Annotated in this window: 49 protein-coding genes (2 of these 49 only partly in view); 25 read left to right on the top strand and 24 right to left on the bottom strand. The window is 64.0% G+C overall.

Annotated features, from left to right (window positions below; translation table 11 throughout):
* A protein-coding gene (locus QTI24_RS13575) for a LysR substrate-binding domain-containing protein (RefSeq protein WP_286601104.1) crosses the window boundary here: on the bottom strand, positions 1-29 show its 5' portion. It extends 946 nt beyond the left edge of the window; only the first 29 of its 975 coding nucleotides appear in the window; it begins with the start codon at positions 27-29; the stop codon falls past the left edge of the window.
* 58 nt (positions 30-87) lie between these two features.
* Between QTI24_RS13575 and QTI24_RS13570 the strand changes: the two genes are divergently transcribed.
* Positions 88-1542, top strand: coding sequence for an amidase (locus QTI24_RS13570; RefSeq protein WP_286601102.1), 1455 nt, complete (start codon positions 88-90; stop codon positions 1540-1542).
* Here the strand turns inward: QTI24_RS13570 and QTI24_RS13565 are convergent.
* Together QTI24_RS13565 and QTI24_RS13560 are read right to left on the bottom strand one after the other, a co-directional pair.
* Positions 1539-2477 (bottom strand): 2-hydroxyacid dehydrogenase, encoded by a 939-nt coding sequence (locus QTI24_RS13565; protein WP_286601100.1) that lies wholly within the window; start codon positions 2475-2477, stop codon positions 1539-1541. The two genes, QTI24_RS13570 and QTI24_RS13565, sit on opposite strands and share 4 nt — an antisense overlap.
* A gap of 77 nt (positions 2478-2554) precedes the next feature.
* Complete coding sequence (locus QTI24_RS13560; RefSeq protein WP_286601099.1) at positions 2555-4387, bottom strand: ABCB family ABC transporter ATP-binding protein/permease; 1833 nt, start codon at positions 4385-4387, stop codon at positions 2555-2557.
* A 190-nt stretch (positions 4388-4577) separates the two neighbouring features.
* Between QTI24_RS13560 and QTI24_RS13555 the strand changes: the two genes are divergently transcribed.
* Entirely contained in the window at positions 4578-5000 is a 423-nt protein-coding gene (locus QTI24_RS13555; RefSeq protein ID WP_286601095.1) for an acyl-CoA thioesterase, read from the top strand.
* Positions 5001-5008: 8 nt separating this feature from the next.
* Here QTI24_RS13555 and QTI24_RS13550 read toward each other — a convergent pair whose 3' ends face one another.
* From QTI24_RS13550 to QTI24_RS13540, 3 genes are all read right to left on the bottom strand, one after another.
* Entirely contained in the window at positions 5009-6844 is a 1836-nt protein-coding gene (locus tag QTI24_RS13550) for a gamma-glutamyltransferase family protein (RefSeq protein WP_286601093.1), read from the bottom strand.
* A 36-nt stretch (positions 6845-6880) separates the two neighbouring features.
* Positions 6881-7333, bottom strand: coding sequence for a GAF domain-containing protein (locus tag QTI24_RS13545; protein WP_286601091.1), 453 nt, complete (start codon positions 7331-7333; stop codon positions 6881-6883).
* Positions 7334-7425: 92 nt separating this feature from the next.
* On the bottom strand, positions 7426-8388 hold the full coding sequence (locus QTI24_RS13540) for a Bug family tripartite tricarboxylate transporter substrate binding protein (RefSeq protein WP_286601089.1): 963 nt from the start codon (positions 8386-8388) through the stop codon (positions 7426-7428).
* 98 nt (positions 8389-8486) lie between these two features.
* On the opposite strand from QTI24_RS13540, the gene QTI24_RS13535 reads away from it, so the two are divergent.
* Positions 8487-9458, top strand: coding sequence for a LysR family transcriptional regulator (locus tag QTI24_RS13535; RefSeq protein ID WP_286601087.1), 972 nt, complete (start codon positions 8487-8489; stop codon positions 9456-9458).
* Between the two features lie 27 nt (positions 9459-9485).
* Here QTI24_RS13535 and QTI24_RS13530 read toward each other — a convergent pair whose 3' ends face one another.
* The 12 genes from QTI24_RS13530 to QTI24_RS13475 all read right to left on the bottom strand — a co-directional run bounded on the left by QTI24_RS13530 (position 9486) and on the right by QTI24_RS13475 (position 21794).
* Positions 9486-10250: an enoyl-CoA hydratase gene (locus QTI24_RS13530; protein ID WP_286601084.1), complete on the bottom strand. Its 765-nt coding sequence runs from the start codon at positions 10248-10250 to the stop codon at positions 9486-9488.
* A 26-nt stretch (positions 10251-10276) separates the two neighbouring features.
* A complete protein-coding gene (locus tag QTI24_RS13525; protein WP_286601082.1) occupies positions 10277-10873 on the bottom strand; it encodes a 2-hydroxychromene-2-carboxylate isomerase in 597 nt (198 codons plus the stop codon).
* 13 nt (positions 10874-10886) lie between these two features.
* Positions 10887-11633: an SDR family oxidoreductase gene (locus QTI24_RS13520; protein ID WP_286601080.1), complete on the bottom strand. Its 747-nt coding sequence runs from the start codon at positions 11631-11633 to the stop codon at positions 10887-10889.
* Positions 11630-12460: an acyl-CoA thioesterase gene (locus QTI24_RS13515; protein WP_286601077.1), complete on the bottom strand. Its 831-nt coding sequence runs from the start codon at positions 12458-12460 to the stop codon at positions 11630-11632. The genes QTI24_RS13520 and QTI24_RS13515 overlap by 4 nt, the downstream gene beginning before the upstream one ends.
* 77 nt (positions 12461-12537) lie before the next feature.
* Complete coding sequence (locus tag QTI24_RS13510) at positions 12538-13737, bottom strand: acetyl-CoA C-acyltransferase (protein WP_286601076.1); 1200 nt, start codon at positions 13735-13737, stop codon at positions 12538-12540.
* A gap of 11 nt (positions 13738-13748) precedes the next feature.
* Positions 13749-16148 carry a 3-hydroxyacyl-CoA dehydrogenase/enoyl-CoA hydratase family protein gene (locus QTI24_RS13505; RefSeq protein WP_286601074.1) on the bottom strand — a complete coding sequence of 800 codons (2400 nt, stop codon included), beginning with the start codon at positions 16146-16148 and terminating at the stop codon, positions 13749-13751.
* Positions 16149-16279: 131 nt separating this feature from the next.
* Positions 16280-16714 (bottom strand): DUF2147 domain-containing protein, encoded by a 435-nt coding sequence (locus QTI24_RS13500; RefSeq protein WP_286601073.1) that lies wholly within the window; start codon positions 16712-16714, stop codon positions 16280-16282.
* A 5-nt stretch (positions 16715-16719) separates the two neighbouring features.
* Positions 16720-18516 carry an acyl-CoA dehydrogenase C-terminal domain-containing protein gene (locus tag QTI24_RS13495; protein WP_286601070.1) on the bottom strand — a complete coding sequence of 599 codons (1797 nt, stop codon included), beginning with the start codon at positions 18514-18516 and terminating at the stop codon, positions 16720-16722.
* A 67-nt stretch (positions 18517-18583) separates the two neighbouring features.
* Positions 18584-19282, bottom strand: a complete 699-nt coding sequence (locus QTI24_RS13490; protein ID WP_286601069.1) for a TetR/AcrR family transcriptional regulator — start codon at positions 19280-19282, stop codon at positions 18584-18586.
* Between the two features lie 166 nt (positions 19283-19448).
* Positions 19449-20297 (bottom strand): fumarylacetoacetate hydrolase family protein, encoded by an 849-nt coding sequence (locus QTI24_RS13485; protein ID WP_286601067.1) that lies wholly within the window; start codon positions 20295-20297, stop codon positions 19449-19451.
* A 19-nt stretch (positions 20298-20316) separates the two neighbouring features.
* Positions 20317-21063, bottom strand: a complete 747-nt coding sequence (locus QTI24_RS13480) for an SDR family NAD(P)-dependent oxidoreductase (protein ID WP_286601065.1) — start codon at positions 21061-21063, stop codon at positions 20317-20319.
* Positions 21060-21794: an SDR family oxidoreductase gene (locus tag QTI24_RS13475; protein WP_286601062.1), complete on the bottom strand. Its 735-nt coding sequence runs from the start codon at positions 21792-21794 to the stop codon at positions 21060-21062. Before QTI24_RS13475 ends, QTI24_RS13480 begins: the two co-directional genes overlap by 4 nt.
* Positions 21795-21956: 162 nt before the next feature.
* Between QTI24_RS13475 and QTI24_RS13470 the strand changes: the two genes are divergently transcribed.
* From QTI24_RS13470 to QTI24_RS13440, 7 genes are all read left to right on the top strand, one after another.
* Positions 21957-22664, top strand: a complete 708-nt coding sequence (locus tag QTI24_RS13470; protein ID WP_286601060.1) for a FadR/GntR family transcriptional regulator — start codon at positions 21957-21959, stop codon at positions 22662-22664.
* Between the two features lie 45 nt (positions 22665-22709).
* Positions 22710-23705 (top strand): sialic acid TRAP transporter substrate-binding protein SiaP, encoded by a 996-nt coding sequence (locus QTI24_RS13465; RefSeq protein ID WP_286601059.1) that lies wholly within the window; start codon positions 22710-22712, stop codon positions 23703-23705.
* Positions 23706-23846: 141 nt separating this feature from the next.
* Positions 23847-24404, top strand: a complete 558-nt coding sequence (locus tag QTI24_RS13460; protein WP_286601058.1) for a TRAP transporter small permease — start codon at positions 23847-23849, stop codon at positions 24402-24404.
* A gap of 19 nt (positions 24405-24423) precedes the next feature.
* Complete coding sequence (locus QTI24_RS13455; protein WP_286601057.1) at positions 24424-25818, top strand: TRAP transporter large permease; 1395 nt, start codon at positions 24424-24426, stop codon at positions 25816-25818.
* A 138-nt stretch (positions 25819-25956) separates the two neighbouring features.
* Positions 25957-27483 carry a UxaA family hydrolase gene (locus tag QTI24_RS13450; RefSeq protein WP_286601056.1) on the top strand — a complete coding sequence of 509 codons (1527 nt, stop codon included), beginning with the start codon at positions 25957-25959 and terminating at the stop codon, positions 27481-27483.
* Positions 27484-27500: 17 nt separating this feature from the next.
* On the top strand, positions 27501-28559 hold the full coding sequence (locus QTI24_RS13445) for a malate/lactate/ureidoglycolate dehydrogenase (protein ID WP_286601055.1): 1059 nt from the start codon (positions 27501-27503) through the stop codon (positions 28557-28559).
* Between the two features lie 199 nt (positions 28560-28758).
* Complete coding sequence (locus QTI24_RS13440; protein ID WP_286601053.1) at positions 28759-29112, top strand: alpha/beta hydrolase; 354 nt, start codon at positions 28759-28761, stop codon at positions 29110-29112.
* A gap of 82 nt (positions 29113-29194) precedes the next feature.
* Here QTI24_RS13440 and QTI24_RS13435 read toward each other — a convergent pair whose 3' ends face one another.
* Entirely contained in the window at positions 29195-30577 is a 1383-nt protein-coding gene (locus QTI24_RS13435; RefSeq protein WP_286601052.1) for a TAXI family TRAP transporter solute-binding subunit, read from the bottom strand.
* A gap of 175 nt (positions 30578-30752) precedes the next feature.
* Here QTI24_RS13435 and QTI24_RS13430 point away from each other — a divergent pair, with 175 nt between their 5' ends.
* Positions 30753-31169: a YjjA family protein gene (locus QTI24_RS13430; protein WP_286601051.1), complete on the top strand. Its 417-nt coding sequence runs from the start codon at positions 30753-30755 to the stop codon at positions 31167-31169.
* A 55-nt stretch (positions 31170-31224) separates the two neighbouring features.
* Here QTI24_RS13430 and slmA read toward each other — a convergent pair whose 3' ends face one another.
* Complete coding sequence (gene slmA / locus QTI24_RS13425; protein WP_286601398.1) at positions 31225-31869, bottom strand: nucleoid occlusion factor SlmA; 645 nt, start codon at positions 31867-31869, stop codon at positions 31225-31227.
* A 124-nt stretch (positions 31870-31993) separates the two neighbouring features.
* Here slmA and galE point away from each other — a divergent pair, with 124 nt between their 5' ends.
* Entirely contained in the window at positions 31994-33010 is a 1017-nt protein-coding gene (galE, locus tag QTI24_RS13420) for a UDP-glucose 4-epimerase GalE (protein ID WP_286601050.1), read from the top strand.
* A gap of 38 nt (positions 33011-33048) precedes the next feature.
* On the opposite strand, the gene argB is transcribed toward galE, so the two are convergent.
* Positions 33049-33942, bottom strand: coding sequence for an acetylglutamate kinase (gene argB / locus QTI24_RS13415; RefSeq protein ID WP_286571291.1), 894 nt, complete (start codon positions 33940-33942; stop codon positions 33049-33051).
* A 42-nt stretch (positions 33943-33984) separates the two neighbouring features.
* Positions 33985-35079, bottom strand: a complete 1095-nt coding sequence (locus tag QTI24_RS13410) for an MraY family glycosyltransferase (RefSeq protein ID WP_286601048.1) — start codon at positions 35077-35079, stop codon at positions 33985-33987.
* Between the two features lie 50 nt (positions 35080-35129).
* On the opposite strand from QTI24_RS13410, the gene QTI24_RS13405 reads away from it, so the two are divergent.
* Entirely contained in the window at positions 35130-35876 is a 747-nt protein-coding gene (locus QTI24_RS13405; protein WP_286601047.1) for a glycosyltransferase, read from the top strand.
* 1 nt (position 35877) lies between these two features.
* Here QTI24_RS13405 and QTI24_RS13400 read toward each other — a convergent pair whose 3' ends face one another.
* Complete coding sequence (locus QTI24_RS13400; protein ID WP_286601045.1) at positions 35878-36897, bottom strand: glycosyltransferase family 2 protein; 1020 nt, start codon at positions 36895-36897, stop codon at positions 35878-35880.
* A 111-nt stretch (positions 36898-37008) separates the two neighbouring features.
* On the opposite strand from QTI24_RS13400, the gene QTI24_RS13395 reads away from it, so the two are divergent.
* Genes QTI24_RS13395 through QTI24_RS13385 form a run of 3 tightly spaced genes read left to right on the top strand, consistent with a single transcriptional unit; the run spans position 37009 to position 39938 of the window.
* Complete coding sequence (locus QTI24_RS13395) at positions 37009-38427, top strand: mannose-1-phosphate guanylyltransferase/mannose-6-phosphate isomerase (protein WP_286601043.1); 1419 nt, start codon at positions 37009-37011, stop codon at positions 38425-38427.
* On the top strand, positions 38424-39227 hold the full coding sequence (locus QTI24_RS13390) for an ABC transporter permease (RefSeq protein ID WP_286601042.1): 804 nt from the start codon (positions 38424-38426) through the stop codon (positions 39225-39227). Before QTI24_RS13395 ends, QTI24_RS13390 begins: the two co-directional genes overlap by 4 nt.
* Before the next feature lie 6 nt (positions 39228-39233).
* Positions 39234-39938 carry an ABC transporter ATP-binding protein gene (locus QTI24_RS13385; RefSeq protein ID WP_286601041.1) on the top strand — a complete coding sequence of 235 codons (705 nt, stop codon included), beginning with the start codon at positions 39234-39236 and terminating at the stop codon, positions 39936-39938.
* Between the two features lie 12 nt (positions 39939-39950).
* Here QTI24_RS13385 and QTI24_RS13380 read toward each other — a convergent pair whose 3' ends face one another.
* Positions 39951-41948 carry a glycosyltransferase family 4 protein gene (locus tag QTI24_RS13380; RefSeq protein WP_286601039.1) on the bottom strand — a complete coding sequence of 666 codons (1998 nt, stop codon included), beginning with the start codon at positions 41946-41948 and terminating at the stop codon, positions 39951-39953.
* A 593-nt stretch (positions 41949-42541) separates the two neighbouring features.
* Between QTI24_RS13380 and QTI24_RS13375 the strand changes: the two genes are divergently transcribed.
* From QTI24_RS13375 to QTI24_RS13335, 9 genes are all read left to right on the top strand, one after another.
* Complete coding sequence (locus tag QTI24_RS13375; RefSeq protein WP_286601037.1) at positions 42542-46258, top strand: glycosyltransferase; 3717 nt, start codon at positions 42542-42544, stop codon at positions 46256-46258.
* Between the two features lie 101 nt (positions 46259-46359).
* Positions 46360-47805 carry an FkbM family methyltransferase gene (locus QTI24_RS13370; RefSeq protein WP_286601036.1) on the top strand — a complete coding sequence of 482 codons (1446 nt, stop codon included), beginning with the start codon at positions 46360-46362 and terminating at the stop codon, positions 47803-47805.
* A 50-nt stretch (positions 47806-47855) separates the two neighbouring features.
* Positions 47856-48830, top strand: coding sequence for an ADP-glyceromanno-heptose 6-epimerase (rfaD, locus tag QTI24_RS13365; RefSeq protein WP_286601034.1), 975 nt, complete (start codon positions 47856-47858; stop codon positions 48828-48830).
* Positions 48790-50265 (top strand): bifunctional D-glycero-beta-D-manno-heptose-7-phosphate kinase/D-glycero-beta-D-manno-heptose 1-phosphate adenylyltransferase HldE, encoded by a 1476-nt coding sequence (hldE, locus tag QTI24_RS13360; protein ID WP_353506091.1) that lies wholly within the window; start codon positions 48790-48792, stop codon positions 50263-50265. Before rfaD ends, hldE begins: the two co-directional genes overlap by 41 nt.
* Entirely contained in the window at positions 50262-51947 is a 1686-nt protein-coding gene (locus tag QTI24_RS13355; protein ID WP_286601031.1) for an HAD-IIIA family hydrolase, read from the top strand. Before hldE ends, QTI24_RS13355 begins: the two co-directional genes overlap by 4 nt.
* A gap of 160 nt (positions 51948-52107) precedes the next feature.
* Positions 52108-55659 carry a glycosyltransferase gene (locus QTI24_RS13350; RefSeq protein ID WP_286601029.1) on the top strand — a complete coding sequence of 1184 codons (3552 nt, stop codon included), beginning with the start codon at positions 52108-52110 and terminating at the stop codon, positions 55657-55659.
* A gap of 10 nt (positions 55660-55669) precedes the next feature.
* Positions 55670-56707: a GDP-mannose 4,6-dehydratase gene (gene gmd, locus QTI24_RS13345; protein WP_286601028.1), complete on the top strand. Its 1038-nt coding sequence runs from the start codon at positions 55670-55672 to the stop codon at positions 56705-56707.
* Entirely contained in the window at positions 56704-57555 is an 852-nt protein-coding gene (locus QTI24_RS13340; protein ID WP_286601027.1) for a GDP-mannose 4,6-dehydratase, read from the top strand. The genes gmd and QTI24_RS13340 overlap by 4 nt, the downstream gene beginning before the upstream one ends.
* Positions 57556-57648: 93 nt before the next feature.
* Positions 57649-57671, top strand: partial view of a hypothetical protein gene (locus tag QTI24_RS13335; RefSeq protein WP_286601025.1) — the 5' end (the start) only. 1618 nt of this gene lie beyond the right edge of the window; the window shows 23 of its 1641 coding nt (coding positions 1-23); it begins with the start codon at positions 57649-57651; its stop codon lies beyond the right edge, outside the window.

The following is a 57671-nucleotide window of genomic DNA, read 5'->3' as shown; positions in this document are numbered from 1 at the left end:
ACAAAGTCTTCGAGCCACTTGGTTTCCATGAACTGATTATGCGAGGGCTGCGACATACTCCGACGACTTACGGAGCCCGTTTTCGCCATGCACGCTGACGACCTTCTCGCCCTGGATGCAAGCACCCTGTCCCGCCAGATCGCCGCGCGCGTCGTCTCGTGCCGCGACCTGATGGCCGCTGCGCTCGCGCGGATCGAGGCGCTCAATCCGCGCTTCAACGCGATCGTGTCCTTGCGCGATCCGCAGCAACTCCTGGACGAGGCCAGCGAGCGTGACGCGCAACTCGCGCGCGGCGAACGGCTTGGATGGATGCACGGCTTCCCGCTCGCCGTGAAGGACCTGAGCCATGCCGCGGGTCTCCCGACCTCGATGGGTTCGCCGCTCGCGCCCCGCACTCCGGCGCGCAACGACAGCCTGCATGTATCGCGCATGCGCCAGGCCGGCGCCATCGTCATCGGCAAGACGAATACGCCCGAGTTCGGGCTCGGCTCGCACACGTACAACACGGTGTTCGGCACCACGCTGAACGCCTACCTGCCCACGCTGAGCGCCGGCGGCAGCAGCGGCGGCGCGGCGGTCGCCCTGGCTTTGGGCATGCTGCCGGTGGCCGACGGCGGCGACATGGGCGGCTCGCTGCGCAACCCCGCGGCGTTCAACAACGTGATCGGCTTCCGCCCGTCGAGAGGCCGGGTACCGGGCTCTCCGGACGAGGAACTGTTCCTGCAGCAACTCGGCTGCGAAGGACCGATGGCGCGCACCGTCGAGGACGCCGCCCGCTTGCTCGCCGTGCAGGCGGGCTTCGACCGGCGGGTCCCGCTGTCGCTCTCCGACGCCCTTCCCTCCCCCGACGCGATGCAGCTGGACAGCGACGTGAAGGGTCTGCGCATCGGATGGCTCGGCAGCGTGTGGCCGGAACTGCCGCTCGCGCCGGGCGTGCGCGAACTCTGCGAAGGCGCACTCCAGACCTTCCGCAATCTCGGCTGCGAGGTCGAGCCGCTACAGCTCGATGTGCCGCGCGAACAGAACTGGACCGCGTGGCTGCGACTGCGTCAACTGCTGGTGGGCGGCAAGCTGGGCGCCGCGTACGCCGATCCTTCGCTGCGCGAACGGCTCAAGCCGGAGGCCCGCTGGGAAATCGAGCAGAGCCTCCAGCTCGACGCGGCGGCGCTCTACCAGGCTTCGGTTTATCGCTCGAACGTCTACCGCGCCTTCCTGCGCGCATTCGAGACCTTCGATGTCGTCGTCGCGCCGACGGCGCAGGTCTTTCCCTTCGACGCGAAGCTCGACTGGCCCGCCGCGGTCGGCGATGTGGCGAGCGACACCTACCACCGCTGGATGGAAATCGTCACGCCTTTCACGCTTGCGGGACTTCCCACCCTCAACGTGCGCGCGGGCTTCGGCGAAGGCGGACTGCCGATGGGTCTTCAGATCGCCGGCCCGATCCACCACGACCTCGAAGTGCTCCGCCTGGGCCATGCCTACGACCGGGCCTGCGGCTGGGGCGTCGTCCAGCCGTCGGTGCTTGGAGACTTGCCGACCTAGATGGGGGACACCACGCCGCGGCCGGCGAAGTGGCCTTCTGCATTGGCCATGAAGCGCTTCACGGACGCCTGCGTCGCCTCGGGCGACCAGCCCGCCATGTGTGGCGTCAGCAGCACGTTGTCGAGACCGATCAGGGGCTCAGGCCGCTTGGGCTCGCTTTCGTAGACATCGAGACCCGCTCCTGCGATGCGGTTCGTGCGTAGCGCGGCAGCCAGCGCCTCGGTGTCGACCACGCTGCCGCGCGAGATATTGACCAGATAGCCCTGCGGGCCGAGCGCGTCGAGGATCGGTGCGTTGATCAGGTGCCGCGTTCCCGCACCGCCTGGCGTGGCGATGACCAGCACGTCCGCCCACTCGGCCAACCCCTCGAGGCTATCGAAATAGCGGTGCGCGGAACCGTCGCGCGGTTTGCGGTTGTGATAGCCGATTTCCATGTCGAAGCCGCTCGCGCGCTTGGCGATCTTCTGGCCGATGGTGCCCAGCCCCAGGATGCCGAGCTTCTTTCCCGACACATTGGGCGGCTGCGGAATATCCTCGCGCCACACGCCTTCGCGGCACAGGCGGTCGAGCGTGCGAATGCCGCGCACCACCCCGATCAACAGGCCGAAGGCGTGGTCGGCGACGCAGTCGTCATTGGTGCCGGCACCGTTGGCCGCCGCAATGCCGCGTGCGCGGATGGCGTCCATCGCGAGGCCTTCGAAGCCCGCGCCCATGGCGCACACCAGTTCGACTTTGGGCAGGGCCGCAATCTCTTCCGCCGTGATGCCGATCACGCCGATGGTCAGTACCGCGCGAAACTTCGAACCGTGGGCGGCAATGGCCGCCGTGCGCTCGGCCTGCGTCGGCGCGTAGGTCAGGTCATAGACCGCGGCCAACTGCGCCTGATGGGCACTCGAAAGACTGTTGAGCACCAAAAGAGGAATCTTCTCGGACATTCACATCGCTCCTGAAATGGCTGAATGGGATAGGGGCCGATTCGCGCGACCCGAATGCCGCATGATCGACGAAAGGGTCACAGCACGGGCGCGGCCTCGAGCTGCTGCAGTCTCCACATCTGTGCGTACTTGCCTTGCCGGGCCAGCAGGTCCGCATGCGTGCCGCGCTCGACGATCACGCCGCTTTCGAGCACCAGGATCTCGTGCGCATCGACGACCGTCGAGAGTCGGTGCGCGATCACCAGCGTGGTCTTGTTGCGCGCCGCACTCTTGAGTTCGGACTGGATCGCCCGCTCGTTCGCCGAATCGAGTGCCGAAGTCGCCTCGTCGAAGATCACGATCGGCGGGTTCTTGAGCAGCGTGCGCGCGATGGCCACGCGCTGTTTCTCGCCGCCCGACAGCTTGAGTCCGCGTTCGCCCACCGTGGTTTCGTAGCCCTTCGGCGTGTGCACGATGAAATCGTGGATGCGCGCGGACCGGGCGGCCTCCTCGACCTCCTCCCGAGTCGCCCCGGGGCGGCCATAGGCGATGTTGTATTCGACCGTGTCGTTGAAGAGCACCGTGTCCTGCGGCACGATGCCAATCGACTGCCGCACGCTCGCTTGCGTCACGTCTCGGATGTCCTCGCCGCCGATGGTGATGCGGCCCTGCTGCACGTCATAGAAGCGGTAGAGCAGCCGCGCCATCGTCGACTTGCCCGAGCCCGAGGGCCCGACCACAGCCACCGTCTCGCCTGCCGGGACCTCGAAGCTCACGTTCTTGAGGATCGGCCGCGCGGCCTCGTAGGCGAAGCTCACGTTCTCGAAGCGCACGGTCGAATCGGTGCCGGCCAGAGCCGTCGCATCCGGCGCATCGCGCACTTCGCGGTCCTTTTCGAGCAGCACGAACATCTTGTCCAGATCGGTCAGGCTCTGCTTGATCTCGCGGTAGATCACGCCCAGGAAATTGAGCGGGATGTAGAGCTGGATCATGAAGGCGTTGACCATCACCAGGTCGCCCAGCGTCATGCGGCCGTCCACCACGCCTTGCGTCGCGCGGTAGAGCATCGCCACCAGGCTGATCGCGATCAGGCACTGCTGGCCCGCGTTGAGCAGGCTCAGCGTGGTCTGGCTCTTGACGGCGGCCTTGCGGTAGCGCTCCAGGCTGGCGTCGTAGCGGCCAGCCTCGAAGTTCTCGTTGTTGAAGTACTTGACGGTCTCGTAGTTGAGCAGGGAGTCGACCGCGTGGCTCTGCGCCACGGAATCGAGCTCGTTCATGGTCTTGCGGAATTGCGTGCGCCACTCGGTGACGAGAACGGTGAACGCGATGTAGACCACCAGCGCGGCCAGCGTGATCCAGACGAAGCCCGAGTCGAACTTCACGCCGAGCACCGTCAGCACCAGCGTGAGCTCGATGATGGTCGGCACGATGCTGTAGAGCGACATCGAAATCAGCGAGTGCACGCCGCGCGTGCCGCGCTCGATGTCGCGCGTCATCCCGCCGGTCTGGCGCTCCAGGTGAAAGCGCAGGCTCAGCGCGTGCAGATGGCGGAAGACCTCCAGCGAAATGCTGCGCGCCGCCCCCTCGGTCGCCTTGGCGAAGACCAGTTCGCGCAACTCGTTGAAAACCGCCGTCGACAGCCTGAGCAATCCATAGGCGACCAGCAGTCCGACCGGCACCACCAATAGCGCGGCCGCGCTGCCAGGCTTGATCGACATCGCATCGACCAGGTTCTTGAGCAGCACCGGCACGCCGACATTGGCGACCTTGGCGCCGATCATGAAGGCGAGCGCCGCCATCACGCGCCATTTGTAGTGCCACAGGTAGGGAAACAGCCTGCGCAGCGTGGCCCAGTCGGAACGGTCGCTGCGGGCAGGCTGGCTGCCCGAGGCATGGTGGGGAGAGGAAAGAGCTTCGCCGCTGCGGCGCATGGGGGACAATCGTGGCTTGTTGCTCACCCCCCAGGCTTCGCGCACTTCGTGTCGCTTCGCCCACCCCCTTCGAGGGGGCGATACCGGCAGCCTGGCGGAGCCAGTTCTGCGGTATCCCTTGGGTTGGCACGCTGCGTGCATTGCAGGGGTTGAGCCGTTATCGGGATTTCGTTTTCTTCAGATTGTGCCTATGTCCGCCACTTCCAGTGCCAACCTCACCGCCACGCTCAAAAGCCTTCCGGCTGATATGGAACTGGTGCTCAAGGTGATTCCGATGCCCGCCGACTGCAACGCCAACGGCGACATCTTCGGCGGCTGGGTGATGGCGCAGTGCGACCTGGCCGGCTCGGTGATCCCGGCACGCCACGCCAAGGGCCGGATGGCGACCGTGGCCGTCAACGAATTCGTGTTCAAGCAGCCCGTGAGGCTGGGCGACATCCTGTCGTTCTACTCCAAGCTGGAGCGGATCGGACGCACCTCGGTCACGGTGACGGTGGAAGTTTTCGCTGAGCGTTTCAAGGCACAGGGCGAGTACATCAAGGTGACCGAGGCCACCTTCACCTACGTGGCGATCGACGACAACGGGCGGCCGCGTCCGATCGTGAAGGACTGATCAGGGGCCTATCGGCCCACCGCGTAGCCCTGCATGCCACGCGGGTTGGCGCCCGCGCGAAGGACGAGCCGACCGCACGCGTCGTGCTCCCGGCTACAAGCCGACATCCGGCCTTCGGACCACGGATCGCCGACGCGTACGTCGTGACCGGCCTCTCGCAATTGCCGAACCACGTCCTCCGAAAAGCGGGATTCGAGCGTCAGGCGATTCAAGGTCGTCTGGCGCGGCCAAAAGGAAGACGGAAAGTGGTCCACGTGCCACGCGGGCGCATCGATGGCTTCCTGCAAGTTCATGCCATGCACGACGTGCCGAAGGAAGAAGGCCGGCGACCATTGATCCTGCTGGTCTCCCCCCGGTGTACCGAACACCATGTACGGCTCGCCGTCCCGCAGCGCGAGCGAAGGCGAGAGCGAAGTGCAAGGCATGACGCCGGGCGACAGGGTGTTCGGCAGGCCTTCGTCCAGCCATGTCATCTGCAGCCGGGTGTTGATCGAGAAGCCGAGGCCCGGAATCGCCGGACTGGAAGACAGCCACCCTCCCGACGGCGTCGCGGCGACCATGTTGCCGTGCCTGTCGATCACATCGATGTGGCAGGTGTCGCCCACGAACACTTCCCGTTCCAGCCACTCGGACACCGGTGGAAGCGCCGCGAAGGTGGGTTCGCCGACGCCGAAGCGGGTGTCTGCCGCAAGCAGCGTGCGCCGGGCGGCATCCAGGTCCGGCAATCGAGGCGTCATGCCCAGCGGCGCGCCTGGGTCGAGGCTGGCGTTCGCGCGGTCCGACACCTGCGTCCAGCGCTGTCGGAGGTACCCGTCCGCCAGCAGCGCTGCCTGGGCCTGGCGAGAGGCGCCGGGCGCTGCCCCATACCACGCGAGCCGGTCCGCCAAAGCCAGCTTGGCCGCTTCCGCAATGCGGTGAACGAAGCCCGCGGTGTGAGGCGGGTGGCGCTCCAACTCTGCGTGGCGGAGCATTCCGATCTGCTGCAGGAATGCAGGCCCTTGGCTCCAGAATCCGCATTTCGCCACCGTGTAGCGACCGAAATCCATGCTGAGCGGCGCTTCGACCGTGGGCCGCCACCGCGCCATGTCGTCGTAGCGCAGCAAGCCCTTGTGCTTCTCGCCCGTCGTGTCCCGCACTTCCTGCGTGCGGTAGTACACGTCGATCGCAGTCGCCACGAAGCCCTCGTACCAGCAGCGAAGCGCGGCGTCGATGACTTCCACACGGCTGCTTCCCTCCCGCTGGGCGGTATGAAGGATGCGTTCCCAGGTTGAGGCCAGTTCCGGCAAACGGTACAGCGCACCGGGCACGGGCACCCGATCGTCGCGAAGCCACACGGCCGCCGATGAATGCCAGTGCGCACGAAACAGGTCCTGCACGGCCGTGATGGCCTGCACGGCACGGGGTATCAGCGGGAAGCCGTCGCGGGCATAGCCGATGGCCGGTGCCATCACGTCGGCGAGCGACCAGGTGCCATGGTCCCGCAGCATCGTCAGCCAGGCGCCGAAGGCACCTGGCACCGTGGCCGGCAGCAATCCGATGCCGGGCACCTGCTCCAGCCCCATGCGACGGAACGCGTCCACCGTCGCCGCCTCGGGGGCCACCCCTTGCCCGCAGATCGACAGCATCTTCCGCTGCCGTTCGTCCCAAAGCAGGATGGGCGCCTCGCCACCAGGTCCGTTCAAGTGCGGCTCGACAACCTGAAGCACGAAGCCGCCGGCCACCGCCGCGTCGAACGCATTCCCCCCTCGCTCGAGAACCCCCATTGCAGTCTGCGAAGCCAGCCAGTGCGTGGAGGCGGCAACACCAAAGGTGCCGGTGATCTCAGGGCGTGTCGTGAAGCTCATGTCTGATTCTTTGAAGGGCAATGGGTCGCGCGAAGATCAACTGCGGAGCTTCGAGGCTTCGCGAGCCACCGCCGGGGTCGCCAGGAGCGCGAGCAGTCGAATCGCGATGACGTCTCGGGGCTCCCACTTGTCGCGGTGCGTCAGAACGTTGAAGGTCGCAAAGCAGTCGCCGCAGTCGTCCATCAAGGGCACGTTGACGATCGACCGCAGGCCCAGCGAGGCAATGAGCGCGTGGTCGCTGAAGGCTTCCTTCAGCGCGTCGGTCCCCTCGCCAACGAAAACCTCGGCACGCCCGAGCAACTGGAGTGCCCAGGGCGTCCACGACTTGCGCTTGCGGCCCGCAACGGGATAGGCGTCGATGTTCGAACTCCATATGCGCTGGAGTTCCGCGCCGGATTCGCTTGCTTCATCGATTCGGTCGGTGCGCACATTGACAGTCAGCAAGCCATCACCCAGCAGATCCCGGCGAGCGCCTTCCAGAGCCGACATCGCCTGGGCAAAGTTACGCGTCCGCGACAACGCTTCGCAAAGTTCGGCAGCCGCGCCGAGAGGCAGGCACAACTGCGAATCGCAACTCGGCATCAGTCCGCCTTGATGTTGAGATCGCGAATGACCTTGCCGTAGCGATCTGCATCGCGACGCAACACCGTCGAAAACTGCTGCGGCGTTCCCTGGACGATCTCGACGCCGATGGCGTCCATGCGAGAGCGAATCGCCGTATCGGCCAGCGCCTGGTTCGCCGCCTCGTTCAGACGCTCGACCAGTTCCTTCGGCATGTTGGCGGGCCCGAACAAGCCGTACCAGACACCGAGTTCGTAGCCGGGCAGCGTTTCCGCGACGGTCGGCACCTGCGGCAGCAGCGAGGAGCGCTTCGCTTCGGTCACCGCGAGCAGGTTGAGCTTGCCGGCCTTCACGTGAGGAAGGGTCTGGGTCCCGGCCGAGAAGAGCACCTGGGTCTGATTGCTCACGGTATCCAGGACGGCGGGGGCGCCGCCTTTGTACGGCACATGCAGCATCTGGATACCCGCGGCCTTCTCGAACAACACCGCGCTGAGGTGGTTCGTGGACCCGCCCCCCGCGCTTGCATAGGCCAGCTTGCCTGGATTGGCCTTCGCGTAGGCAATCAGTTCTGCGACGTTCCTGGCGGGCACCGACGGGTTGATCACCAAGGTATTCACCACGTTGGCCAGTTGGGCGATCGGGGTGAAGTCCTCGACACCCTTGAATGGCATCGCCATCAGCGCCGGATTCATGGCGTGCGTGCTCATCGAGCCGACCAGCAGCGTATAGCCATCGGGCTTGGCCTTGGCGACCATGTTGGAGCCGATGTTTCCGGAGGCACCAGCCCGGTTGTCGACGATGACCGGCTGGCCCAGGGACCGGGTCAGTTGCTCGGCCAGGGCGCGGGCAAGGATGTCGGTCGATCCGCCCGCCGCCCAGGGAACGATCAGGGTGATGGGCCTGTCGGGGAAAGCCGCGCAAGCGACGGAAGCCGCACCAAGCAGAGCGAGTGCGGCCAAGCTGCGGCGAATACGGGAGATCATTTTCAAACGCCTACGAAGAGAGCCAGGGGTGCGCAAAAGTGTAGATTGTTGAATAGAAAAAATAGAATATCTTTGCATCAACGAATGCACATTGTTCTATGCAATCGATCGACCCTCTGGCGCCACGTCTCGAAAACCGCTTGAAGATGCGGCACTACGCCCTGTTGCTGGCTTTCGCCCGACATCGTTCGGTGACGGGCGTCGCCAGGCAGCTGTCCTTGACCCAGCCCACGGTCACGCGGGCCCTCGCCGACATCGAGGACATCTTCATGCAGCCGCTTTTCCTGCGCACGCGACGTGGCTTGGAGCCCACAGCCGCCGGCGAGGTCGTGGTCGCCAGGGCACGGCTCGCCATTGCCGACAACGAGGCACTGCTGAGGGAACTCGAAGGCGTGCGCGAAGGATGGCAGGGGAGATTGCGCATCGGCCTCATCCCCTACGTATCTCCTCCGGCCTTGGACGCCCTGTGGAAGCACCTGTTCGACTTGCGGCCGCGGCTGTTGCTGTACACACAAGAGGACACTACCGGGCCCCTGCTGAACGGCCTGCGCGATCGCACGCTGGATTGCGCCATTTGTCGATTCTCCAGCGCCAGCACGGAAGATGACCTGGAGCAGGTGCTGCTGTATCGGCAGCAGGCGCACCTGGTCGTCGCTCGGGCGAGCGCGGGCCCGCTGATGCGCCACGCCCCGCTCGACATCGCACAGCTCTCCGACATGGACTGGATCTTCCCGCCGCCTCACACGCCCATCCGGCAGATGATCGACGCGACTTTTTCGGCGGCCGGACAGCGTGTGCCCGTTCCCGCATTGGAGGCCTACGCGGTGCGCACGATCTCGTCAGCGCTGCTCCAGATGCCCCGCGGGGTGACGGTCCTTCCCGGCGATGTGGCCCGGGCGGTCGCGGCAGGCGGTGCGGCGGAAATGCTGCCGCAACCCCTGCCTTGGAATCTGCCCCCAGTGGGACTCGCCTGGCTGACGGGCGCTCCGAAGGCGAGGATCTGCCTGGCGCTGAGCGAGGCCATTCGAGAGCACCTGAATTCGCCGGGTGAGCACCCGGAGCACGGGTGACGGCCCCGGCGAGGCCGGCACCCGCGCTCAGACCTTCGAAAAATCGGGCCGGCGCTTTTCCATGAAGGCCGTGAAGGCCTCGCGCGCAGCGGGTTCGCGCAGCATGCGGCCGAAGCTCTGGCCTTCCTCGCCCATGCGCTCCAGCACTGCGGCCTGCTGCGACTTCTTCATCAAGCGCTTGGTCTCGATCAGCGCGCTCAGCGGCTTGGCCGCCAGCTTGCGCGCCTGTGCCTGCGCGATGGCGTTGGCTTCGGTCGGCGGCACCACGCGGTTGACCAGGCCCACTTCCAGCGCCGCTTCAGCCATGAAAGGCTCGCCCAGCAGCAGCGCCTCGGCCGCCCGGTGGTAGCCGAACATCTGAGGCACCAGCAGGCTCGACGCGGCCTCGGGGCACAGGCCCAGGTTCACGAAGGGCATCGAAAAAGCAGCGTTGTCGCCGGCGTAGACGAGGTCGCAGTGGAACAGCATCGTCGTGCCGATGCCCACTGCGGGGCCGCACACGGCCGCCACGATCGGCTTCGGGAATGTGGCGATGCCGCGCAGGAAGCGGAACACCGGCGATTCCTGCGTCGAGGGTGGACCGTTGAGGAAGTCGCCGATGTCGTTGCCGGCGCTGAAGATCGTCGCGTCGCCCTGGATCAGCACTGCGCGCACCTCTTTGTCGTGCTCGGCCTTGCCCAGCGCATCGGCCAATTCGCCGTACATCGCGCTGGTGATCGAATTCTTCTTGTCGAGGCGGTTGAAAGTGATGGTCATCACACCGGCTTCGGTGTGGACGAGGATGTCGCTCATGGTGAGTCCTTGCAAAGAAAAGAGGTTCAGGCGCCGAGCGCCTCGCGAACGAAATCGAGCCGGTCCTGGCCCCAGAACATCTCGTCGCCGACGAACATGGTCGGTGCGCCGAAAACGCCACGCTGCACTGCGGCCTGGGTCGCTGCCTTGAGGTGGTCCTTGACGTCCTGCGCGTTGGCGAGCGCCAGCATTTTGGCGGGATCGAAGCCCGCCTCCTGCAGCACGACGCCCACCGTCGCGGGATCGTTGAGGTTGCGCGGTTCGACCCACATCGCTCGGAACATGGCGTCGACGTAAGCGCGAAAGCGCTCGGGTTCATGCATCTGCATGCCGATGGCACCGCGCATCAGCAGCAGTGTGTTGACCGGAAAGTTCGGATTGTGTTGCAGCGGCACCCCGTAGCGCCGTGCAAAGCGCGCCAGGTCACTGAACACATACGGGCCCTTGGCGGGAATGGTGGCCGGCGAATGGTTGCCGGTGGCCTGGAACACGCCGCCGAGGAGCATCGGCTTCCACACCAGTTCGGCGCCCACGTCGGCGCACAGGTGCGGCAGCTGCGTGGCGGCCAGGTAAGAGGCGGGGCTGCCGAAATCGAAATAGAAATCGACGGATCGCGTCGTCATGTGCGTTGTCTCCTCAGAACTTCTCGGACCACGGCCGCAGGTCCAGCTCGTGCGTCCAGGCGTCGCGCGGCTGCGAATGCAGCATCCAGTAGGCGTCGGCGATGTGCTCGGGATTGAGGATGCCATCCTGCGCCTTCAGCGCATAGCGGTCTGGAAAGTTGCTGCGGATGAATTCGGTATCGATCGCGCCATCGATGATGGAGTGCGCGACGTGAATGCCGCGAGGGCCGAGCTCGCGCGCCATGCTCTGGGCCAGTGCCCGCAGGGCCATCTTGGCGCCCGAGAAGGCGCCAAAGTTGGCCGCCCCCCGCATCGATGCGGTGGCGCCAGTAAAGATGATCGTGCCGCGGTGTGCGCCTTCCGGCAGCTCGCGCGCCACCATGCGCTTGGCCACCTCGCGCCCGTTCAGGAAGCCGGAGAAGCAGGCCATCTCCCAGACCTTGAAGTACTTGCGCGCCGTCTCGGTCAGGATGCTCTCAGGCACATTGGCGCCGATGTTGAAGACCAGCACTTCGATCGGGCCGACGGTCGATTCGATCTGCTCGATGAGCGCAACGACTTCTTCTTCCTTGCGCGCGTCGCTGGCGAATGCATGCGCCTTGCCGCCTTCGGCCTCGATCTGCGCGACCAGGGGCTGGAGCTTGTCGAGGCTGCGCCGCGTGACGCAGGTCGCATAGCCCTCGCGAGCGAACCGGCGTGCAATGGCCCCGCCAGTGGCATCGCCGGCGCCGACGATCAGTGCTGCCTTGTTCATGGTCATTCCTTGAAGTAGACGATCTGATTGCTGGTCGCCAATAGTGCGCCCGACTCGCTCCAGAGCTGCGCAGCCTGGTCGAAGTAGCCGTTGCGGAACTGCTGCCCCGTCGCGCGGCCCAGCAAGTAGCCCGTGCCGATCTCGGACAGCAGCTGAGCGTCGGTGTGGAAGTAGGTCGTGATCGACACGGTCCCGATCGGCACGTGCGTCGCACGCCGCAGCCAGACGCGCGGATAGAAGGTGTCGCTCAATGCTGCGAGCGAGGCGAAGTCCAGCGGCCGCGGCTCCGAGTCACGCAGCCACATGCGCGTTTCGCTGTGGTCGCCGCTGCCGTCCCAGCGCGTCGGGATCGAGCCGCTGATCGGCCGCATCTCGTACCGCTCGAGCCACGCAACCCGGGCCGGTCCGATGCTCAGGCGCTCGACCCGCTCGGGTGACGGCACTTCGGGCATGGGAAGATCGTTGACGCCCCAGGTCTCGCGCCGCACGGCCGTGACCACAGTGGCCGTGGTTGTGACATGGGGCCTGCCTTCGGAGCCGGACTGGGTCATCTGCACCGTCCAGTGCTGCGTCGAGCGATTGGTGCGCACCGGTACGGCCTGCACTTCGAAGGTGCCTTCTTCGATCGCGGCCGCGTAGTTGACCGTCAGCGCAATGGGCTCTCCGAGCAGGTCCGGATGCCGCAGCACCGACTGCAGCATCACCGCCGCCGTCGTGCCACCGAAGGGCCCCACCATGTTCCAGTAGTCCGGACTCGTGGTGCCGGTGAAGAGCCCCGCCTGGATGTCGCTGTGCTCCAGCGCGAGGGCCTTGTCGAGGGGATGTGATTTCATGGCCGCAGTGTGCCTCCGTGCCGATGGATCATGCAGTCGTATCGGAGACGCCTGCGCCTGCTCACAAACCCTGAGGCTTACACGCGCTCGAAGATGCCCGCCGCGCCCTGCCCCATGCCGACGCACATCGTGACCATGCCGTACTTCAGCTTCTTGCGCTGCAGTGCATGAATCACCGTCGCGGAGCGGATCGCGCCCGTCGCACCCAGGGGGTGGCCCAGTGCGATCGCGCCGCCCATCGGATTGACCTTGGCCGGGTCGAGGCCGAGCGTGTTCATCACCGCGATCGACTGGGCCGCGAAGGCTTCGTTGAGTTCGATCCAGTCGATGGCGTCCTGCGTCAGCCCCGCATAGCGCAGCGCGGCCGGGATCGCCTCGATCGGGCCAATGCCCATGATGTGCGGCGGCACGCCCTTGCTGGCGAAACTCACGAAGCGCGCGAGCGGCTTCAGGTCGTACTGCTTGCAGGCCTTCTCGCTGGCAAGGATCAGCGCACCCGCACCGTCCGAGGTCTGCGAGCTGTTGCCGGCCGTGACCGAGCCGCGTGCCGCGAACACGGTGCGCAGCTTGGCAAGGCCTTCGATCGAGGTGTCAGGGCGCGCGCCTTCGTCCAGGCTTACGGTGCGGGTCTTGACGATCGGCTCGCCGGTCGCAAGATCGGGCGTGCGGTCCGTGACTTCGATCGGCGTGATCTCGTCGGCGAACTCGCCGGCCTGCTGCGCGGCCAGTGCGCGCTGGTGCGACTGCAGCGCAAAGGCGTCCTGCGCGTCGCGGCTGATCTTCCACTGCTGCGCGACCTTCTCGGCCGTGAGGCCCATGCCGTAGGCAATCCCGACGTCGCCTTCGCGCTCGAAGATCGACGGCGACAGCGAGGGCGAATTGCCCATCATCGGCACCATGCTCATGCTCTCGACGCCGGCCGCGATCATCACCTCGGCCTCGCCGACGCGGATGCGATCGGCCGCCATCTGCACCGCCGACAGGCCGGAAGCGCAGAAGCGATTGACGGTAATGCCGCCGATGCTGTTGGGGAGCCCCGCCAGCACCGCGCCGATGCGCGCGACGTTGAGGCCCTGTTGCGCCTCGGGAATCGCGCAGCCGCAAATGATGTCCTCGATCGACTTCGGGTCCAGCCCGGGCACCGCCGCGAGCGCCGCCTTCAGCGTGGTCGCGAGCAGGTCGTCGGGCCGGTAGTTGCGGAAGTAGCCGCGATGCGACTTGCCGATCGGCGTACGAGTGGCGGAGACGATGTAGGCGTCCTGGATTTGCTTGCTCATGATGTCTGTCCTTAGTTGCGCACCGGCTTGCCGGTCGAGAGCATTCCCATGATTCGTTCTTGCGTCTTGGGGTGCACGATGAGCGAGCAGAAGGCCTTTCGCTCGAGCGTCATCAGGTATTCCTCCGTAACAAGCGACCCGGCATCGACGTCGCCGCCGGTGACGACGCCCGCGATCAGGCTCGCGATGTGGAAGTCGTGGGCACTGATGAAGCCGCCGTCACGCATGTTGACCAGCTGGCCCTTGATGGTCGCGGCGCCGCTGCGGCCCGCAACCTTGAACTGGCGGCGCAGCGGCGGGCGCCATCCGGCGTCGGCCATTGCCTTCGCCTGCTGCAGCGCGACGTAGAGCAGTTCGTCCTTGTTGGGAACGATCACGTCGCTGTCGAGCAGGTAGCCGAGCTTCTTCGATTCGAGCGCGCTGGTGCCGACCTTGGCCATGGCCGCGGCGGTGAATCCCTCGGTCAGGAAAGGCAGCAGGTCAGTGCCGGTCGATGCGGCCGCGTTCTCTGCGGCGCGGCGTGCAATGTAGGTCAGGCCGCCTGCGCCGGGGATGAGGCCGACGCCGACTTCCACGAGGCCGATGTAGCTTTCCATCGCGGCGACACGCTTGGCCGAATGAACCGCGAGCTCGCAACCGCCGCCCAACGCCATGCCACGCACGGCCGAGACGACCGGCACGCTGGCATAGCGGATCTTGAGCATGACGTTCTGCAGTTCTTCTTCCGCCGCTTCGACCGCGCCGATGCCGGCGACCACGAAGGCCGGAAGCATCGCCTGCAGGTCGGCGCCGACCGAGAACATTTCATCGGGCGACCAGATCACCATCGCCTTGTAGTCCTTTTCGGCCAACTCGACGCCCGCGGCCAGCGCCTCGGCGACGTCGGGGCTGATGGCGTGCATCTTCGAATGGATGCTCGCGATGAGGACTTCGCCGTCCAGCGTCCAGAGGCGCACGTCGCCTTCGTCCTGGATCGTCGTTCCGGCCTTGTTGGCGTCAGGTGCGTTGGCACCCAGAACGCTCTCGGGGAAGAGTTGGCGCTCGTGCACCGGCAGGCGTCGTGGCGCGATGAAGGTGTTCTTCGATGCGCTCCAGGAGCCTTCCGGCGTGTGCACGCCACCGGCTTCGGCCACCGGGCCTTCGAAGACCCACTGAGGCAGCGGCACATTCGCGAGCGCCTTTCCGGCATCGATGTCTTCCTGGATCCACTTCGCGACCTGCGTCCAGCCCGCTTCCTGCCACAGCTCGAACGGACCTTGCTTCATGCCGAAGCCCCAGCGCATCGCGAAATCGATGTCGCGCGCGCTCTCGGCGATGGTCGCAAGGTGCACAGCCGCGTAGTGGAAGCTGTCGCGCAGGATGGCCCACAGGAACTGGCCCTGTGCGCCCTCGCTCTCGCGCAGCAGCTTCAGGCGTTCGGCTGCGGGCTTCTTCAGCATGCGGCCGTAGACCTCGTCGGCCTTGTCACCCGAGGGCACGTACTCGCCCTTGGCCAGATCGAAGCGCAGGAAGTCGCGCCCGGCCTTCTTGAAGAAGCCGGCCTTGGTCTTCTGGCCCAGGTTGCCCAGTTCGAGCAGCTTGGCGAGCACCGGCGGCGTCGCGAAGTTGGGGTAGAACGGATCGCTTTTCTCGTCGAGGTTGTCCTGCAGCGTCTTCACGACATGGGCCATCGTGTCGAGGCCCACCACGTCGGCAGTGCGGAAGGTGCCGGAGCTGGCGCGGCCGAGCTTCTTGCCCGTGAGGTCGTCCACCACGTCAGGCGTCAGGCCGAACTTCTCGACTTCCTTCAGCGTGGCGAGCATGCCGGCGATGCCGACGCGGTTGGCGATGAAGTTGGGCGTGTCGTACGCACGCACCACGCCCTTGCCGAGCGTGCTGGTGACGAAGGCTTCGAGTTGGTCGAGCACTTCGGGCTTGGTGGTCGGCGTGTTGATCAGCTCGACCAGGAACATGTAGCGCGGCGGGTTGAAGAAGTGAATGCCGCAGAAGCTCGGCTTGAGCGCCTCGGGCAGTGCTTCGCTGAGCTTGGTGATCGACAGGCCCGAGGTGTTCGAGGCCAGGATCGCGTGCTTCGCGACGTGGGGCGCGATCTTCTTGTAGAGATCGAGCTTCCAGTCCATGCGCTCGGCAATGGCTTCGATCACCAGGTCGCATTCGCCGAGCTTGGCGAGATCGTCCTCATAGTTGGCCTGCTCGATGAGACCGGCATCGGCCACGTCGCCGAGCGGCGCGGGCTTGAGCTTCTTCAGGTTGTCGATGGCGCGCGTCACGATGCCGTTCTTCGACCCTTCCTTCGCAGGCAAGTCGAACAGCACGACAGGCACACGCACGTTCACGAGGTGGGCCGCGATCTGCGCGCCCATCACACCGGCACCGAGCACGGCGACCTTTTTCACTTGAAATCTGGACATAACAGAGGTCCTACAAAAGTTCTGACTGACTGATTCGGGAAACACCGTGGAACCGGCTCCGCCGGGCCACCGGTGTTGCCCCCTTGAGGGGGGAGGCGGCTACACGAAGTGAGCAAGCAACGGGGGTGGGCTCACTGCACACGGTTCCAGGTCTGGGTGCGCCAGAACGGACCGAGGTAGCCGCGCACTTCGAGCTTCTTGCCGCCATCGATGGGCGTCAAGCTCGCGCGGTATTCCTTGCCGTTCTCGGGGTCGAGGATCTTTCCGCCTTCCCAGACGTCCTTGCCCTCGGCCTTCTTGCCGCCGCGGATGATTTCCAGGCCGGCCATGGGCTTGCCCTTGCGGTCGTCGGTGCACTCCTCGCACACGGCGTCGGGCTTCGCGTCCTTGCGAAGCGTCTTCTCGATGCGGCCTTGCAGCGCACCGCCCGGTTCGCTGATCCGGATCTCTGCCTTGGACTCACCCGTCTTGTCATCGACGCTGCGCCAGAGGCCCACGGGGCTCATCTGCGCCAGCGCCGATGTGGCGCCGGCTGCCAGGACGACGGCTGCGAAGAGCGCTTTCATGGCGTTCAGGCCAGTGCGGCGTCGGTGTTCATCAACGGCGCGGCGCCGGCACGCGCGGTGCGCATCAGCGTCGCGGTCTCGGGGAACAGCTTGGCAAAGTAGAAGCGCGCGGTCTGCAGCTTGGCTTGGTAGAACGGATCGGCGTTGCCGGCAGCGATCTCGCGCAGCGCGGCGCGCGCCATCAGCGCGAACATGTAGCCGAACACGAAGTGGCCTGCGACGCGCAGGTAGTCCACCGCGGCGGCGCCGACTTCGTCCGGGTTCTGGAAGCCCTTGAAGCCGATCTCGGTCGTGAACTTGGTGAGCTGGTCGCCCAGGATCGCCACCGGCGTGATGAACTCGCTCATCTTCTCGTTGACGCCTTCTTCTTCAACCAGCTTGCCGACGAGCTTGCCGAACTTCTTCAGAGTCGCGCCATTGTTGCCCAGTACCTTGCGGCCCAACAGGTCCAGCGACTGGATCGTGTTGGTGCCTTCATAGATCATGTTGATGCGGTTGTCGCGCACGAACTGCTCCATGCCCCATTCCTTGATGAAGCCGTGGCCGCCAAAGACCTGCATGCAGGCGTTGGTCGCAATGTGGCCGTTGTCGGTGATGAAGGCCTTCACGATCGGAGTGAGCAGCGCGACGATCTCTCCGGAGTCCTTGCGCACCTTCTCGTCGGGATGGTGATGCTCCTTGTCGAGCAGCAGCGTGCAGTAGATGGCCAGCGCACGGCCGCCTTCGGCGTAGGCCTTGGCGGTCATCAGCATCTTGCGCACGTCGGGGTGCACGATGATCGGATCGGCGTCCTTGTCCTTCGCCTTCACGCCGGAGAGCGAGCGCATCTGGATGCGGTCCTTGGCGTAGGCGAGCGCGTTCTGGAAGGCCACTTCGGTCAGGCCCAGCGACTGGTTGCCGACGCCCAGGCGGGCGGCGTTCATCATCACGAACATCGCGGCGAGGCCCTTGTTGGGCTGGCCGACCAGCGTGCCGGTAGCGCCTTCGAGCACCATCTGGGCCGTGGCATTGCCGTGGATGCCCATCTTGTGCTCCAGCCCGCCGCAGTAGATGCCGTTGCGGCTGCCGAGCGAACCGTCGGCCTTGACGTTGAACTTCGGCACCACGAACAGGCTGATGCCCTTGCTGCCCTTGGGCGCGTCCGGCAGGCGAGCCAGCACCAGGTGGATGATGTTGGCGGCCATGTCGTGTTCACCGGCCGAGATGAAGATCTTGTTGCCGGTGAGCTTGTAGGTGCCGTCGGCCTGCGGTTCGGCCTTGGTGCGCAGCAGGCCGAGGTCGGTGCCGCAATGCGGTTCGGTCAGGCACATCGTGCCGGTCCATTCGCCGGTCGTGAGCTTGGGCAGGTAGGTCTTCTTCTGCTCGTCGGTGCCATGCGCCGCGAGGGCTTCGTAGGCGCCGTGCGAGAGGCCGGGGTACATCGTCCACGCCTGGTTGGCGGAGTTGAGCATCTCGTAGAAGCACTGGTTCACCACGAAAGGCAAGCCCTGGCCGCCGTAGGCCGGATCGCAGGACAGCGCCGCCCAGCCGCCTTCGACGAACTGTGCATATGCGTCCTTGAAGCCCTTGGGCGTCTTCACCTCGTGCGTGGTCTTGTCGAGCACGCAACCTTCTTCGTCACCGTTGATGTTGAGCGGGAAGGTCACCTCGGACGCGAACTTGCCGCCCTCTTCCAGCACCGCATTGATGGTCTCGGCGTCAACTTCCGCGTGCTTGGGAAGCGCCCTGAGCTCCTCGGTGACGTTCAGCACCTCGTGCATCACAAACTGCATGTCGCGAAGAGGAGGGGTGTAGGCGGGCATGTGGGGATCTCCGGGAAATAAAGGTTTGAAGAGAAAAAAGAGAAAAGAGGTGCCGGGGGCCGCACGCTCAGCGCACGGTCTTCAGGCGGCGGCGCGCAGGAGCGGCGGTCGCGGCGGTCGCGGCGGCGGGCGGTGCCTCTGGCGAGGCGCAGCGCGCGAGGATGTTGTCGAAGCCGGCGTTGGCACGCGCCAGGGAATCGGGCGAGCGCAGGAATCGCGCCTCGTAGTGGAGCGCCAGGATCAGTGCGTGGATCTCGAAAGCGATCTGCTTCTCGTCGGCGTCAGCACGCAGGTGGCCTTCGGACTTGGCCTGGACGACGGCGCGGTACATCGCCGCGAGCCAGGTGTTGACGGAATCGGCCAGCGCATCGCGCACCGGGCCGGGCCGGTCGTCGAACTCGACCGCGCCGCTGATATAGATGCAGCCGGAATCGATTTCGGCCGAGGTGCGCTTCATCCAATTGGCGAACATCGCGCGCAGGCGCGGCAGACCGCGTTCGGCCTCGAGCGCGGGGTAGAAGACTTCCTGCTCGAAACGCGTGTGGTACTCGCGCACCACGGAAATCTGCAGCTCCTCGCGCGAGCCGAAATGGGCGAACACGCCCGACTTGCTCATCTGCGTGACCTCGGCCAATGCGCCGATGGACAGACCCTCCAGGCCGATCTGCGCGGCGAGGTTCAGCGCCGCGTCAATGATGACGGCCTTGGTCTGCTGACCCTTCTGGGGGGCACGAACGGTCTTGGCGGCGGCGACGGGGTCGGACATCGATGGGCTGAAAATAAAACGAACGATCGTTCTATTTTGCAGCAGTTTCGGGGCTTCCGAAAGAAGAAAGACCTGCAAAACTTGCAGGTCTTTCTGTCTAGAGCGCAAGCTCGTCAGGCGCCGCCCCCATCTGCAATCGGCTTGCCGCCGAATGCCGGTCCAGCAATCAGAGCTTGAAAGGCACGACCTCCTGGCGCTGTTCGCCCAGGCCCTCAATGCCCAGCGTCATCACGTCGCCCTTCTTCAGGAAGACCGGGGGCTTCATGCCCATGCCCACGCCGGGTGGCGTGCCGGTCGTGATGATGTCGCCAGGCTCCAGCGTATTGAGCTGGCTCACGTAGCTCACCAGCTTGGCGACGTTGAAGATCATGGTCTTGGTGCTGCCGGTCTGCACGCGCTTGCCGTTGAGATCGAGCCACATCGCGAGCTTCTGCGGATTGGGCACCTCGTCCCGCGTGACCAGCCAGGGGCCGATCGGGCCGAAGGTGTCGAATCCCTTGCCCTTGTCCCAGGTGAGGCCGCGCTCGAGCTGCCATTCGCGCTCGCTGACGTCGTTGATGGTGCAGTAGCCCGCCACGTAGTTGAGCGCATCCTTCTGCGACACGTAGCGCGCACGGGTGCCGATCACCACGCCGAGCTCGACTTCCCAGTCGCCCTTGACCGAGCCCTTGGGCAGCATCACGGGATCGTTCGGCCCCTGGATGCAACTGATGGCCTTGGTGAAGACCACCGGCTCTTTCGGGATGGGCATGCCGGATTCGGCCGCATGGTCCGCATAGTTGAGACCGATGGCGATGAACTTGCCGACGCCCGCCACCGGGCAGCCGTAGCGCGGCTTGCCGCGGACCAGCGGCAGCTTGTCGACCTTGAGCTTGCGCAACTTGGCGAGCGCGGCATCGCCCAGTTGATCGGGGCCGATGTCCTTGACCACCGCGCTCAGGTCGCGCAGCTGGCCGTTGTCGTCGACGAGGCCCGGCTTTTCCTTGCCGGGGTTGCCATAGCGAACGAGTTTCATGTTGTCCTTTCTTCTGAAATCAATAGGTGGAACGACCGCCGGAAAGATCGAACACGGCGCCAGTGGAGAACGAGCAATCTTCAGTGCAAAGCCAGGCGACCATCGCGGCAATCTCCTCCACCTTGCCGAATCGGCCCATCGGGATCTTCGAGAGCATGAACGCGATGTGGTCCGGTGACATCTGGTCGAAGATCGCGGTCTTCACCGCCGCCGGCGTCACGCAGTTCACGCGGATGCCCGTGTCGGCGAGTTCCTTGCCGAGCGACTTGGTGAGTGCGATCAGACCCGCCTTGCTGGCGCTGTAGGCACTGGCATTGGGGTTGCCGTCCTTGCCCGCCACAGAGGCGATGTTGACGATGCGGCCGTAGCCCTGAACGCGCATCTGCGAGACGACTTCGCGGCAGCAGATGAAGGGGCCGTTGAGGTTGACGTCCATCACCTGCCGCCAGGCATCGACCGGGTATTCCCAAAGCTTGGTGTTGGGCCCGGTAATGCCGGCGCTGTTGATGAGCGCGTCGATGCGCCCGGCCTGCGCGAGCGTGGCGGCAACGGCCTTGGCCACGGACGGCGGCTGCGTCACGTCGACGGTGAGCGCGAAGGCCTTGGCGCCGAGCGACCAAGCGGCCTTGGTGGCGGCTTCGCCGTCGCGGTCCCAGATCGTCACGCTGCCGCCCGAGGCCAGCAGGCGTTGCACGATGCCGTACCCGAGGCCGGTCGCGCCGCCCGTGACGACGGCGTGCCGGCCCGCGAAGTCGAGCTGGTTCATATGGTGATGCCTCCGTCGACCGTGAAGGCCTGCCCGGTGGCAAAAATCGATTCGTCGCTCGCCAGGAAGACCACGACCGGCGCGATCTCCTCGGCCTTCGCGAGCCGGCCCATCGGCTGGCGGGCGATGAAGGCCTTGCGCGCTTCTTCAGGGTCGGCGTTGGCGTTGATGCGATCGCCGAGCGACGGCGTATCGACCGTGCCGGGGCATACCGCGTTGCAGCGGATGCCCTTGGTCACGAAGTCGGCCGCGACGCTCTTCGTGAGACCGAGCACTGCGGCCTTGGTCGTGCCGTACACGAAGCGATTCGGCAAACCCTTCATGCTGGAGCACACGCTGGCCATGTTGATGATGCTGCCGCGTCCGGCGGCGAGCATGCCCGGCAGGACGGCCTGGATGGTCCAGAACTGCGCGCGCACGTTGAGCTGGAAGGCGAACTCGAGGTCCGCATCGGTGGCGTCCAGCGCCGTGCCGTTGTGCACCACTCCCGCACAGTTGAACAGCACGTCGACTGTGGGGAGCGTCTTCACGAAGGCGTCGATGGCGGCCCTGTCGAGCACGTCGAGCCGCGCGGTCTTGATGTTGGCGACGCCTGCATAGCGGTCGAGCAGTTTCTCGTTGACATCGGTGGCCCATACCTGGGCGCCCTCGGCCGCGAGTGCGAGCGCGCTCGCGTGGCCTATGCCCTGTCCGGCCGCAGTGACGAGTGCGGTCTTGCCCTGGAGTCTCATGAGATGTCCTCGTTGAAGCTTTGTCGGATGGTCGCGCCACCGGGGTCCGCAGCATTCAGGGTTTCGCCGGATGGCTGACGGACGGTGCGAATCGTATTCTGAATTGGCCTGACCACTTGTCCAATTCAGGACAACCCTTAAGCCCTATCGCTACCGCATCTCGTGCCGCTGCAGACCGTTGAACCCCGTCGTCTCTATCGCCAGATCGCCGATCAGCTGCGCGCGCTGATCGCCGGTGGCGAGTTCGCGGTCGGGGCGCGGCTGCCGGCCGAACGCGACCTGTCGAAGCAGCTCGGCGTGAGCCGACCCTCGGTGCGCGAGGCGCTGATCGCATTGGAAGTCGAGGGCTGGGTCGAAGTGCGTACGGGCTCAGGTGTTTACGTACTCGATCGGTCGCACCGCGCGTCCGAGCCCGTCGAGGCGGCCGAGTGGGGGCCGCTGGAACTCATCCGCGCACGCCGCGTGGTCGAAGGCGAAACCGCCGCGCTCGCGGCGACGATGGGCAAGCGCAGGGACGTGGACGCCATGACCCGCGCCATCGAGACCATGCGAGAGATGGCCGACCGCAACGTGATGCCGCTCGAAGGCGACCGAGCCTTCCACCTGGCGGTCGTCGACGCCTGCGGCAACGTCGTGCTGTCCGAAACGGTGCAGGGCTTCTGGGATTCGCGCAACGGTCCGATCTTCACGCGGCTCGGCGGGTATTTCGAGACCGTGAAGTCGTGGCGCTCCGCCATCGCCGAGCACGAAGCCATCCGCGACGCCATCGCCGCGCACGACGCGGATGGCGCGCGCAGGGCGATGCACGAGCACATGGACAAGTCGCACCAGAGATTCAGCGCGAGCTGGCGCCGCGCGAAGGTTTCCTGATCCGCCAGCAGTGTTCTCTTTTTCAAACCACAACGGAGACAACCGATGACCAGCAAACGTTTCGCCATCAAGACCATCGCAGCTTGCGCCATCGCGGCGAGCACGTTCGGCGCCTTCGGCCTCGCACAGGCGCAGACCAAGCTCAAGTGGGCGCATGTCTATGAAACCTCCGAGCCCTTTCACAAGTACTCGGTGTGGGCGGGCGAGGAGATCAAGAAGCGCACCAACGGCAAGTACGAGATCCAGGTGTTCCCGGCGTCGAGCCTGGGCAAGGAATCGGACATCAACCAAGGCCTGACGCTGGGCACGGTGGACATCATCCTCACGGGCGCGAGCTTCGCGGGCAACACCTACAAGCCGCTGGCCGTCACCTACTTCCCCTTCATCTTTCGTGACTCCGAACACCTGCTGAAGTACGCCAAGAGCGACGTCTTCGCCGAACTGGCGAAGGGTTACGACGAGAAAAGCGGCAACCACATCGTGGCGCTCAACTACTACGGCGCGCGCAACGTGACCTCCGCGGCGGCGAAGCCGGTCGCCAAGCCCGAAGACATGAAGGGACTGAAGATCCGCGTGCCCGATGCCCCGGCCTACCTGGCCTTCCCGAAGTCGCTGGGCGCGAACCCGACGCCGATCGCCTTCGCCGAGGTCTATCTCGCATTGCAGAACGGCACGGTCGACGCACAGGAGAACCCGCTACCCACCATCGAGGCGAAGAAGTTCTATGAAGTGCAGAAGAACATCTCGCTCACCGGCCACATCGTCGACTCGCTACTGACGGTTGTCTCGGGCCCGCTGTGGCAGAAGCTCACGCCCGACGAGAAGAAGATCTTCACCGAGGTGATGCAGGAAGCTGCCGAGAAGACCGGCCGCGAGATCATCGCTTCCGAAGTCCGGCTGACCGAAGAGTTCAAGAAGAAGGGCAACAACGTGATCACGGTCGACAAGAACGCGTTCCGCGAAGCAGTCTTGAAGAACACCAAGCCAACGGACCAGGGATACCGCCAACAAGACTACGACCGCATCCTCGCGATCAAGTAGGGCCCACCCCCCGTTTCTTGCTCACTTTCGTGTAGCCGAATCCCCCCTCGAGGGGGCAACACCTGCGGCCCGGCGGAGCCGGTTCCGCGGCGTTTTCCGAAGTAGCCGCGCAGTGCCTGCGGGCTGATCAAGGAGATCCGTTTGACTGACCAGAAAATCATTGATGACGAGGGCCACTTTCATGCGGAGGACGAGGTGGTCGACCTGTCGGACACCATTGCAGAGGGGTGGATCGCGCTCGCGATCTTCTGGATGTTGGGGCTCACGGTGTTCTACCAGTTCGTCACGCGGTACGTGATGAACGACTCCGCGGCCTGGACCGAAGAGGTCGCGCGCTACATGCTCATCGGCGTGGTCTTCATCGGCGCAGCGATCGGCGTGGCGAAGAACAATCAGATCCAGGTCGACTTCTTCTACCGCCACATTCCGGCGGCGATGGGCCGCTGGATGTCGAAAGCCGTGGACGTGATCCGCGTCCTCTTCTTCATCGCGGCCGTGGTCATGACGGTTCAGATGATGCTCAAGATCGGCAACCAGACGCGCATGACCATCGTCGATCTGCCGATGAACATCGTCTACGGCCTCTGCCTGTTCGGCTTTGCCGCGATGGCGTGGCGCTCCGTGCAGACCGCGCGCATCCACTGGCGACGCGGCTACAGCGTGCTCGAGCGCCCCGAATCCACCCTGGCCGACCACTGACGAACGGAAGCCCACGCCCATGCTGAAAATCTTCTTCCTGGTCTTCATGGCCGGCGGCATTCCGGTCGCCATCGCCATGGCTGGCGCCTCGCTCGCCTACATCCTGCTGTCGAGCAGCCTGCCGCCCTTCGTCGTGATCCACCGCATGGTGAGCGGCATCGACAGCTTCCCGCTGCTGGCCGTTCCCTTCTTCATCCTCGCCGGCAACCTGATGAACAACGCCGGCATCACGACGCGCATCTACAACTTCGCGCTGGCGCTGGTGGGCTGGATGAAGGGCGGGCTCGGCCACGTCAACGTGCTGGGCTCCGTGATCTTCGCCGGCATGAGCGGCACCGCGATCGCCGATGCGGCAGGCCTGGGCACCATCGAGATCAAGGCGATGAAGGAGCACGGCTACGACGCCGAATTCGCAGTGGGCGTCACGGCCGCCTCGGCAACGCTCGGGCCCATCATTCCGCCGAGCCTGCCTTTCGTGATCTACGGGATGATGGCCAACGTGTCGGTCGGCGCTCTCTTCCTGGCGGGCATCCTGCCGGGCGCGATGATGGCCATCCTGATGATGCTCACGGTCGCCTACTTTGCGCACAAGAACAAGTGGGGCGGCGACGTCAAGTTTTCGAGCACGCGGCTGTTCAAGGCGTTGAGCGAACTTGCGGTGGTGGTCGGCTGGCCGCTGCTGTTGTGGGTGGTCATCGACAAGGCCGGAGCGCCTGCGCAGCTGACCGTGTTCGGCGGGCTCGCGGCGCTCTTCGTGTTGGACAGGATCTTCAAGTTCGAGGCGCTGCTGCCGATCATGACGCCGGTGCTGCTGATCGGCGGCATGACCACCGGACTCTTCACGCCGACCGAGGGCGCCATCGCCGCTTGCGTGTGGGCCATGATCCTCGGCTTCGCGTGGTACGGCACGCTCTCCTGGAAGATGTTCGTCAAGGTCTGCCTCGACACGATCGAAACGACGTCGACGGTGCTTTTCATCGTCGCCGCCGCTTCCATCTTCGGGTGGATGCTGACGGCCACCGGCGTCACGGCGGACATCGCCGCCTGGGTGCTCGGCTTCACAAAGGAGGCCTGGGTCTTCCTGTTGCTGGCGAACCTGCTGATGCTGTTCGTCGGCTGCTTCCTGGAGCCGACGGCCGCGATCACGATCCTGGTGCCGATCTTGCTGCCGATCGCAACGCACCTCGGCATCGATCCGATCCACTTCGGGCTGGTGATGGTGCTGAATCTCATGATCGGCCTGCTGCATCCGCCGATGGGCATGGTGCTCTTCGTGCTTGCACGCGTGGCGGGCCTGAGTTTCGAGCGCACGACGATGGCGATCCTGCCGTGGCTGGTTCCACTGCTGGTGAGTCTCGCGATCATCACCTACATGCCGTCACTGGTACTGTGGCTGCCCAAAATGTTCTTCTAGAAAACGCCCCCAGGCTGCGCGCACTGCGTGTCGCTTCGCCAACCCCCTCGCGGCGGCGCCGCCGGCGGCCCGGCAAAGCCGGTTGCGCGGCGGCCTGGAACTGGCGCTGCGATTGAATCGATCCTAAGAGGTATCACGATGAATCCCTTCATTCGACTCCACCCCGCCGACGATGTTGTCATCGCGCGCGGCCAACTGGTCGGCGGCACGCCGGTCGAAAGCGTCACGGCGCGCGGGCTGATTCCACCGGGCCACAAGATTGCGGTGCGCGCCATCGGACAAGGCGAGCCAGTACGGCGCTACAACCAGATCATCGGTTTCGCGAGCAAGCCGATCGCGCCCGGCGAGCACGTGCACACGCACAACCTCGACATGGGGCCGGACAAGGGCCACTTCGACCGCGACTACGCCTTCGGCGCCGATGTGAAGCCGCCGCCCGCGCGGCGCGAGGCGAGCTTCATGGGCATCCGCCGTGCCGACGGCCGCGTGGCAACGCGCAACTACATCGGCGTGCTGACCAGCGTGAACTGCTCCGCCACGGCGGCGCGGGCCATCGCGGACCACTTCTCGCGCAAGACCAATCCGGCGGCACTCGCGGACTATCCCAACGTCGACGGCGTGGTGGCGCTCACCCACGGCACGGGCTGCGGCATGGACACGGGCGGCATGGGCATGCAGATCCTCGAACGCACGCTGACGGGCTATGCGACGCACGCGAATTTCGCGGCGGTGCTGGTGGTCGGCCTGGGCTGCGAGGCCAATCAGATCAATGCATGGCTGGCGACCGGCAACCTGAGCGAGGGCGAGAACTTCCGCGTCTTCAACATCCAGGACACCGGCGGTACGCGCAAGACGGTCGAGAAGGGGGTGGCGCTCATCAACGAGATGCTGCCGCGCGCCAATGCCGTGAAGCGCGAGCCCTGCAGCGCGGCGCACATCACGATCGGGCTGCAATGCGGCGGCTCGGACGGCTACTCCGGCATCAGCGCCAATCCGGCGCTCGGCGCCGCGGTCGACCTGCTGGTGGCTCATGGCGGCACCGCGATCCTGTCGGAAACGCCCGAGGTGTACGGCGCCGAGCACCTGCTCACGCGGCGCGCCGTCAAGCGCGAAGTCGGCGAAAAACTGGTCGAACGCATCCGCTGGTGGGAGCACTACACCGCCATCAACGAAGGCGAGATGAACAACAACCCCTCCCCGGGCAACAAGGCGGGCGGTCTCACGACCATCCTCGAGAAGTCGCTGGGCGCGGTCGCCAAGGGTGGCACCAGCAATCTCGAAGCGGTGTATGAGTACGCCGAACCCGTGACGGCACACGGCTTCGTCTACATGGACACGCCGGGCTACGACCCGGTCAGTGCCACAGGGCAAGTGGCCGGCGGCGCGAACATGATCTGCTTCACCACCGGACGCGGTTCGGCCTACGGCTGCGCGCCCTCCCCTTCGCTGAAGCTCGCTACCAACTCCGCACTCTGGCAGCGGCAGGAGGAGGACATGGACATCAACTGCGGCGAGATCGTCGAGGGAACCGTGTCCATCCAGGAGATGGGGCAGCGCATCTTCGAACTGGTTCTTGCCACTGCCTCGGGCGAACATTCGAAGAGCGAACAGCATGGCTACGGCCAGAACGAATTCGTGCCGTGGCAAGTCGGCGCCGTCATGTAGGCAGAACAGGAAGCTTTATGTCCCAGACTCTTCAAGCATCGACCTTGCGAACGCAGGTCTCATCGATCATCCACGCCGCAGGCAGCACGCCGGCCGAGGCCGAGCAGGTCGCAGCCAACCTCGTGCTCGCCAATCTCAGCGGTCACGATTCGCATGGCGTCGGCATGGTGCCGCGCTATGTGGACGCGGTGGTCGAAGGCGGTCTCAAGCCGAATGCCTCGGTCAAGGTAAATCTCGATGCCGGTGCGATGCTGGCGCTCGACGGCCAGCGTGGCTATGGGCAGATCGTCGGCGTGCAGGCAATGGAACTCGGCATTGCGCGCGCGAAGCAGCAAGGCAGTTGCATCCTCTCGCTCGCGAACGCGCATCACCTGGGGCGCATCGGCCATTTCGCGGAGATGGCGACGGCGCGAGGCCTGGTGGCGATGCACTTCGTCAATGTGCTGTCGCGGCCCGTGGTCGCGCCCTGGGGCGGTGGCGATGGCCGCTTCGGCACCAATCCCTGCTGCATCGGCGTACCCCTCGCGGGCGCCGAGCCCTTCATCCTCGACTTCGCGACCAGCCGGGTTGCGCAGGGAAAGATGCGCGTGGCCTACAACAAGGGCGAGCGCGTGCCGGCGGGCCACCTGATCGACGAGCACGGCGCTCCGACCGATGACCCGGGCGTCGTCGTCGTGCCGCAGAGCAACGGCCTCTTCGGTGCACTCATGACCTTCGGCGAGCACAAGGGCTACGGCATGGCCGTGGCCTGCGAACTGCTCGGAGGCGCGCTGACCGGTGGCGGCACCTGGCATCGTCCCGCCGACACCGCGCGCACTGTGCTCAACGGAATGCTGGCGGTGCTGATCGACCCCGCGAAGCTGGGCACCGAGGCCAGTTTCGAGAAAGAGGCGCGGGCCTTCATCGATTGGCTTCGCCAAAGCCCGCCAGGCGAGGGCTTCGACGCCGTGCAGATCGCCGGCGAGCCCGAGCGCAAGGCGCGTGCGGCGCGCGAACGCGAGGGCATCTGGCTGGACGACGCAACCTGGGGCGAGATCGTCGAATCCGGCCGCAAGGTGGGGGTGTCGATCGTTTGATTGTTTCCAAATGGGTGACGCGGTTCTTCCAAATGCAAGGGTTTTTACTTACCGATTGGTCCCAAACTTCATCCCACGGACCAGCCAGACAAGCTGATCTGGGTGAACAAGGCACAGAGTGAAGTGGCCACCCCGAAGGGCTTGGCACTTCACCCCGAGACCGGTTCGAAATCGTCCAAACGCATTGAAGGAAATTGAAATGAAGACCTCGAAACTCATCGCTGCGGCCGCTCTCTCCGTCCTGGCCGCCGCGGGTGCCGCACACGCGGAAACCTACGAAGGTGTGCATCCCCTGACCACCGCCAACAGCCGTGCCGACGTGAGCGCGGAAGCCAGGGTGGCTGCGCGCAGCGGCAACCCTTACGCTGACGGCTCGGATGCCGGCGTGCAGGCCGTCGCATCGAACACCGACCGCGCTGCGGTCCATGCCCAGGCCGTGGCCGCAGCACACAACCCGCTGCAGAGCCTCGACCGCCGCGCCTTCTACCGCGACCAGGTGCCGGCTGCGTACTACAAGCCGAAGGTTTCGGTGACGCGCCAAGCTGGCCTGTAATCCATCGACGGCACGCTGAAGGCTGGGTCCGCGAGTTCGCGGACCCAGCCTTTTTTCTTTCCGGAGAGCGAGACGGCCAGGCTCAAAGCCCCGATTTTTGGTCTTGCGCTCGGGCAACTTCGGTCTGTCGATTCAATTGCGCGCGCACATAGTCGACGTGCTGGCGCAGCGTGTAGACCCTGTCCGTGAAGTCGAGCGGAAACTTGGTATGGACGATTTCGTCCTCGATCCGATCAAGCTGGGCGAGGGCTTCTCGCCGCTCTTGGGCTTCGAGCTTGCGCGACGCCAGATCTTGCTCCAGAAACTTCAGTTCCCCATAGCGACGGTACAGACGACTCTGGCGCCGCCAGTTGACCAGCCCGGGCAGCAGCCGGGCCAGCGGGACCAGGATGGCGGCCAGGGGAACCAGCAGCAGCAAGAACCGCTGCGCGTAGTTGGCGGCCCAGAAAGGCAGATAGTTCTGCAGGAAGGGACGCCCGTGCTTGAAGTACCGCTCCGCCTCGGTCGACAGTGGGAAATCCGTCGCCCTCGGGCTCGGAAATTCGTCGGGTCGGTTGATCAGGCTGGGCTGCCTGTGCACCTGTCGCGCCGCTTCGAGCAACAGATAGGCCAGCGCCGGGTGAAGTTCGTCCCGCACGACCAGGTTGGCGGTCGTCGCCAGCAGTTCGATGTCTTGGGGAGGCAAATCGCGCTTCGGATCGACCGAGCCGCGCTTCAGTGTCACCGGTTGAAAGAACGGAAAACGGCGCGAAAGGCCTTCGACATGTTCCAGTGAAGCCAGGTGCATCGCTCCGTCGGCAAGAAGTCTCTGCACTGCCGGAGCCTGGGGCGCGGCGATGATGATGGCCGCGTCGATCTGGTGGCTGTCGAGCATGTCCACGGCCGCCATGCCTCCCTCGCTCACGAAGGTGGTGCCATCCGGTGCGCTGCGCTGGCCGTCCGCCATCACGACGCCGTAGATCGACAACAGTTGGACGGCAACCTTGTAGTTGCCGCTGCCCGGAACGCCGACTGCGATCCGCTTGCCGGCGAGTGCACCCAGGCCCTTCGACAGGTCGAGCGTGTGCGTGAAGATCCACACCGGCTCGAAGGCGACTGTCGCCAGCGAGCGGAGTGGCGTCGCATCGGGCGACGCATCGGGGTCGAGTGCCAGCACGCCCGTGCCGCCCTGGACGAAGGCCACCGAAACCGAACCCTCATTCAGCCGCTGCAGGTTCTCGACACCGCCGCTCGAAGGGCGCAACTCGAGCGCAATGCCGTTGGCTCGGAGAATGTCCTGGTATCGCTGTCCGAAGCGGTGGTAGGCACCATCGGCCACGCCGGTGCTCATCACCATCGTGCGCGGCGGCGTGGGGCTGATGAAGCGCACCACGAACCAGATGGCGGCGGTGAGGGCGGCGATCAGCGCCAACCAGAACAACAGGCGACGTCCAGTGGGCAGCGTTGGCAATGCCGGAGTCTTCATGCGTGAACCTGAAGCATTGGATGATCCATTCTGCCCGCGACATTACGGCCGGAAAGGGATAGCGGGCCGCATCGCCGGCGTGAAGCATGCGCCCACGAACTGTTTCAATGTCGCGGCTGTCGCGTCACGGGCTTGAGCTATGGTCGTTGCAATCTCACGTTCCAAGGAGGCCCATATGACCATTTCTCGTTACCCATTCGCCAGTATCGGCGCCGCTCTCGTCCTGCTCGCCACGGGCTCGGTTCAGGCCCAAGGCCTGGACGCGCTGAAGGGGCTTGCGGGAGGCGGAGGTTCATCGTCAGCGCTGGGCTCGATGGCATCGGGCAGCCTCGGCAATGCGGCAGGCGTTCTCGAATACTGCCTGAAGAACAAATATCTGAGCGGCGACGCCGCATCCTCGGTCAAGGACCAGCTCATGAGCAAGATCCCCGGCGGCAAGCCCGCGTCGGACAGCGGCTATGTCGACGGCTCGCAAGGCATCCTGACCGGCAGCGACGGCAAGAAGATGGACTTGACCGGCGGCGGGCTCAAGCAGGAAATCACCAAGAGGGCCTGCGACTTCGTCCTCCAGCAAGGCAAAAGCATGATCTGACCCCAGCCGTTCGGGGCGACTCAGCTTTGCCGCCGAGGGCGCGCCGCCGCCAACCTCAAAGCATCAGAGCGACCGCGGCGTCCAGATTCTCGGAAGGCGCGCGCCGGAAGCCCGAACGGGCAAAGCGCTGCAACCGCCCCACCACGAAGGCGGTCAGCGCCGATGCCCTCACCTGCGCATCGACGCTGGGCGTGGCCGACCCGTCGACCGCCGCCGCGTCGCGGAGCGCCTGGCGCAAGGTTGCCTCGATCTTGTCGAAGAACTGGTTCATCCGGCTCTGTAGCCGTTCGTTCTCGAAGACCAGCGCGTCGCCGACCATCACCCGCGTCATGCCCGGATTCTTCTCGGCGAACTGCACCAGCATCGCGACGATGTGTGCAGCCTGCTCAGTGCCCACGGCGTCGCGTTCGACGATCTGGTTGACCAACGTGAACACGCTCTGTTCGATGAAGTCGATCAGGCCTTCGAACATCTGCGCCTTGCTGGCGAAATGCCGATACAGCGCTGCCTCGCTGACGTCGAGCCGGGCCGCCAAGGCCGCAGTGGTCACGCGCTCGGCTCCGGGCTGTTCGAGCATGGCGGCCAGGGCCTGGAGGATCTGCACGCGCCGTTCTCCCGGCTTGGGGCGTTTGCGGGTCGGTACGGCCGCCGGTTCTGAACTGATTGGCGCGTCGGAGGCGCTTTGCTCGTCGTTCTGCATGGGCGCGTGCAAAATGTAAAAAAATGATTCTCGCACACGCCAGTTAGCGCGTGCCAACCGGGCATGCCCTGCTTGTCGCGCAGAATCGACAGGTAGTTCCACGGGGGCAGAACGCCAAATAGTTATGAGTCAGACCATTCTTGTGACCGGAGGTGCGGGTTTTATCGGCAGCCACACCTGCGTCGCGCTGGCAGCAGCCGGCTACGAACCGCTGATCCTGGACAACCTCGGCAACAGCGACGTCCGGGTGCTGGAGCGGCTGGAACGCATCATCGGCACGAGACCCCGCTTCATCGAAGGCGACGTGCGCGACCGGGCCTTGCTCGACAAGCTCTTTCGTGAGCGGCCGGTCGGCGGTGTCATCCATTTTGCAGGCCTCAAGGCGGTCGGCGATTCAGTGGCCGACCCGATCACCTACTACGACAACAACGTGCATGGCAGCTTCGTGCTCGCGGCGGCGATGCAGGCGGCGGGGGTTCGCACGTTGATCTTCTCTTCCTCGGCGACCGTCTATGGCGACCCCGACCGCTCACCGATCCCGGAGAACGCGCCCCTGCGGCCGGCCAACCCCTACGGCCGATCAAAGCTCATGGTTGAAGAGGCGCTAGGTGACATGCATCGCGCGCACCCTGCCTGGCGCATTGCGCTGCTGCGCTACTTCAATCCCGTCGGCGCACACGAAAGCGGCCTGATCGGCGAACACCCGCAAGGCAAGCCGAACAACCTGATGCCTTTCGTCTCCCAGGTGGCGGTCGGCCTGCGCGACAAGCTGGCCGTCCACGGCGGCGACTACCCGACGCCGGACGGCACCGGCGTGCGCGACTACGTGCATGTCATGGACCTCGCCGAAGGCCACGTGGCGGCACTGCGACATGCGGAAAAGCAGCCCGGACTGGTCACGCTCAATCTCGGCACCGGCCACGGCGCATCAGTACTCGATGTCGTGAAGGCCTTCGAACGCGCCAGCGGCCAAAGCATCGCCTACGAAATCGGCCCACGCAGACCCGGCGACGTCCCCGCCTACTGGGGCGACCCCACGCTGGCGCAAGCCACGTTGGGCTGGCGTGCATCGCGCGGCGTGGACCAGATGTGCGCCGACAGCTGGCGCTGGCAACAAGCCAATCCCAACGGCTACGCATAGCCCGCAAGGGCGAGCAAAGCGAAGCCCGAGGGCGAGTTCTACCGGGCTCGGATCATCGTGCCGTAAGCCTGGTCGGTGAGAATTTCCAGCAGCATGGCGTGCGGCACACGGCCATCGATGATGTGCACCGCGTTCACCCCGCTCTTCGCGGCGTCCAGAGCGCCTTCGATCTTCGGCAGCATGCCGCCGGAGATGGTCCCGTCGGCAAAGAGCTCGTCGATCTCGCGGGCGCTCAGGTCCGTCAGCAACTTGCCGTCCTTGTCGAGCACGCCCGGCGTGTTGGTGAGCATCATCAGCTTCTCGGCCTTGAGCACCGTGGCGAGCTTGCCCGCGACGACGTCGGCGTTGATGTTGTAGCTCTCGTTCTCCTCGCCGAAGCCGATCGGGCTCACGACGGGAATGAAGGCGTCGTCCTGCAGCGCCTTGACCACGCTCGGGTCGATCGAGACGATGTCGCCGACCTGTCCGACGTCGTGGTGCAGGTTGGGGTCGTTGCGATCCGCCATCTTGAGTTTCTGGGCGCGGATCAATCCGCCGTCGCGCCCCGTGAGGCCCACCGCCTTGCCGCCCGCCTGGTTGATCAGGCCCACGATGTCCTGCTGAACCTCACCGGCCAAAACCCATTCGACCACCTCCATGGTCTCGGAGTCGGTCACGCGCATGCCTTGGATGAAATGGCCCTTCTTGCCGAGCCGGTTGAGTGCCGCCTCGATCTGCGGGCCGCCGCCGTGCACCACCACCGGGTTCATGCCGACCAGCTTGAGCAACACCACGTCTTCGGCGAAATCAGCCTGCAGCTCAGGGTCGGTCATCGCATTGCCGCCGTACTTGATGACGATCGTCTTGCCGTGGAACTTGCGAATGTACGGAAGCGCCTGCGCCAGGATTTCGGCCTTGTCGCGCGGCGGGATGTTGAGCACGGGATCGGTCATGGTGAGCAACGGAGAGAAGAGACTTTGAATTGTGGCGGAACGTCAGGGGCGCAGCCAGCGGGGCACCTTGAACCGCACGATCATCAGATAGGCAGCGACGTAAGTTGCCACGAACAGGGCGCAGAACGCCATCAGCACCGGCGTGTTGTTCCAGAACAGCACGGCCGGCACCACGGTCAGCGCCGCGAAGATCCACAGGTACGGCGAAGTCCGGTTGTTGCGCGCCAGCAGTTGGCGCGCTTCGTCATCCGCGAAAGCGACTCGGACGATGCGCCGGAAGATCAGTTGGTGAAAGTGCAGAGCATCCGCCGTGCCAGGGGATTGCCCCCGTGCGATCTTGCGATAGATGGAAAACACCGTCTCCCACACCGGATAGATCAGAAGCAGCATCGGGAACCAGGGCGAAACGACCCGGTGCCGCTGCACCAGCGTGACTGCGGCCACGGCAATCACCATGCCCCAGACGTAGGCGCCGCCGTCTCCGGCAAAGATCTTGCCGCGCGGGTAGTTCCAGATCAGGAAGCCGACAGTGGCGCCCACGAGGCAGATCACCATGGCGGCCAACTGCCGGTCACCCACCTGCAGTGCCACATGCGAGATGGCCAGGCAGACCAGGACGGCCACAGTCCCGGCCAGCCCGTTGTAGCCGTCGATGATGTTGAACGCATGCGGCAAGCCGCCAATGGCAAACGCCGCAAACAGAAGTCCCGCATAGGGAGCGGCCTGTATCCAACCGTCGACGGCGGCGACGCCGGTGCGTGACACGCCCAGATGGAGCACCCAGCACAGCAGCAGTGCGGAACCGATGGTGAGCCCGAGCCGGTATCGCACCGACACCCGCTGGGTCACATCCTCGATGATGCCGCCGAGCACGGCCGGGGCGATGCACAGCAGCGTAAGCGCAGAGGCCTTCAGCGGCCACGACACATTGAAGGGGTCCGATGGCACCCCCGCGACCAGCCAGGCGACGCCCATGCCTACAAAAATGCCGGCACCTCCCAGCCGCGGGACGTGGCCCTTGTGAAAGCGCTGCGGCATGTCGTGGCCGTAGCGCCGCGCATGCCGGCGCGCACGGCGCATGAAGATCTGCACGGCAAATGCAGAAAGGAGAAAACTGATGACGATCAGAGCAATCATGGGGTGGGGGCGGGAACTCTAGAATTCCCGAGCGAAATTAGACCATGCCGATGTCCCCTCCCCCCACTCCTCCCATCACCGTTTCGATCGTGAGTCATGGTCAGCTCGAACTGGTGCTCCCGCTGCTCGACGAGTTGGACCAGTTCAACCGAGGGATCGTCGCCAAGCTCGTGCTCACGCTCAACATCCCCGAGCCCGACCTGCTCGCTGGCCGTACCTGGGCTTTCGAGATCGAACGCATCGAGAACACGGAGCCCAAGGGCTTCGGCGCAAACCACAACCAGGCGTTTGCGCACTGCACCACCCCGTGGTTCCTGGTACTCAATCCGGACATTCGTTTCGACAGTGACGTGCTGACCCCCCTGGTCTCCCGAGCCGCTCGGGACAGCGGCCTGCTCGCGCCGCGAATCCTCGAACCCGGGAAGCCGACACCCGAGCAGCACCGCGCGATCATCACGCCGCTGGAAATCGTTTCACGCAAGCGTCCCGACTATGTTCGACCCGTGATCCCAGCCTGGATTCCGGGCCTGTTCATGCTGTTTCGCAGCGAGGCGTACCGCCAGATCGAAGGATTCGACGAACGCTTCTTCATGTACGGCGAGGACTTCGACATCTGCGCCCGCCTGCGCCTCGCGGGGTGGAAGCTGCAGATCGCGGAGCAACTGCAGGCCCGGCACGACGCTCGACGGGCAAGCCATCGGAGCAAGCGGCATCTCTATTGGCACGTGACCAGCCTGTTGAAGGTGTGGTCTTCGGCTGCGTTCTGGCGCTATTGGCGGCTGGAGCGGGCTGGCTGAGTCAGACCGATTCGAACAGGTCGCGCACCACGCCCCTGACACCGCGACCGAACTTGTTGTAGCGCCCCGTCAGGACTTCCCGCAGCACGGGCACCCAGCGCGCGATGCGTGACCTCGGCAGCGCCGCGCGAAAGCGCTGGTGAGCCACCTTCAGGCGCGCCTTTTCAATGAAGGCGGGCGGGATCCTGTCGCCGAGTTCGAGCAGTCGGGCAAGAAGAAGCTCTGCCTTGTAGGCGCGCTTGACGTGCGTGTCGCCGCGCGAGCCGAACGCCTTGCGCATCTTGTCGAGGAACGCATCGCGCCGCGCACCGATCTGGTTCTCTTCGTGCTGGCGGTAGTCGATCAGCTGATCTTCCAGCAGGTCCACGCGCCCAATGGCTGCGGCGATGATTCCGAGCCACTCGTCGTGCAGCCATTCCGAAGGAAATGGCAAGGCCGCGTCCAGCAGCGAGCGGCGGAAAATGGCAGTCGCGCCGGTCACCAGGTTTCGTCTTAGGAGCACATCGAACGCGTTGCCCCCATGGACTCGCTCCAGCTCGATGGGCTCGACCTCCAGCGCATGAAAGAGCGATTGCCCGAGATCGGTGAGCGCACCGTCGACCAATCGCGCATCGGTATGCAGCAACAGCAGGTCGGGGCGCCGCTCAAACTCGGCGGCCATTCGGGCGAGCCGCTCTGGCGGCCATGCGTCGTCCTGATCGCTGAGCGCGATCAGGTCGCCTTGGCACGCACGCGCAGCCTGCTCGAAATTCTTCGTCACGCGCAAGGGCGTCGCGTTCTGCAGCACGCGCAGCACCACCGAGGGCCCCGGATGTACGGCATTGCATTCCTCGACCGTCCGGCGGGCGATCTCGACGCAGCCATCCTTCGAGGCGTCGTCAGAAACCACGATCTCCCGGGGCCGCAGCGTCTGCAGGCAAATGCTGCGGATTTGCTCGCCAATGAAGCGCGCGCCGTTGTAAGTGCAAAGAGCAACGGAAACGGACACGTCGGCGGCAGGAGATTCGGGATGTGTGGTCAAGCGACGCCTTGAGCGAATGGGAGCGGCGGGATTATCCTCGCCGGGGCCCGGGCGCAGCCGGCAGGAGAGCGCCGGTAAAATCATCGGCCCTACTCAACGTATAGGAAAAAGATGCGCGTGCTTTCTGTGGTTCTCTCGGGAGGCTCCGGCTCCAGGCTCTGGCCTCTTTCCCGGCAAGCCTTCCCCAAGCCATTCATGAAGCTCGGCGACTCGACGCTCCTCCAGCAAGCCATCGAGCGCGGGCAGGCCTGCGGTACCGGCGACCTGATGGTCGTGACCAACCAGGACCACTTGTTCCTCACCAAGGACGTGTTGCGGCAGATGTCCGATGCGCCCGAGACCACTCTCCTGCTGGAACCGAAGGGACGCAACACGGGGCCCGCCATTGCGCTGGCGGCACTTGAATGCATCAAGAAGTTCGGCGGCGACACCGTGATGCTCGTGCTCTCGGCAGACCACCTGGTGCCTGACGTCGAAGCCTTCGTGGCCAGCGCCAGCCAGGCCTTCCGGCTGGCGGCACAGGGCTCGCTGGTTGTTTTCGGCATCAGCCCAACGACACCCGACACCGGTTTCGGCTACGTCGAGGTCGCAAATGTCTCGCGTGAAACCCAGCCGGCCAAGCGCTTCGTCGAGAAGCCGGACCTCCAGACCGCCCAGGAATACCTGGCCACGGGCCGCTACTACTGGAACAGCGGCATGTTCTGCTTCACCGCGGATGCGATCGTCTCGGCGTTCGAGAGGTATGCGCCGGAACTCCTGGCCGCAGCCCGCCGAGCCCTCGACTCGGCACAGGCCGATGGCAATGCAGTGCGCTTCAATGCGCATGCCTTCGGCCTCCAGCCGGACATCAGCATCGACTACGCGGTCATGGAGCGGGCCGACAACGTGCACGTCGTGCCCGCCAAGTTCGGCTGGAGCGACGTGGGATCCTGGCCTTCGGTCGCCAAGGCGCACGGTCCCGACGCCAGCGGCAACACCATGCCGCGCGACGTGGTGGCGATCGACACCACCGGCACCCACGTTCAGGTCGAAAGCCACGGGCCGAAGATCGTGGCCACGCTCGGCGTGAGCGACCTCGTGATCGTCGATACGCCCGATGCACTGCTGGTTGCCCACAAAGACAGTGCGCAGAAGGTCAAGACGGTCGTCGATACATTGAAGAACCGCAGGCACGAATCGGTGAACCTGCCCGCGGTGGTCCATCGTCCATGGGGCACCTACGCGTCCTTGAAGGAAGAGGACGGCTACAAGGTCAAGCGCATCACGGTCAAACCGGGCGAGTCGCTATCGTTGCAATACCACCATCAGCGCGCAGAGCATTGGGTCGTCGTTCGGGGAACCGCGATCGTCCAGGTGGGCGAGGTGGAACACAAGACACTGCCTGGCGAATACCGCTACATCCCACTCAAGGAGAAACATCGTTTGACGAATATCGGAAAGGATGAGCTGGTGCTCATCGAAGTGCAATGTGGCGTTTATCTCGGCGAGGACGACATCGTACGGCTGGCTGACACCTACGGTCGCGTATGAGCGAGGCACATTCCAATTTGCATCGCAGCGCGTGGGACGACTGGTGGGAAGGCACCCGTCGCACCGACATCTGGTGGACGCTGGCCTGGTTCGACATCGTCTTGCGCTATCGCCGGTCCATGCTCGGCCCGCTGTGGCTGACGCTCAGCATGGCGGCCATGATCGGGGGCATGGGCCCGCTCTACAGTTCGCTGTTCGGCACCGAGCTGTCCAAGTTCTTCCCGCACTTGGCTCTAGGCATCATCTTCTGGAGCTTCTTCTCCAGCATGGTGACGGACTCGTGCAATGCCTTCATCGGTTCGTCCAACTATCTCAAGCAGGGCTACTTCCCGATCAGCATGTTCGTCTGGCGGAGCATGGCGCGCAACCTGATCCAGTTCGTGCATCACATCGTGATCTACATACCGGTCGCGCTCTGGGCAGGAATTTCGCTGTCGTGGTCGGCCCTGCTGTTCTTTCCGGCATTCCTGCTTGTGCTGATCAACGCGCAGGCGTTGGGCCTCGTGCTCGGGCTCGTCTGCACGCGATTCCGCGATGTCACCCAGATCGTCACCAGCGTGATGCAGATGCTGATGTTCCTGACTCCCGTTTTCTGGCTGCCCGAAAACTTGCCAGGACGCGCTCAATACATCCTCTGGAACCCGTTCGCGCAGATGCTCGACCTTCTGCGTGCGCCCTTGATGGGCGGCGTGTCGCCGACCTTCAACTGGTGGGGCATTCTCGCGTGGACCGCGGTGAACCTGGTTCTTTGCAGCCTGCTCTTTGCGAAGTATCGCCGTCGCGTCGTCTACTGGCTGTAAAAGAACATGGCACTCATTTCTCTCAAAGACGTCTCGGTCAACTTTCCCATCTACGGCGCCGGTGCGGCTTCCTTCAAGAAGACGCTCGCCGCCTCCGTGACCGGAGGGCGCTTCGGCAAGGAAACCGGCGTCAACGTTGTTCAGGCGCTGAGCAATATCAATCTGGAACTCAAAAGCGGAGATCGCCTGGGCCTGATCGGCCACAACGGAGCCGGCAAGTCGACGCTGTTGCGAACCCTCGCAGGCGTCTACGAACCCTCCTCGGGCGAATTCGTTCGACAAGGCACCGTCTCCAGCCTGATCGATCCCTCGCTCGGCATCGAGGTCGACGCCACCGGGATCGAGAACATCATGCTCCGGGGCCTCGTGATGGGCATGAGCAAGAAGCAGATCGACGCGCTCACCCCCGAGATCTGCGAATTCAGCGGGCTCGGCGAGTACGTCAATATGCCGGTGCGCACCTACTCCACCGGGATGATGATGCGACTGGCCTTCTCGATCTCGACCAGTGTCCAGGCCGACATCCTGCTGATGGACGAATGGCTGTCCGTCGGCGACGCCGAATTCACCCACAAGGCCGAGCAGCGGATGAAGGACGTCGTGTCGAAATCCGGGATCCTGGTGCTGGCCTCTCACTCGCCGGATCTGATCGCCAAGGAATGCAATCGGGTCATCCACCTCGAGCACGGGCGCATCGTCGAGAAGTCCTGACGCGCGAGGACATCAAGGCGCTGCGCGGCGCAATGCCTTGATCTCCTCCAGGCGACTCGCGATGCGTGCGCCAGCCGCCGGCAGCGACAGGTTGGCTTCAGCGCTTGCCTTGGCGCGTGCGCCGAGTTCGCGCGCCCATTCCTGGTTTTCGTACAGACGCCTCATGAGCTTCGCCGCTTCCTCGATCGACGGCTCGGCCCATTCGAGGTCGGCTCCGTAGGGTGGGATCGGCTTGCCGAGCTTCACGAGCTTGTAGGGCACGAGCAAGCTGTTGCTCGCGTCCATGAAGTCCACGTTGCCGGAGAAGTTCGTCGCAATCACGGGCTTACCCATCAGCATCGCCTCGGCCATCGTCAGGCCCAGGCCTTCGCTGCGATGGAGCGAGACGTAGGCGTCGCAGGCGTCCATCAAGGACAGCACTTCGTCCGGACTGTAGACCTGGTCGATCACGGTGATGTTGGCACCGGCGGCCGCGCTGCGCAGCTCCTCGATCTGAGCCGGATGCCGGTCGCCGAAGGAAGTCTTGAGAACCAGGCGCACCGCGTCTCCTCCGCCGAACGCCTGTTTGAATGCTTGGATCAGGCCCAGCGGATTCTTGCGCTCCATCACGCTCACCATGTGGAAGGTGAAGAGGAAGGTGAACGGCTTCTCGTCGAGGCCGAAGTAGCCGCGGCTCCTGCGCTGGTAGGGCGCCAGCTTGACGCCGGGAAACAGCGTGCGCACAGGAATGGAAAGACGCGCACGCAGGCCGCGCGCGACGAACTCCGTCGCGGCCCAGGCCTCATCGGCCTTCTCCGCATGGGCGACCCACGACTCGGGGATCGAATCGAACTCCCAATACCAGTAGGCGATGCGGTAGGTCCTGGGCGCACGCTCGAACAGGTCGGCGCGCCGATAGGCCTGGTCGAAGAAAGGCTCGGGCTGGACATGGATGACCGTGATGTCATGGCATTCGGTGCCCCGGAACTCGGCATGGTGCGGGTCGTCCCTCGCATCCGTGCGCACGTCGCGCAACGAAGTCGACACGCCGACGGCATCGAGGCCCTCGACCATGGATTCGACGGAAACGCGAAGGCCGGACGGATAGCAAAAATGCCCGATGACATTAAGCCCCGGCTTCGCAAGCTGCCTGCTCAGGACCTCAGCGTCGAGGCCGCGGCACCAGTCGCGCGCGCGTTCGGGCAATGCGGCGTCGGGTGACGCCAGCCAGTCCATCAATCGCCGCGCGGCGTCTTCATCGGAGAGTGCGTCGGGGTGGGACGCTCGCCATGCGCTTCGCGCCCAGTAGCCCATGCGGATCTGCAGCACCGCCTCGTGCCAATCGGGCCAGGTATGGGGATCGGTCCAGCTTCCGGATGCGCCGTACTCCGCACGGAACCAGTCTGCAAACGCATCGCGACCGAACACAGTCAGGCCGTCGGGGTGCTGCGCCTGCCAGGCCGGTGCAAAGGAATAGGCGAGCATGAGTTCGCGACGCGGGTCCTGTTCGGCCTCCAGGAAGAGCCACCAGACCTCCTCGCGGCGCAAGCCCGCTTCCCTGGAACCCGAGCGCATGAACCAGCGGAAAAGATCGTGCATGCCAGCGGGCGTCAGGCCATGCGGCAGCAGCGAAACCAACGCTTCGTTGTTGAGCAGGGCTTGCCGCGCGCGATCACCAATGCCGGAATCCAGCGCTTCGCGCACGGCGCTCCATCCCGCAGACGACAAGCCGAATTCCGCCGCGCCTGCCTGTCGAAGCCATGCGCCGAATTCGCCCTCGGAGCCAGCCGACAAACCGGCTGGAAACGTGGCGCGAAGATCTCCGCGCCGGCGCCAGACATCCATGCAGAACCGAGCTGCCGACCAACGATCGGTCACTTCCTCGACTGGAACAGCGGGCCAAAGAATGTGGGCCACGGGCAGGTCGACTGCCCGCGACGCGCGTTCATCATCGAAGAGATCCAGCGCTTCGGTGGCAGCCACCGGGACACCACGTTGGCGCTGTGCCAACCGCGCCTGCTCACTCTTCATGAAAGGCGCCAGACCTGCGCTTGCCCTGGCCTCAGCGGTGGCGCGTTGCAAGCGTCCTTGTACGCGCTGCAAAAGGCGCCGCGACGGCGCTAGCCAACCAGAAAATCTTGTCATCAGTGGGAAGGAATCTAGGCTTGTGAGTCTAGTCGGTCAGGGGCCGATCCCGACGCCATCTAGAATCGATCCGCCGCTTGGTCTATGCGCTCTTGCTGGAGGCTCTCACGTCTCGCAGGAGTTCGAAAACACTACAAGACAGCCTGCCATGCCGACTACCCCCCACGGAAGAAAACTAGAGGATGTCTTACGCCGCGTCTCGGAGGCCTACAAGGACGGCCGTATCGCCAGCGGCCTCAAACGCCGCGCGAATGACGTTCTCCGACTTACGGCGGGCCAACTTGAGCACCGAACACGACTCAAGCGGATGGTCCTGTTGTGCCTTCGGGTAGTGCCTCCGCTGCACAAGCGCCTGAACGCGATGCTGGTTGCTTCGTCTCGTGCGGCGGCCATGAGATTCAGAGGTCCGGCGGACCTCTCACCCGCCGCCCAGAATGTCTTCCAGCGCCTCACGCGCCAGCACAGCACGAAGGGACGCGATGCGGATCGTCATTGACCTCCAGGGCGCCCAGTCGCCCGCAAATGGCACCCGCGGCATCGGACGCTACACGTCGGCACTCACCGAAGCCATGGTGCGCTCGGCACGCGGTCATGACATTGTCCTGGCCCTCAATAGCCAGTTTCCGGACTCCATCGACCAAGCAAAGGATCGATTTGGCACCTGGGTCCCAGCCGAGAATTTTCGAGTCTGGCGATCCGCGCCCTTCACGCCCTCGTCCAGCCCCGGCTACACGAGAGCGCAGGAAAAGCTGTACGAGGCGTTTCTTGCGAGCCTGCAACCCGATGCAGTTTTCATCACAAGTCTTTTCGAGGGTCTCGGCGACGCAACGGTGACCAGCATCGGCAGCTTTCTCTCGCTGCCCACGGCGGTCACCTTGTATGACCTGATTCCGCTGATCCATCAGCATCCGTATCTGGACAATCCGGCCGTGAGAAGCTGGTACATGCGCAAGATCGGGGCTCTCCGGCGCGCAAACATGTGGCTGGCAATTTCCGAGTCATCCCGCAGGGAGGGGATCGACCATCTCGGCTTCGATCCGGAGCGCTGCATCAATGTCTCGACGGCCGCAGACGAGCACTTCAGGAAGCTCGACATACCAGCAGAGCGCGAGCAAGCGGTGCGAGCGCGTTATGCGCTGCGCAAGTCGTTCGTCATGTACACGGGCGGGATCGACCATCGCAAGAATATCGACGGCCTGATCCGGGCCTTTGCGCTGCTGCCCCCCGAATTGCGCAACGGCCATCAATTGGCCATCGTCTGCTCCGCACGTCAGGAAGATCGGAATGCACTTCTCGAATTGGCACGAAAGCAGGGGATTCCTGACGGTGACATCGTCGTCACGGGGTTCGTTCCGGAACAAGATCTCGTCGAGCTCTACAACCTGTGTGCCCTCTTCGTCTTTCCGTCCTGGCACGAAGGGTTCGGCCTGCCGGCGTTGGAAGCCATGCGTTGCGGCGCCGTCGTCATCGGCGCGAACACGTCAAGTGTTCCCGAGGTCATCGGGCTTCCGGAAGCACTGTTCGACCCGCGGGACGACGCAGCCATTGCAGGCCTGATCGTTCAGGGCCTGACCGATCACGGATACCGGTCCATGCTCGTCGAGCATGGACGCCGGCAAGCCGAGAAATTCACCTGGGATGAGTCTGCGCGGCGGGCACTCGACGGTCTGGAACTGCTGCACAAAGCGAGCCAGAGTCCGCAGTCGAGAGCGCTCGGCCATCGTCGCCTTCGCCCGAGGCTGGCGTATGTTTCTCCGTTGCCACCGCAGCGAAGCGGCATTGCAAGCTACAGCGCTGAACTTCTGCCGGAGCTTGCACAGCACTACGACATCGACCTGATCACCGACCTGAAGAAGGTCGACGATACGCTGCTCGAGGCAAGCTTTCCGCGCAGGAGCCTCGATTGGTTTCGCGAGAATCACTCCGAGTTTGATCGAGTGCTGTATCACTTCGGAAACTCCGAATTTCATCAGCACATGTTCGATCTGCTGGCCGAGGTTCCGGGAACCGTCGTCCTGCACGACTTCTTCTTGAGCGGTGTGCAGGCACACAGGGAAGTCCACGGAGAGCAGGAGCACTGCTGGACCGAGGCACTTTACGTATCTCACGGCTACCTCGCGGTCGCAGAGCGCTATCAAGTCCACGATATCGCGGACATCGTTTTCAAGTACCCCTGCAACTTCGAAGTCGTCGCGCATGCCCAAGGCGTCGTTGTTCATTCCCAATACTCTGTCGAGCTCGCCAAGCAGTGGTTCGATGAATCGCTTTCTCAAGGATGGGCGCAGATTCCGCACCTGCGCGTCCTTCCTCCCGTCGTCCACAACGAGCGCGCGGCCGCACGCGGCGAGTTGGGGCTGAGCGCCAGCGATTTTCTGGTGTGCGCGTTCGGCCTTCTGGGTCCGACCAAGCTCAACCACCGCCTTCTTGCTGCGTGGCTGGCATCCCCCCTCGCGACCGAATCGAACTGTCATCTCGTATTTGTCGGCGACAAGGATGGAACCGTTTACGGCACCAAGCTGGAAGAGCAGATCGCTGCCGCCGGGAACCCAAGGATCAAGATTACCGGGTGGGCCGGCACCGATGTGTTTCATCGCTACCTGGTCGCTGCAGATCTGGCCGTGCAACTGCGCACTCAGTCTCGCGGAGAGACATCCGGGACAGTGCTCGACGCCATGAGCCGCGGGCTCGCGACGGTCGTGAATGCCAATGGATCGATGGCTTCGTTGCCGACAGATTCGGTGGTGATGCTGCCGGACGACTTTTCCGACCAGCAACTGGCCCATGCACTCGAGAACTTGTGGCGCAACCCTCCCGAGCGGTTGGCCCTGGGAGCACGCGGACGCCAATCGATCCAGTCGTTGAACGCGCCGGATTCGTGCGCGCGCGCGTACGCGCATGCGATTGAATCCTTTGCCGCGCGAGCTTCAAACGGTCGCGACGGACTGATCGAGGCCATTGGTGCATCCGACGGACTGGTCGAGGAGGCGGAGGCCGCTGAACTGGCCCGCGCAATCGCTTTCGCGCTGCCGCCCCCCTTGCCCATGCGACAGTTGTTCATAGACGTGTCGGAACTCATTCAGCGCGATGCGAAGAGCGGAATCCAGCGTGTCGTCAAGGCGCTCCTCCGGGCGCTTCTGGACGCGCCGCCGGCAAACTACAGGATTGAGCCGGTCTACGCAGAGACAGGTCGGCACGGCTATCGCTACGCTCGAAAGTTCATGCTGGGCTTCCTTGGGTGTCCGGTCGATGCCCTCCAAGATGCCGCGGTGGATTTCCGACGCGACGATATTTTTGTGGGGCTCGACTTGCAGCCGCACTTGGTGCCAGAACAACGCACGTACTATCGCGAATTGCGGCATGCAGGCGTTCGTGTCGAGTTTGTCGTTTATGACTTGTTGCCAATCCTTCTCGAGAAGCGGTTTGCCGCCGGTGCGGCGGAGAACCATGCGAAGTGGTTGAAGGTTGTCGCCGAAAACGACGGGGCCCTCTGCATCTCGCAGGCGGTCGCGGATGAACTGACGTCCTGGCTCATCGAAAACGTGCCTGAGCAGCAGCGAAAGGACTTCAACGTTCGCGCGTTTCAATTGGGTGCAGACGTGGACTCTGCATCGCCGACCACAGGCCAGCCCAAGGACGCGACTCGGACGCTGGAGTCGATCTCGTCACTTCCCAGCTTCCTGATGGTCGGCACCGTCGAGCCGCGCAAGGGGCAATTGGCCGCGCTAAACGCGTTCGAGCAGCTATGGGCCAAGGGAGTGCAAGCCGGTTTGGTGATCGTGGGAAAGCAAGGATGGATGGTCGACGACCTCGCTGCGCGGCTGCGGCATCATCGCGAGTTGGAGAAAAGGTTATTCTGGATCGAGGACGCCAGCGACGAATATCTGGAAAAGCTGTACGCAGCATCGACGTGCCTGCTTGCAGCATCTGAAGGAGAGGGCTTCGGATTGCCGCTGATCGAAGCTGCCAAGCATGGGCTCCCGATCCTGGCGAGCGACCTGCAAGTCTTCAAAGAGGTGGCGGGTACATATGCTTACTATTTCGAAGGAGGCAATGCGTCCTCGCTGGCAGAGGGAGTGGTCGCGTGGCTGGCTCGTTTCGGACGGGGCGAGCATCCGCGATCTGAGAAAATGCCATTCCTCACCTGGCGGCAGAGCGCCGAGACTTTCAAGGCGGCTTTGATCGACGCGTCCATATAGGGATCTCACAAGTGCCTCGAATCAGTTGCGCAACTGCAAGTCTTTTTCCCCGGAACAGTGCGGCTATATCGGGCTGCCGGCCCATGCACATTTAACGACTCATGACGTTCACTTCATACGCGCAGAATTTTGAAGACGTCATGCTCTGGCGCGCGCTCAAGCATGTACCTGCCGGGCGGTACATCGATGTCGGCGCCCAGGATCCCCTGATCGACTCGGTCAGCAAGGCGTTTTACGACCGAGGCTGGCGCGGCATCCATGTCGAGCCGGTTCCGCGCTATGCGGACATGCTGCGCAGCGACCGCCCCAATGAGACCGTGCTGCAACTGGCGCTGTCGGACCAAGCAGGCATCCTCGAGCTCAGCGTATTCGAGGACACCGGACTGAGTACTGGCGTCAAGGAGTTCGCGCAGAGCCATCACATTCGGCACGGACTTGCGCACAGCGTCGTTCCGACGCCGATGCTGCCCATGAAGACCGCATTCGCATCGCTCGAGGGTCAACCGGTGCATTGGCTCAAGATCGATGTCGAGGGGCTGGAGGAGGCAGTGTTGCGCGGCTGGGACAGCCAGACGCTGAGGCCGTGGATCATCCTGATCGAAGCCACCGTGCCGATGTCGACCGAGGTTCGTTACCAGGGCTCCGAAGACATACTTTTGTCCGCCGGCTACGAGTTCGTCTATTTCGACGGACTCAATCGCTTCTATGTGGCGGCCGAACACCCGGAACTGAAAGCCGCCTTCGCCACCCCGCCCAACGTGTTCGACGGCGTGCGCCTCAGCGGGCTGGCCAACTCCGAACTGTGCCGGGGCTTGCTGGAACAGCATCGCACGGCGACGCAGGAGATCGAGGAGGCCCACCGCACCGAAATCAACCTGCTCAGGGACGCGCACGCGGCCGAGACCAAGATGCTTGGCGGGCGCATCGACCAAGCCCTCGAAGCGGGGGCCGCAGCGCAGCGCAGGCTTGCCGATCAGGAAGAACAGGCCCGGCTTGCCGTTCAGGCCGCAGTCGCGACGCGGCAGCATCTGGACGCCGACCTGGCCAGGATGCTTGGTGGGCGCATCGACCAAGCCCTCGAAGCGGGGGCCGCGGCGCAGCGCAGGCTTGCCGATCAGGAAGAACAGGCCCGCCTTGCCATTCAGGCCGCAGGCGCGACGCAGCAGCATCTGCAGCAGCAGCTCGACGCCGTCCTGAACAGCACCTCCTGGCGGCTCACGGCGCCGATTCGTTCGGTGGGGACGCGGTGCCGGCGGCTGCTGTCGGCGCTTCGCGAGGGGCGCATCACGAGCGGCATCAAGCGCCGCATCAAGTCCGTGCTGCGCGCCTTCGCCCTCGTCGTCGTGCGGCACCCCGCGCTCAAGCGTGGCGTCCTGGCATGTCTTCGCCTAGCGCCACCTTTGCACCGGCGAGTCCGCGCGATGCTGGCGCCACCGCCGATTGCGCCGAGCACTGCCCCCCAGGCGCCAAGCCAGCCGGCGACGGCCATGTCGCCTGCAACACGCGCTGTGTACCTCAAACTCAAGGCGGCCAGCGCACGCGATTGAGCGCGCCGGCGCGCTCTCTTTTTTCCAAGCCATTGGTCGGAGCACTGCAAATGATCATCGTCACTGGAGCGACAGGCTTCATCGGTTCGAACCTCGTCGCCCACCTGAATCAGACAGGGCTCACCGACATCGCCATCGTCGACTGGCTGGGCACGGGCGAGAAATGGAAGAACATCGCGAAGCATCGCTTCGCCGAGTTCGTCTTTCCACAGGATTGCGCCGAATTTCTGAAGACCACCACGCACGCCGTCGAGGCTGTGTTTCATCTCGGTGCGATCTCTTCGACGACCGCCACCGATGGGGATGAAGTGGTCAGCAACAACCTCCAGTTCTCCATGAACCTCTGGAACTGGTGCGCTTCGCGGAAGGTTCCATTCTTCTATGCATCGTCCGCTGCAACCTACGGCGATGGCGATCAAGGCTTCGACGACACGCATGACATCGCCCCGCTGCGCCCACTCAACCTCTATGGCTGGTCGAAGCAGGCCTTCGACCGATGGGCGCTCGGGCAAGCCGAAAAGGGTGTAGCGCCGCCTAGGTGGGCCGGCTTCAAGTTCTTCAACGTGTACGGCCCCAACGAGTATCACAAGGCCGACATGATGAGCATCGTCGCAAAGAACCATTCACGGGTGGTCGCCGGAGAGCCCATTCACCTTTTCAAGTCGCACCGCCCCGACTTCAAGGACGGCGAGCAGTTGCGCGATTTCGTCTACGTCAAGGACTGCTGCAAGGTCATGTCCTGGTTTCTGGCCGGCACCCGGCAGAACGGCATCTACAACCTGGGGACAGGCTCGGCACGCTCGTTTCGGGATCTCATCGAGGCCGTCGGAACCGCATGCGGCATCAACCCCGACATCCAGTACGTCCCGATGCCCGAGAACCTTCGCGGAAAATACCAGTACTTCACGCAGGCAGCCATGCAGAAGTTGCGAGACGCTGGCTATGACGCCGACTTCTATTCGCTCGAAGCAGGGGTGGCCGACTATGTCCAGGGCTACCTCAACACTCCCGACAAGTTCGCCTGACATGCATCAGCCCTCCCCTACCGCAACCAAGCCGCGCATCCTCGTCGTCGGCGACATCATGCTCGATCGCTATGTGATCGGCGAGGTGTCGCGCATCTCTCCGGAAGCACCGGTTCCGGTACTGGCGGCGAAGCACGAGGAGAATCGGCCCGGCGGTGCGGCCAATGTCGCCGCGAACATTTCCGCCATGGGCGGCAACGCGACCCTTCTGGCGGTCGTCGGCGAGGACAGTGCTTCTGCCGAGCTCGATACCTGCCTGCAGCGCTTTCAGGTGACGCCGCTGTTCGTGAAAGACCCTCAGGGCGGCACCACCCAGAAGACCCGGCTGGTCGCCGGCGCGCAGCAGATCGCCCGCGTCGACCGCGACGTTTACCCGACGCCTCAGATCCAGCAACGCCTGCTCGACGAATACGAGCGTCAAGTCGGCACCTACGACCTAGTGGTACTTTCCGACTATGCCAAGGGCACTCTGGACAATCTGCCCGAATTCCTCGACGCGGCCGCCAGGCTCGGCGTGCCGACGCTGGTGGATCCGAAACGAGTCACCCCGGAGTTCTATCGCGGCGCGTTCCTGCTGAAACCCAACAACAGCGAGTTCGTCGGGCTTTTCGGCGCCTACGCGTCCGACCAGGAACTGGTCGCCAAGGCCAGAGACGCGATCGAGAGCCTTCGACTCGAGCACCTGGTCATCACGCGTGGCGCCAAGGGCATGGTCATCGTCAGCGCCGGTGGCCGCGCGGACTTCGTCCCCACGCGAGCGCGTGATGTCTTCGACGTGTCCGGCGCCGGCGACACGGTGCTCGCTGCGCTCGCGATGGAGTTGTCGGCCAGGCGTTCGATCTCCGACGCCGTACAGCGCGCGAACATTGCGGCGGGCATCGCGGTATCCCACCCTGGCACGTACGTGGTCAGCGAAGACGAGATCGAGGCCGAAGTGAATGCCTCCACCCATGAACACCCCAAGGTGCTGACCGAGGATCAGCTCAAGGTTGCGTTGGTCAATCCCAGGATGCACGGCAAGAAGGTCGTCTTCACCAATGGCTGCTTCGACATTCTCCATCCCGGTCATGTGCGGCTGCTCAAGGCAGCACGCGCCCTGGGAGACATCCTGGTGCTGGGGCTGAACTCCGACGACTCCGTGCGCAAGCTCAAGGGCCCCGGCCGGCCGATCAACAACTTCTCCCATCGAGCCGAAGTCCTGGCCGGCCTGTCCTCGGTGGACTACATCGTTGAATTCGACGCGCCGACTCCGCTCGAGACCATCCAGTACGTATTGCCGGACATTCTGGTGAAGGGCGGGGACTACCCGGTGGCAGACATTGTCGGCTACAGCGAAGTGACAGCTCGGGGCGGCCAGGTCATCGCCCTGGATTTTCATGATGGTTACTCGACGACTCGCATCGTCAACGAGATCAACAAGACCAGGAAGTCGTGACGTTGGTGGAAAATTTCGAGGAGCTGCGCGCACGCGCCAGCAATTGGCTGAGCATCGACGCACTCCCGCTATGGCTCGATCGGGGATACGACGAGAAGTTCGGGCTTTTTCACGAAAGGCTGGATTTCTCGGGTCGGCCGGTCGAGGGGGTGCCGCGGCGCCTCATGGTGCAATGCCGCCAGTTGTATGTACTGGCACACCTGAGCCTGCGCGGCATGCGCGACAACCGCGCCCAGATTGATCGCACCTGGCAGCAGGTGTTGCGCCGCTACTACAGCAAAGAGTTGCCGCATCGCTGGGCGTTCTCCATCGCCCGCGACGGGACGATCCATGACCCGAAGTGCGATGCCTACACGCTGGCGTTCCTCTTGTTCGCGCTCGCATGGCTCTATCGCCTCAAGCCAGACCCTGGCTATCTCGCGCTGGCCGACGAAGTCTTCGATATTCTCGAAGGCCCACTGGCCGCCAGCAACGGGGGCGTCATTGATGCGATCCCGCGGCCCGATGCATTCCTGCGCCAGAACCCGACCATGCATCTCCTCGAGGCCTGCCTGGCGCTCTACGAATCGACCGGCCGTGCGCAGGATCTGGCACGGGCGAGCGCACTACATCAGATCTTTTCCGAGCGCATGCTCTGGCGCACGGAGGCCGCATTGCCGGAACTGCATGACGACGCCTGGCGAGCGCACGACGTCGCGGGCAATTGGTACGAGCCCGGCCACCACTTCGAATGGGTGTGGCTTCTGCGGCGCTTCTCGATGCTGAGCGGCGTCAACGTCGATGAAGATGTGAAGGTCTTGCTGTCTCGCGCGGAACGCGAAGGCGTCGATGCCGGGAATTTCGCGGTCGAACGCGTCGGCATCCTTGATCGGACCACCGTCGACAGCCGTCGCTCTTGGGGCACGTGCGAGTACCTGAAAGCCTGCGCCGCCGAAGCGGAGGCGGCCCCAGCCGAAGCCGGCAAATGGCGCGATAAGGCTGCGAAGGCGCTCGCGGCGCTCCAATCAGGTTTCCTTTCGCTCGACCCACCGGGACTGTGGCGCGATCGCATCGACGCGGCAGGGCGCAAGCTGTCAGAGGACGTCCCCGCCAGCAGTTTCTATCACTTCGTTCTTGCGCTCATGGAGTGCGAGCGGGTATTCGGCCGGATCGTCCGGCCAGTTCCGTTCGCCACCGGAAGGACCGCCCTGTTTCTGGATCGGGACGGCGTGATCAACCTCGATACGGGCTATCCCAGCAAACCCGAGGACATCACGTTCGTCGACGGAGCAAGCGACGCGATCCGTTTCGCCAGATCCCAAGGCCACAGCGTCGTCGTCGTGACCAATCAGTCGGGCATTGCGCGCGGCTATGCAAGCGAAGCGCAAGTGCTCGCGCTGCACCGATGGATGGCGGCCCGCCTCGATGAAGAAGGCGCGCAGGTCGACGCCTGGTATCACTGCCCCTACCACGATCAGGCGAAGATTCCTGCGTACGGACACGGGGATCACTTCGATCGAAAGCCAAACCCCGGGATGCTGCTGCGTGCTGCGAACGACCTGCACATCGACCTTGCCAACTCCTTCCTGATCGGCGACAACGAATCGGACGTTCTGGCTGCATCGCGCGCAGGCGTTTCGGGCCACCTCTTCAAGGGCGGCAGCCTTCTTCAGTTCGCAAGGCCAATCCTGGCAAGAAGCTGAATCTCCACCCTCGACTCCGCAAGACATTTCTCCAGAAGATCCGATGCGAATAATCATTGACATGCAGGGAGCCCAGACTGAAAGCCGATTCCGCGGAATCGGCCGATACAGTCTTTCACTCGCATTGGCGATCGCACGCGCAGCAGACAAGCATGAAGTCTTGCTCGCACTCAATGGGCTGCTGCCCGATTCGATCGATGCCATTCGCGAAGCCTTCTCCAACATTGTTCCGCGCGAGAACATCCGCGTCTGGAACTCGCTCGGCCCCACACGCGAGCTGGACCCAGCCAACAGCACCCGCCGGCAAATCGCGGAGCGCGTTCGAGAAGCATTCATCCTCTCGCTGGAGCCCGACGTGGTGCTGGTCACGAGTCTGTTCGAAGGACTCGGGGACGATGCCGTTGTCAGCGTCGGCACTTTCGACGCCAGGACGCCGACAGCGGTCATTCTCTATGACCTAATCCCGCTGCTGAACCCCGACATCCACTTCAGATCGAGCCCGCTTCGTCAAGATTACTACGCACGCAAGATCGACTCGCTCAAGCGCAGCAGGCAGCTTCTGGCCATTTCGGAAAGCGCCCGCGGCGAGGCACTTCGAGGGCTTGCCTTCGACCCCGATGCCGTGACCAACATCTCGGGCGCCTGCGACGAATCGTTCAGGAAGATCGCGATCTCCGAAGACGCTCGGCAGCGCCTTCGCAGCAAATTCAATATCCCCCAGGAGTTTCTACTCTACACGGGTGGCGCCGACGAGCGAAAGAACCTGGCGAGGCTAGTGTCCGCCTACGCCCGTTTGCCTCCCGACGTTCGCGCGAGCCACCGGCTCCTGATGGCCGGACGCATGCCCGAAGGCGAAGTCACCGCCCTTCAGACGCGCGCGACGGAGGCCGGAATGAGGCCCGACGAGATCGTTTTCACCGGCTACATCTCGGACGAGGAGTTGCTTAAGCTCTACAACATGTGCAAGTTGTTCGTGTTCCCCTCCACGCATGAGGGCTTCGGGATTCCGCCGCTGGAAGCCATGTCGTGCGGCGCTGCGGTCATCGTCGCGAACAGAACCAGCCTGCCCGAGGTCATCGGATCCCCCGAGGCGATGTTCGACCCCGAGTCGATCGACTCGATCAGGGCAAAGATGCTTCAAGCGCTGACGGACCCCGCGCTTCGCGAAACGCTGCTGAAGAATGCGGCCGTGCAGGCCACGGCTTTTTCCTGGGACCGCAGTGCGCGCAGGGCACTCGAGGTGCTGGAGAAGTTCAATGCCCGGTCCGCGCCGGCAAACCACAGTCTGGCCCGCGTGGAGAGTACGACCATTTTCCAGCCCAGCCACAAGCGCATCCTGCTGCTCAAGCTCGACCATCTCGGCGACCTGATCCTGGCCATGCCCGCGATCGCCAAGCTGGCGGCGCGCTATCCGGCCGCGAAAGTCGAGCTCGCCGTCGGCAGCTGGAACGTCGAACTCGCGAAGATGTTCCCCTTCTTCGACAAGATCCATGCACTGGACTACTTCAAGAAGAAGTCGGCGAACCAGGCCTCGGTCGCGCAGGAGGAACTCTCAGCGTTTCTGAGCAAGCTCGGCACGTATGACATTGCGCTGGACCTGCGCCGGCAGAGCGACACGCGTTTCGTCTTGCAGCGAGTCGATGCAAGGCTGAAAGTCGGCTACCAGACCTTCGACCCGGCCATAGACAAGGACCTCGACATCGCGCTGGATGCGGTCGCGGACGCGCCCTTCCTGGAAACCTCAATGAACCGGATCTCCATCAGCAACCAGCTGCTGGCGTTGGTCGATGCGCTGCCTGCCGACCCGAACGACTACATCGCCTTGCCGCAACTGTTCGACTCGACGGAGCGGAAGAAGGGTGCCATTGCGCTATTCCCGTATGCAGGCAACGACGTCAAGGAATGGGACGTCGGTAGATTCCAAGCCTTGATCTCGAGGCTGGACGCGCAGGACAGCGTCAGTGCGATCAACATCTTCTTTGCGTCGCCTGCCGAAGCGCAGAAACACGTCTTCCATGGCTCGCAGAAGGTGGCGCAACACGCGGGACTCAGCATTCCCGCGCTCATGGAGACACTGGCTGAGAATTCAGTCTGCATCGCGAACAATTCGGGAGGGGCACACCTCGCGTCCTACTTGGGCTTGACCGTCATTGGCGTCTATGGGGGGCACGAGACTGCCGCCGAATGGGCGCCCGTGTTTCCGAAGAGCCTGGTCATCCATCGCGACGCCGAATGCTCGCCGTGCCACATCGCGACACGGGCCGACTGCAAGTACCAGCTGTATTGCCTCGCCGATATTTCGGTCGACGACGTCTATTCGCTGACCATCGAAGCCGCCCAGTCGATGGAAGTCTCCCTGCCCGCGCCGAAGCTCACCTCCAAGGCCATCACCAATGACTTAATCGGCGCGCTGAAGCCCCTGCTGGAGAACCAATCCGACGAACAGATGGAAGCCGTCGCCCGTTGCATCGTCTCCAGCATCAGGCCGACCCAGTTCACCGCGCGAATCTTCGTCGACATCTCGGAGCTGGTTCTCAGGGATTCGAAGACCGGCATTCAGCGCGTCACACGCAGCATCCTGAAGGAGCTGCTGGAGACACCTCCGAGCGGCTTCGAAATACTGCCGATATACGCAACGGCGGGCAAGCAAGGCTATTTTGCCGCGAGAGGCTTTCTGGCCGGTGCAGCGGGGCAGGAAGCGCGTCCCGATGTGCTGGACGAGCCCATCGATTTTTACGCCGGAGACATTTTTCTCGGGCTCGACTTCCAGCCGCATGTCATCCCCGCGCAGAAAGCCGTGCTGGACTCGATGCATCGCGCCGGCGTCAAGGTGATATTCGTGGTCTACGACCTGCTGTGCATTCAGATGCCCCAGCATTTCGTGGAGGGCACCTTCCGGGGCTTCGAACAATGGCTGGACGCCATCGCGGCCTACGATGGGGCGCTTTGCATCTCCAAATCGGTGGCCGCAGATCTGTCGGGCTACATGCAACGCGCGCATCCCGCGCGAACGAAGCACTTCGAAGTCCAGTGGTTTCATATCGGCGCGGACATCGAGAACTCCAGCCCAACCAAGGGCATCCCGTCCAGTTCCGAGTGGATCCTGAAGTCGCTCCGCGCGCGCCCGAGCTTCCTCATGGTGGGAACGGTCGAGCCGCGCAAGGGCCACGCCCAGACTCTGGACGCTTTCGAACTGCTGTGGGCACAGGGAGCCGACATCAACCTGGTCATCGTGGGCAAGCAAGGATGGCTCGTCGACGAACTGGCCGAGCGCCTGCGCCGCCACCCGGAATCGGGCAGGCGGCTTTTCTGGCTCGAAAGCACCAGCGACGAGTACCTTGGGCGCATCTACGGCGCGTCCACCTGCCTGATTGCAGCATCGGAAGGCGAAGGATTCGGGCTTCCGCTGATCGAAGCAGCGCGCCACAAGATTCCCATCATCGCCAGGGATCTGGCAGTCTTCAAGGAGGTGGCAGGGCAAAATGCGCACTACTTCCACGGAATATCGGCCCAGGCGCTGGCGGAGGCGATCCAATCCTGGACCAGCTTGTTCAAGGAACGATCCCACCCGACATCGGACACGATGCCCTGGTTGACCTGGCGCCAGACCACTCAAGATTTGCTGAAGCTGGTCTGTCGCCCTGACGCCGGCGCTCAATCCTCGCCGCGGTCGGGATCCGCACACCCTGTCATCCATTGCAAACCCACCTGAGAATTGAGTCATGAACAAAAGAGCTGTCATTACCGGAATTACAGGCCAGGACGGGGCGTATCTCGCCGAACTTCTCTTGGCCAAGGGCTATGACGTCTATGGAACCTACCGACGAACCAGTTCGGTGAATTTCTGGCGCATCGAAGAGCTCGGCATCCAGAATCACCCTAACCTGCACCTGGCCGAGTACGACCTGACGGATCTCGGCAGCTCGCTGGCCCTGATCCGCGACACCGCGCCGGACGAGGTGTACAACCTCGCGGCGCAGAGCTTCGTGGGCGTGAGCTTCAACCAGCCAGCCGCCACGGCACAGATCACCGGCGTGGGCGCGTTGAATCTGCTCGAGGCGATCCGCCTCACGAACCCCAAGATCCGCTTCTATCAGGCGTCCACCTCGGAGATGTTCGGCAAAGTCCAGGCGGTTCCGCAAGTCGAGGACACACCCTTCTATCCGCGTAGCCCGTACGGCGTCGCTAAGCTCTACGCGCACTGGATCACGATCAACTACCGCGAGAGCTACGACATCTTCGGCTGCAGCGGCATCCTGTTCAATCACGAGAGCCCGCTGCGCGGCCGCGAATTCGTCACGCGCAAGATCACCGACAGCGTTGCCAAGATCAAGCTCAAACAACTCGACGTGCTGGAACTCGGCAACCTCGATGCCAAACGCGACTGGGGCTTCGCGAAAGAGTACGTCGAAGGCATGTGGCGAATGTTGCAGGTCGATGAGCCGGACACCTACGTACTGGCGACGAACCGTACTGAAACCGTGCGTGATTTCGTGTCTATGGCATTTAAGGGCGCCGGCATCACGGTGGAATTCAATGGGTCCGGGGAGGGAGAGTCTGCAGTCGACACCGCCACCGGCAAAACAGTAATGCGCGTTAATTCGAAATTCTACCGCCCAGCGGAGGTCGAGTTGCTGATCGGCAATCCCGCAAAGGCGCAAGAGAAGTTGGGCTGGAAGCCACGAACCACACTGGAGCAACTCTGCCAGATGATGGTCGAGGCCGACCTCAAACGGAACACCAAGGGGTTTTCGTTTTGAAGATTCTTCTGACTGGCGCGGACGGTTTTACCGGGCGCCACTTTGCTAAACATGCCGGAGACGCCGGTCACCAAATCGTGCCGTTGCGGGCGGACCTGACCGACGAGGCCACACTGCGAAGGGAAGTGCTCGACGCACAGCCTGATGCAGTTGTCCATCTTGCGGCTATCGCTTTTGTGGGTCATTCGAATCTCGAGGCGTTCTATACGGTTAACGTCGTCGGCACCACGAATCTGCTCGAAGCATTGGCGCTCTTGCCCACTCCCCCGCACCGCGTGCTGCTGGCGAGCAGTGCGAACATCTACGGTAACAGCGAACAGTCCCCCCTGTCGGAGGCGCACCCGCCAGCGCCGGCCAATCACTATGCGACCAGTAAGTTGGCAATGGAGTACATGGCCAAGACGTACGCTGATCGTCTCAATTTGGTCATTATTCGCCCTTTCAATTACACGGGCCGCGGCCAAGATGTGAATTTCGTAATTCCGAAGATCGCCAAGCATTTCGCCGAAAAGGCGCCGGTAATCTCACTGGGCAATCTCGATGTGGAACGTGAGTTCAACGACATCGATCTCATGTGCGATGCCTACTTGTGTATCATGCACCACGGAGTCGCCGGGGAAACCTACAACGTATGCTCAGGCCACACCTACACGTTGCGAGAGGTAATCGCGGCGTTCGAAGAATTGACGGGACACCGGATGGCAATTGAGGTTAATCCGGCCTTTGTCCGCAAAAACGAGGTACATCGCCTCTGTGGAAATCCGAGCAAGCTGAATGCGCTGCTGCATGCATGCGGAATGACCCTCCCGACGCCAAAGCTGCGGGATATTTTGGCCCGCATGCTCTAAAGGCGCACAGCGTTTTGTACGCCGTCATGCTGATGGCACGTGCCAACGCGCCGGCAGGGGTCGGTCAAACCTCACGAGGAGACACGAGATGGAGTGTCCTCGCGTTCCTGGCTGCG

This window comes from Variovorax sp. J22P240 (assembly GCF_030316855.1).
In the GTDB taxonomy this organism is placed as follows: domain Bacteria; phylum Pseudomonadota; class Gammaproteobacteria; order Burkholderiales; family Burkholderiaceae_C; genus Variovorax.
The sequence above is the reverse complement of the archived record's forward strand: the minus strand, read 5'-3'. Positions and strand labels throughout refer to the sequence as shown.

Excerpts from the sequence above, each read along its gene's own strand:
- QTI24_RS13570 (WP_286601102.1), top strand. The coding sequence starts at position 88 with ATGCACGCTGACGACCTTCTCGCCCTGGATGCAAGCACCCTGTCCCGC.
- QTI24_RS13565 (WP_286601100.1), bottom strand. The coding sequence starts at position 2,477 with ATGTCCGAGAAGATTCCTCTTTTGGTGCTCAACAGTCTTTCGAGTGCC.
- QTI24_RS13560 (WP_286601099.1), bottom strand. The coding sequence starts at position 4,387 with ATGCGCCGCAGCGGCGAAGCTCTTTCCTCTCCCCACCATGCCTCGGGC.
- QTI24_RS13555 (WP_286601095.1), top strand. The coding sequence starts at position 4,578 with ATGTCCGCCACTTCCAGTGCCAACCTCACCGCCACGCTCAAAAGCCTT.
- QTI24_RS13550 (WP_286601093.1), bottom strand. The coding sequence starts at position 6,844 with ATGAGCTTCACGACACGCCCTGAGATCACCGGCACCTTTGGTGTTGCC.
- QTI24_RS13545 (WP_286601091.1), bottom strand. The coding sequence starts at position 7,333 with ATGTCGGCTCTGGAAGGCGCTCGCCGGGATCTGCTGGGTGATGGCTTG.
- QTI24_RS13540 (WP_286601089.1), bottom strand. The coding sequence starts at position 8,388 with ATGATCTCCCGTATTCGCCGCAGCTTGGCCGCACTCGCTCTGCTTGGT.
- QTI24_RS13535 (WP_286601087.1), top strand. The coding sequence starts at position 8,487 with ATGCAATCGATCGACCCTCTGGCGCCACGTCTCGAAAACCGCTTGAAG.
- QTI24_RS13530 (WP_286601084.1), bottom strand. The coding sequence starts at position 10,250 with ATGAGCGACATCCTCGTCCACACCGAAGCCGGTGTGATGACCATCACT.
- QTI24_RS13525 (WP_286601082.1), bottom strand. The coding sequence starts at position 10,873 with ATGACGACGCGATCCGTCGATTTCTATTTCGATTTCGGCAGCCCCGCC.
- QTI24_RS13520 (WP_286601080.1), bottom strand. The coding sequence starts at position 11,633 with ATGACCATGAACAAGGCAGCACTGATCGTCGGCGCCGGCGATGCCACT.
- QTI24_RS13515 (WP_286601077.1), bottom strand. The coding sequence starts at position 12,460 with ATGAAATCACATCCCCTCGACAAGGCCCTCGCGCTGGAGCACAGCGAC.
- QTI24_RS13510 (WP_286601076.1), bottom strand. The coding sequence starts at position 13,737 with ATGAGCAAGCAAATCCAGGACGCCTACATCGTCTCCGCCACTCGTACG.
- QTI24_RS13505 (WP_286601074.1), bottom strand. The coding sequence starts at position 16,148 with ATGTCCAGATTTCAAGTGAAAAAGGTCGCCGTGCTCGGTGCCGGTGTG.
- QTI24_RS13500 (WP_286601073.1), bottom strand. The coding sequence starts at position 16,714 with ATGAAAGCGCTCTTCGCAGCCGTCGTCCTGGCAGCCGGCGCCACATCG.
- QTI24_RS13495 (WP_286601070.1), bottom strand. The coding sequence starts at position 18,516 with ATGCCCGCCTACACCCCTCCTCTTCGCGACATGCAGTTTGTGATGCAC.
- QTI24_RS13490 (WP_286601069.1), bottom strand. The coding sequence starts at position 19,282 with ATGTCCGACCCCGTCGCCGCCGCCAAGACCGTTCGTGCCCCCCAGAAG.
- QTI24_RS13485 (WP_286601067.1), bottom strand. The coding sequence starts at position 20,297 with ATGAAACTCGTTCGCTATGGCAACCCCGGCAAGGAAAAGCCGGGCCTC.
- QTI24_RS13480 (WP_286601065.1), bottom strand. The coding sequence starts at position 21,063 with ATGAACCAGCTCGACTTCGCGGGCCGGCACGCCGTCGTCACGGGCGGC.
- QTI24_RS13475 (WP_286601062.1), bottom strand. The coding sequence starts at position 21,794 with ATGAGACTCCAGGGCAAGACCGCACTCGTCACTGCGGCCGGACAGGGC.
- QTI24_RS13465 (WP_286601059.1), top strand. The coding sequence starts at position 22,710 with ATGACCAGCAAACGTTTCGCCATCAAGACCATCGCAGCTTGCGCCATC.
- QTI24_RS13455 (WP_286601057.1), top strand. The coding sequence starts at position 24,424 with ATGCTGAAAATCTTCTTCCTGGTCTTCATGGCCGGCGGCATTCCGGTC.
- QTI24_RS13450 (WP_286601056.1), top strand. The coding sequence starts at position 25,957 with ATGAATCCCTTCATTCGACTCCACCCCGCCGACGATGTTGTCATCGCG.
- QTI24_RS13445 (WP_286601055.1), top strand. The coding sequence starts at position 27,501 with ATGTCCCAGACTCTTCAAGCATCGACCTTGCGAACGCAGGTCTCATCG.
- QTI24_RS13440 (WP_286601053.1), top strand. The coding sequence starts at position 28,759 with ATGAAGACCTCGAAACTCATCGCTGCGGCCGCTCTCTCCGTCCTGGCC.
- QTI24_RS13435 (WP_286601052.1), bottom strand. The coding sequence starts at position 30,577 with ATGAAGACTCCGGCATTGCCAACGCTGCCCACTGGACGTCGCCTGTTG.
- QTI24_RS13430 (WP_286601051.1), top strand. The coding sequence starts at position 30,753 with ATGACCATTTCTCGTTACCCATTCGCCAGTATCGGCGCCGCTCTCGTC.
- slmA (WP_286601398.1), bottom strand. The coding sequence starts at position 31,869 with ATGCAGAACGACGAGCAAAGCGCCTCCGACGCGCCAATCAGTTCAGAA.
- galE (WP_286601050.1), top strand. The coding sequence starts at position 31,994 with ATGAGTCAGACCATTCTTGTGACCGGAGGTGCGGGTTTTATCGGCAGC.
- argB (WP_286571291.1), bottom strand. The coding sequence starts at position 33,942 with ATGACCGATCCCGTGCTCAACATCCCGCCGCGCGACAAGGCCGAAATC.
- QTI24_RS13410 (WP_286601048.1), bottom strand. The coding sequence starts at position 35,079 with ATGATTGCTCTGATCGTCATCAGTTTTCTCCTTTCTGCATTTGCCGTG.
- QTI24_RS13405 (WP_286601047.1), top strand. The coding sequence starts at position 35,130 with ATGTCCCCTCCCCCCACTCCTCCCATCACCGTTTCGATCGTGAGTCAT.
- QTI24_RS13395 (WP_286601043.1), top strand. The coding sequence starts at position 37,009 with ATGCGCGTGCTTTCTGTGGTTCTCTCGGGAGGCTCCGGCTCCAGGCTC.
- QTI24_RS13390 (WP_286601042.1), top strand. The coding sequence starts at position 38,424 with ATGAGCGAGGCACATTCCAATTTGCATCGCAGCGCGTGGGACGACTGG.
- QTI24_RS13385 (WP_286601041.1), top strand. The coding sequence starts at position 39,234 with ATGGCACTCATTTCTCTCAAAGACGTCTCGGTCAACTTTCCCATCTAC.
- QTI24_RS13380 (WP_286601039.1), bottom strand. The coding sequence starts at position 41,948 with ATGAAGAGTGAGCAGGCGCGGTTGGCACAGCGCCAACGTGGTGTCCCG.
- QTI24_RS13375 (WP_286601037.1), top strand. The coding sequence starts at position 42,542 with ATGCGGATCGTCATTGACCTCCAGGGCGCCCAGTCGCCCGCAAATGGC.
- QTI24_RS13370 (WP_286601036.1), top strand. The coding sequence starts at position 46,360 with ATGACGTTCACTTCATACGCGCAGAATTTTGAAGACGTCATGCTCTGG.
- rfaD (WP_286601034.1), top strand. The coding sequence starts at position 47,856 with ATGATCATCGTCACTGGAGCGACAGGCTTCATCGGTTCGAACCTCGTC.
- hldE (WP_353506091.1), top strand. The coding sequence starts at position 48,790 with ATGTCCAGGGCTACCTCAACACTCCCGACAAGTTCGCCTGACATGCAT.
- gmd (WP_286601028.1), top strand. The coding sequence starts at position 55,670 with ATGAACAAAAGAGCTGTCATTACCGGAATTACAGGCCAGGACGGGGCG.